This window comes from Ruegeria sp. AD9 (genome assembly GCF_056542305.1).
In genome coordinates, this window is the sequence record NZ_JBQFZP010000015.1 from 1 (window position 1) to 55,598 (window position 55,598).

Annotated in this window: 60 protein-coding genes and 1 pseudogene (1 of these 61 running past the window's edge); 46 read left to right on the plus strand and 15 right to left on the minus strand. The window is 57.0% G+C overall.

Translation table 11 applies throughout. From position 1 onward, the window contains the following. Positions 1–416 (plus strand): annotated as a pseudogene (locus ACR0AM_RS17455) (hypothetical protein); the annotation flags it as partial. A 4-nt stretch (positions 417–420) separates the two neighbouring features. On the opposite strand, the gene ACR0AM_RS17460 reads toward ACR0AM_RS17455, so the two are convergent. Next, complete coding sequence (locus tag ACR0AM_RS17460; RefSeq protein ID WP_170417865.1) at positions 421–1,530, minus strand: transporter; 1,110 nt, start codon at positions 1,528–1,530, stop codon at positions 421–423. A gap of 236 nt (positions 1,531–1,766) precedes the next feature. On the opposite strand from ACR0AM_RS17460, the gene ACR0AM_RS17465 reads away from it, so the two are divergent. From ACR0AM_RS17465 to ACR0AM_RS17485, 5 genes are all read left to right on the plus strand, one after another. Then, positions 1,767–3,761, plus strand: coding sequence for a heme lyase CcmF/NrfE family subunit (locus tag ACR0AM_RS17465; protein ID WP_170417870.1), 1,995 nt, complete (start codon positions 1,767–1,769; stop codon positions 3,759–3,761). Between the two features lie 4 nt (positions 3,762–3,765). Then, positions 3,766–4,335: a DsbE family thiol:disulfide interchange protein gene (locus ACR0AM_RS17470; protein ID WP_170417873.1), complete on the plus strand. Its 570-nt coding sequence runs from the start codon at positions 3,766–3,768 to the stop codon at positions 4,333–4,335. Further along, positions 4,332–4,820, plus strand: coding sequence for a cytochrome c-type biogenesis protein (locus tag ACR0AM_RS17475; protein ID WP_170417876.1), 489 nt, complete (start codon positions 4,332–4,334; stop codon positions 4,818–4,820). The genes ACR0AM_RS17470 and ACR0AM_RS17475 overlap by 4 nt, the downstream gene beginning before the upstream one ends. Next, complete coding sequence (gene ccmI / locus ACR0AM_RS17480; RefSeq protein WP_170417878.1) at positions 4,817–5,965, plus strand: c-type cytochrome biogenesis protein CcmI; 1,149 nt, start codon at positions 4,817–4,819, stop codon at positions 5,963–5,965. Before ACR0AM_RS17475 ends, ccmI begins: the two co-directional genes overlap by 4 nt. A gap of 114 nt (positions 5,966–6,079) precedes the next feature. Beyond that, complete coding sequence (locus tag ACR0AM_RS17485; protein WP_170417881.1) at positions 6,080–6,538, plus strand: ATPase; 459 nt, start codon at positions 6,080–6,082, stop codon at positions 6,536–6,538. Positions 6,539–6,547: 9 nt separating this feature from the next. On the opposite strand, the gene ACR0AM_RS17490 is transcribed toward ACR0AM_RS17485, so the two are convergent. The 3 genes from ACR0AM_RS17490 to ACR0AM_RS17500 all read right to left on the minus strand — a co-directional run bounded on the left by ACR0AM_RS17490 (position 6,548) and on the right by ACR0AM_RS17500 (position 9,286). Continuing rightward, positions 6,548–8,644 carry a protein-disulfide reductase DsbD family protein gene (locus ACR0AM_RS17490; protein WP_170418009.1) on the minus strand — a complete coding sequence of 699 codons (2,097 nt, stop codon included), beginning with the start codon at positions 8,642–8,644 and terminating at the stop codon, positions 6,548–6,550. Between the two features lie 117 nt (positions 8,645–8,761). Next, positions 8,762–8,935: a hypothetical protein gene (locus tag ACR0AM_RS17495; protein WP_170417885.1), complete on the minus strand. Its 174-nt coding sequence runs from the start codon at positions 8,933–8,935 to the stop codon at positions 8,762–8,764. A 39-nt stretch (positions 8,936–8,974) separates the two neighbouring features. After that, complete coding sequence (locus ACR0AM_RS17500; RefSeq protein WP_255612174.1) at positions 8,975–9,286, minus strand: DUF2933 domain-containing protein; 312 nt, start codon at positions 9,284–9,286, stop codon at positions 8,975–8,977. 374 nt (positions 9,287–9,660) lie between these two features. Here ACR0AM_RS17500 and ACR0AM_RS17505 point away from each other — a divergent pair, with 374 nt between their 5' ends. The 9 genes from ACR0AM_RS17505 to ACR0AM_RS17545 all read left to right on the plus strand — a co-directional run bounded on the left by ACR0AM_RS17505 (position 9,661) and on the right by ACR0AM_RS17545 (position 16,544). Then, positions 9,661–10,314: a L,D-transpeptidase gene (locus ACR0AM_RS17505; protein WP_050605720.1), complete on the plus strand. Its 654-nt coding sequence runs from the start codon at positions 9,661–9,663 to the stop codon at positions 10,312–10,314. 634 nt (positions 10,315–10,948) lie between these two features. Further along, positions 10,949–11,539 carry a L,D-transpeptidase gene (locus ACR0AM_RS17510; protein ID WP_170417888.1) on the plus strand — a complete coding sequence of 197 codons (591 nt, stop codon included), beginning with the start codon at positions 10,949–10,951 and terminating at the stop codon, positions 11,537–11,539. A 67-nt stretch (positions 11,540–11,606) separates the two neighbouring features. Then, complete coding sequence (locus ACR0AM_RS17515) at positions 11,607–12,056, plus strand: c-type cytochrome (protein WP_170775025.1); 450 nt, start codon at positions 11,607–11,609, stop codon at positions 12,054–12,056. A gap of 153 nt (positions 12,057–12,209) precedes the next feature. Beyond that, positions 12,210–12,392, plus strand: a complete 183-nt coding sequence (locus tag ACR0AM_RS17520) for a hypothetical protein (protein WP_157054267.1) — start codon at positions 12,210–12,212, stop codon at positions 12,390–12,392. A gap of 60 nt (positions 12,393–12,452) precedes the next feature. Next, positions 12,453–13,022, plus strand: a complete 570-nt coding sequence (locus ACR0AM_RS17525; RefSeq protein WP_170417895.1) for a c-type cytochrome — start codon at positions 12,453–12,455, stop codon at positions 13,020–13,022. 9 nt (positions 13,023–13,031) lie between these two features. Further along, positions 13,032–13,931 carry a c-type cytochrome gene (locus tag ACR0AM_RS17530; protein WP_170417899.1) on the plus strand — a complete coding sequence of 300 codons (900 nt, stop codon included), beginning with the start codon at positions 13,032–13,034 and terminating at the stop codon, positions 13,929–13,931. A 39-nt stretch (positions 13,932–13,970) separates the two neighbouring features. After that, complete coding sequence (locus tag ACR0AM_RS17535; RefSeq protein WP_170417903.1) at positions 13,971–15,341, plus strand: multicopper oxidase family protein; 1,371 nt, start codon at positions 13,971–13,973, stop codon at positions 15,339–15,341. Beyond that, positions 15,341–15,814, plus strand: coding sequence for a c-type cytochrome (locus ACR0AM_RS17540; RefSeq protein WP_170418019.1), 474 nt, complete (start codon positions 15,341–15,343; stop codon positions 15,812–15,814). Before ACR0AM_RS17535 ends, ACR0AM_RS17540 begins: the two co-directional genes overlap by 1 nt. Before the next feature lies 1 nt (position 15,815). Further along, the gene (locus tag ACR0AM_RS17545; protein ID WP_414478956.1) at positions 15,816–16,544 is read left to right on the plus strand and encodes a DsbA family protein; all 729 of its coding nucleotides are present in this window, start codon (positions 15,816–15,818) and stop codon (positions 16,542–16,544) included. Positions 16,545–16,581: 37 nt separating this feature from the next. On the opposite strand, the gene ACR0AM_RS17550 is transcribed toward ACR0AM_RS17545, so the two are convergent. Next, positions 16,582–16,779 (minus strand): heavy-metal-associated domain-containing protein, encoded by a 198-nt coding sequence (locus ACR0AM_RS17550; RefSeq protein ID WP_170417905.1) that lies wholly within the window; start codon positions 16,777–16,779, stop codon positions 16,582–16,584. Positions 16,780–16,952: 173 nt separating this feature from the next. Between ACR0AM_RS17550 and ACR0AM_RS17555 the strand changes: the two genes are divergently transcribed. Both ACR0AM_RS17555 and cueR read left to right on the plus strand, forming a co-directional pair. Beyond that, complete coding sequence (locus ACR0AM_RS17555; protein ID WP_170417908.1) at positions 16,953–19,463, plus strand: heavy metal translocating P-type ATPase; 2,511 nt, start codon at positions 16,953–16,955, stop codon at positions 19,461–19,463. Positions 19,464–19,478: 15 nt separating this feature from the next. Beyond that, positions 19,479–19,865, plus strand: a complete 387-nt coding sequence (cueR, locus tag ACR0AM_RS17560) for a Cu(I)-responsive transcriptional regulator (protein WP_152460772.1) — start codon at positions 19,479–19,481, stop codon at positions 19,863–19,865. 302 nt (positions 19,866–20,167) lie between these two features. Here cueR and ACR0AM_RS17565 read toward each other — a convergent pair whose 3' ends face one another. Beyond that, entirely contained in the window at positions 20,168–20,359 is a 192-nt protein-coding gene (locus ACR0AM_RS17565) for a hypothetical protein (protein ID WP_170608328.1), read from the minus strand. Between the two features lie 123 nt (positions 20,360–20,482). Here ACR0AM_RS17565 and ACR0AM_RS17570 point away from each other — a divergent pair, with 123 nt between their 5' ends. From ACR0AM_RS17570 to ACR0AM_RS17585, 4 genes are all read left to right on the plus strand, one after another. Next, positions 20,483–22,678: an efflux RND transporter periplasmic adaptor subunit gene (locus ACR0AM_RS17570; RefSeq protein ID WP_170417912.1), complete on the plus strand. Its 2,196-nt coding sequence runs from the start codon at positions 20,483–20,485 to the stop codon at positions 22,676–22,678. After that, entirely contained in the window at positions 22,675–25,854 is a 3,180-nt protein-coding gene (locus tag ACR0AM_RS17575) for an efflux RND transporter permease subunit (RefSeq protein ID WP_170417917.1), read from the plus strand. Before ACR0AM_RS17570 ends, ACR0AM_RS17575 begins: the two co-directional genes overlap by 4 nt. 29 nt (positions 25,855–25,883) lie before the next feature. After that, entirely contained in the window at positions 25,884–26,225 is a 342-nt protein-coding gene (locus ACR0AM_RS17580) for a copper-binding protein (RefSeq protein WP_170417920.1), read from the plus strand. A gap of 565 nt (positions 26,226–26,790) precedes the next feature. Then, positions 26,791–27,411: a class I SAM-dependent methyltransferase gene (locus ACR0AM_RS17585; RefSeq protein WP_170417923.1), complete on the plus strand. Its 621-nt coding sequence runs from the start codon at positions 26,791–26,793 to the stop codon at positions 27,409–27,411. A 73-nt stretch (positions 27,412–27,484) separates the two neighbouring features. Here the strand turns inward: ACR0AM_RS17585 and ACR0AM_RS17590 are convergent, their stop codons facing one another. After that, on the minus strand, positions 27,485–28,915 hold the full coding sequence (locus ACR0AM_RS17590; protein ID WP_237217564.1) for an ATP-binding protein: 1,431 nt from the start codon (positions 28,913–28,915) through the stop codon (positions 27,485–27,487). After that, the gene (locus tag ACR0AM_RS17595; protein WP_170417925.1) at positions 28,879–29,604 is read right to left on the minus strand and encodes a response regulator; all 726 of its coding nucleotides are present in this window, start codon (positions 29,602–29,604) and stop codon (positions 28,879–28,881) included. The genes ACR0AM_RS17590 and ACR0AM_RS17595 overlap by 37 nt, the downstream gene beginning before the upstream one ends. 172 nt (positions 29,605–29,776) lie before the next feature. On the opposite strand from ACR0AM_RS17595, the gene ACR0AM_RS17600 reads away from it, so the two are divergent. The 9 genes from ACR0AM_RS17600 to petA all read left to right on the plus strand — a co-directional run bounded on the left by ACR0AM_RS17600 (position 29,777) and on the right by petA (position 38,155). Next, entirely contained in the window at positions 29,777–30,292 is a 516-nt protein-coding gene (locus ACR0AM_RS17600) for an EF-hand domain-containing protein (protein WP_170417928.1), read from the plus strand. Between the two features lie 251 nt (positions 30,293–30,543). After that, the gene (locus tag ACR0AM_RS17605) at positions 30,544–31,266 is read left to right on the plus strand and encodes a TVP38/TMEM64 family protein (RefSeq protein WP_331252139.1); all 723 of its coding nucleotides are present in this window, start codon (positions 30,544–30,546) and stop codon (positions 31,264–31,266) included. Then, entirely contained in the window at positions 31,263–31,631 is a 369-nt protein-coding gene (locus ACR0AM_RS17610) for a hypothetical protein (RefSeq protein ID WP_157054266.1), read from the plus strand. The genes ACR0AM_RS17605 and ACR0AM_RS17610 overlap by 4 nt, the downstream gene beginning before the upstream one ends. 84 nt (positions 31,632–31,715) lie before the next feature. Then, entirely contained in the window at positions 31,716–32,075 is a 360-nt protein-coding gene (locus ACR0AM_RS17615) for a hypothetical protein (RefSeq protein WP_152460765.1), read from the plus strand. Between the two features lie 132 nt (positions 32,076–32,207). Then, complete coding sequence (locus tag ACR0AM_RS17620) at positions 32,208–33,257, plus strand: YncE family protein (protein ID WP_170417931.1); 1,050 nt, start codon at positions 32,208–32,210, stop codon at positions 33,255–33,257. A 132-nt stretch (positions 33,258–33,389) separates the two neighbouring features. Beyond that, entirely contained in the window at positions 33,390–35,675 is a 2,286-nt protein-coding gene (locus ACR0AM_RS17625) for a copper-transporting P-type ATPase (protein ID WP_170418025.1), read from the plus strand. Then, entirely contained in the window at positions 35,672–37,006 is a 1,335-nt protein-coding gene (locus ACR0AM_RS17630) for an APC family permease (RefSeq protein ID WP_255612171.1), read from the plus strand. The genes ACR0AM_RS17625 and ACR0AM_RS17630 overlap by 4 nt, the downstream gene beginning before the upstream one ends. Beyond that, positions 37,003–37,281, plus strand: coding sequence for a DUF2933 domain-containing protein (locus tag ACR0AM_RS17635; protein ID WP_170417934.1), 279 nt, complete (start codon positions 37,003–37,005; stop codon positions 37,279–37,281). Before ACR0AM_RS17630 ends, ACR0AM_RS17635 begins: the two co-directional genes overlap by 4 nt. Before the next feature lie 325 nt (positions 37,282–37,606). Next, on the plus strand, positions 37,607–38,155 hold the full coding sequence (petA, locus tag ACR0AM_RS17640) for a ubiquinol-cytochrome c reductase iron-sulfur subunit (RefSeq protein ID WP_050605700.1): 549 nt from the start codon (positions 37,607–37,609) through the stop codon (positions 38,153–38,155). A gap of 292 nt (positions 38,156–38,447) precedes the next feature. On the opposite strand, the gene ACR0AM_RS17645 is transcribed toward petA, so the two are convergent. Both ACR0AM_RS17645 and ACR0AM_RS17650 read right to left on the minus strand, forming a co-directional pair. Then, positions 38,448–39,698, minus strand: coding sequence for an MFS transporter (locus ACR0AM_RS17645; protein WP_170417937.1), 1,251 nt, complete (start codon positions 39,696–39,698; stop codon positions 38,448–38,450). Continuing rightward, positions 39,685–40,713, minus strand: coding sequence for a lysylphosphatidylglycerol synthase domain-containing protein (locus ACR0AM_RS17650; protein WP_170417940.1), 1,029 nt, complete (start codon positions 40,711–40,713; stop codon positions 39,685–39,687). The genes ACR0AM_RS17645 and ACR0AM_RS17650 overlap by 14 nt, the downstream gene beginning before the upstream one ends. A gap of 89 nt (positions 40,714–40,802) precedes the next feature. Here ACR0AM_RS17650 and ACR0AM_RS17655 point away from each other — a divergent pair, with 89 nt between their 5' ends. Both ACR0AM_RS17655 and ACR0AM_RS17660 read left to right on the plus strand, forming a co-directional pair. Next, complete coding sequence (locus ACR0AM_RS17655) at positions 40,803–41,216, plus strand: heavy metal-responsive transcriptional regulator (RefSeq protein ID WP_170417943.1); 414 nt, start codon at positions 40,803–40,805, stop codon at positions 41,214–41,216. Between the two features lie 284 nt (positions 41,217–41,500). Then, positions 41,501–41,977 carry a DUF411 domain-containing protein gene (locus tag ACR0AM_RS17660; protein WP_170417950.1) on the plus strand — a complete coding sequence of 159 codons (477 nt, stop codon included), beginning with the start codon at positions 41,501–41,503 and terminating at the stop codon, positions 41,975–41,977. Between the two features lie 211 nt (positions 41,978–42,188). On the opposite strand, the gene ACR0AM_RS17665 is transcribed toward ACR0AM_RS17660, so the two are convergent. Beyond that, entirely contained in the window at positions 42,189–42,407 is a 219-nt protein-coding gene (locus tag ACR0AM_RS17665; RefSeq protein ID WP_237215937.1) for a GDCCVxC domain-containing (seleno)protein, read from the minus strand. A gap of 4 nt (positions 42,408–42,411) precedes the next feature. Beyond that, positions 42,412–42,735, minus strand: coding sequence for a hypothetical protein (locus tag ACR0AM_RS17670; RefSeq protein WP_170418031.1), 324 nt, complete (start codon positions 42,733–42,735; stop codon positions 42,412–42,414). Positions 42,736–42,880: 145 nt separating this feature from the next. Here ACR0AM_RS17670 and ACR0AM_RS17675 point away from each other — a divergent pair, with 145 nt between their 5' ends. After that, positions 42,881–43,300, plus strand: a complete 420-nt coding sequence (locus tag ACR0AM_RS17675) for a MerR family transcriptional regulator (RefSeq protein ID WP_170417953.1) — start codon at positions 42,881–42,883, stop codon at positions 43,298–43,300. 263 nt (positions 43,301–43,563) lie between these two features. Here the strand turns inward: ACR0AM_RS17675 and ACR0AM_RS17680 are convergent, their stop codons facing one another. The 3 genes from ACR0AM_RS17680 to ACR0AM_RS17690 form a co-directional block, all read right to left on the minus strand. Beyond that, a complete protein-coding gene (locus ACR0AM_RS17680) occupies positions 43,564–44,517 on the minus strand; it encodes a LuxR family transcriptional regulator (protein WP_170417956.1) in 954 nt (317 codons plus the stop codon). A 187-nt stretch (positions 44,518–44,704) separates the two neighbouring features. Further along, the gene (locus ACR0AM_RS17685; RefSeq protein ID WP_170417959.1) at positions 44,705–45,994 is read right to left on the minus strand and encodes a helix-turn-helix domain-containing protein; all 1,290 of its coding nucleotides are present in this window, start codon (positions 45,992–45,994) and stop codon (positions 44,705–44,707) included. Positions 45,995–46,361: 367 nt separating this feature from the next. After that, positions 46,362–47,084: a hypothetical protein gene (locus tag ACR0AM_RS17690; RefSeq protein WP_170602107.1), complete on the minus strand. Its 723-nt coding sequence runs from the start codon at positions 47,082–47,084 to the stop codon at positions 46,362–46,364. Between the two features lie 155 nt (positions 47,085–47,239). On the opposite strand from ACR0AM_RS17690, the gene ACR0AM_RS17695 reads away from it, so the two are divergent. The 13 genes from ACR0AM_RS17695 to ACR0AM_RS17755 all read left to right on the plus strand — a co-directional run. After that, on the plus strand, positions 47,240–47,596 hold the full coding sequence (locus ACR0AM_RS17695) for a hypothetical protein (RefSeq protein ID WP_142638830.1): 357 nt from the start codon (positions 47,240–47,242) through the stop codon (positions 47,594–47,596). A gap of 48 nt (positions 47,597–47,644) precedes the next feature. Then, entirely contained in the window at positions 47,645–48,058 is a 414-nt protein-coding gene (locus ACR0AM_RS17700) for a thermonuclease family protein (RefSeq protein WP_170417964.1), read from the plus strand. Positions 48,059–48,531: 473 nt separating this feature from the next. After that, on the plus strand, positions 48,532–49,155 hold the full coding sequence (locus ACR0AM_RS17705; protein ID WP_152460688.1) for a hypothetical protein: 624 nt from the start codon (positions 48,532–48,534) through the stop codon (positions 49,153–49,155). Next, the gene (locus tag ACR0AM_RS17710; protein WP_152460687.1) at positions 49,152–49,577 is read left to right on the plus strand and encodes a TSCPD domain-containing protein; all 426 of its coding nucleotides are present in this window, start codon (positions 49,152–49,154) and stop codon (positions 49,575–49,577) included. Before ACR0AM_RS17705 ends, ACR0AM_RS17710 begins: the two co-directional genes overlap by 4 nt. Continuing rightward, entirely contained in the window at positions 49,574–50,218 is a 645-nt protein-coding gene (locus tag ACR0AM_RS17715; protein WP_152460686.1) for a lytic transglycosylase domain-containing protein, read from the plus strand. Before ACR0AM_RS17710 ends, ACR0AM_RS17715 begins: the two co-directional genes overlap by 4 nt. Beyond that, complete coding sequence (locus tag ACR0AM_RS17720) at positions 50,215–50,496, plus strand: HAD family hydrolase (protein ID WP_152460685.1); 282 nt, start codon at positions 50,215–50,217, stop codon at positions 50,494–50,496. The genes ACR0AM_RS17715 and ACR0AM_RS17720 overlap by 4 nt, the downstream gene beginning before the upstream one ends. 3 nt (positions 50,497–50,499) lie before the next feature. Continuing rightward, positions 50,500–50,778 (plus strand): VirB3 family type IV secretion system protein, encoded by a 279-nt coding sequence (locus ACR0AM_RS17725; RefSeq protein ID WP_152460684.1) that lies wholly within the window; start codon positions 50,500–50,502, stop codon positions 50,776–50,778. Next, complete coding sequence (locus ACR0AM_RS17730; RefSeq protein ID WP_170634634.1) at positions 50,771–53,137, plus strand: VirB4 family type IV secretion/conjugal transfer ATPase; 2,367 nt, start codon at positions 50,771–50,773, stop codon at positions 53,135–53,137. Before ACR0AM_RS17725 ends, ACR0AM_RS17730 begins: the two co-directional genes overlap by 8 nt. Further along, positions 53,134–53,271 carry a hypothetical protein gene (locus tag ACR0AM_RS17735; protein WP_170425207.1) on the plus strand — a complete coding sequence of 46 codons (138 nt, stop codon included), beginning with the start codon at positions 53,134–53,136 and terminating at the stop codon, positions 53,269–53,271. The genes ACR0AM_RS17730 and ACR0AM_RS17735 overlap by 4 nt, the downstream gene beginning before the upstream one ends. Then, positions 53,271–54,017: a type IV secretion system protein gene (locus ACR0AM_RS17740; protein WP_152460682.1), complete on the plus strand. Its 747-nt coding sequence runs from the start codon at positions 53,271–53,273 to the stop codon at positions 54,015–54,017. The genes ACR0AM_RS17735 and ACR0AM_RS17740 overlap by 1 nt, the downstream gene beginning before the upstream one ends. Beyond that, the gene (locus ACR0AM_RS17745; protein WP_152460681.1) at positions 54,014–54,514 is read left to right on the plus strand and encodes a hypothetical protein; all 501 of its coding nucleotides are present in this window, start codon (positions 54,014–54,016) and stop codon (positions 54,512–54,514) included. The genes ACR0AM_RS17740 and ACR0AM_RS17745 overlap by 4 nt, the downstream gene beginning before the upstream one ends. Next, positions 54,511–55,566: a TrbL/VirB6 family protein gene (locus ACR0AM_RS17750; protein WP_152460680.1), complete on the plus strand. Its 1,056-nt coding sequence runs from the start codon at positions 54,511–54,513 to the stop codon at positions 55,564–55,566. The genes ACR0AM_RS17745 and ACR0AM_RS17750 overlap by 4 nt, the downstream gene beginning before the upstream one ends. Before the next feature lie 17 nt (positions 55,567–55,583). Further along, positions 55,584–55,598: the start of a VirB8 family type IV secretion system protein gene (locus ACR0AM_RS17755; protein ID WP_152460679.1), read on the plus strand. It continues 630 nt past the right edge of the window; the window shows 15 of its 645 coding nt (coding positions 1–15); the start codon lies at positions 55,584–55,586; the stop codon falls past the right edge of the window.

A 55,598-nucleotide genomic window follows, 5' to 3' on the forward strand; every position in this document is an offset into this window, starting at 1 on the left:
GGGGCAGGGGGGCCATCCCGGCCCGGTATCTGCTAATTGACCTGCTGCTACGGGCCGTCCTGTTCATCGCGCTGCACGCGCTGATCTACGCGCTTTCGGCAGACTGGTTCGGGTCTTTCGGCGGTGATCCCGTAGTGGCGTTGCGGGTAGTCGGTCCGACGCTGGTACGCTCCGCCTACTTCGAGAACATCTCAGGCGTTTACCTGTACGCCACGCTGGTCGGAGCGCTGCCGCTATACCTATCCGTCGTTCAGAGCCAGATCGCCCACGGTACTGGATTTGCAGCCCAACTGGCACGTCGCGTACCTGGGCGCGGCGGACCTGTGACATTGGCCCTGCTACTGATGGCGGTGTCAGTGGTCGTTCTGACCACCGCGGCGGCGCTGATTGTCCGTTTACAGTCGGTTTGGGGCTGAAGGGTCAGAACGCCCTGCGTATCGCGAAGGAGACTGCGTAATCGCGTTCAAGCTGGGGCCCATCCAGATCTTGATACACAGGGATCACGCCCTCGATACCCAGGCGCGTGCCCGCCAAAACGCCCGACCCCGGCACAAGGTAATTCACTCCGATTCCGATACTCAGAAACTGGCCGCCGCGCAGGGTCGGATCAGCGGTGGGCACCATGCCTGGGTTCAGGCGCGCATCCGACCCGTCAATGTTTTCCACGATGTCGCCGACCACCCGCAACGAGGAGCTGAACTGGTCATTCCAGCGCCGTGCACCCCAAACTGTTGCTGAATAGACGTCACCCAAGGTGTAACCGGCATCATTCTCACCCATCCGGATCACGGCGGCCAGCTGGGCGCCCCAAGACCAATCCGCGTTCTGGCCCGTATAGGTGACGCCCGGCAGCAGGTCGTAGGTGCCTGAACCCAGTTGCATGGGGTAGGGCAGCAGCTGGTCCGGCCCAGCTGGCGTGGTGTCGGTCTCGTCTATCGAGCCAGTCGGCAGACTGAGGCCAAGAGATAGTTCCAGCACCTGCCCGTCGGATTTGTAGATATCATATCCGCCGATGATCTTCAGATCGCCAAACCCCTGTGCCCTGGTCTTAAAGGTCTGGCCCATGCGGGTCTGGTGCTTCATCGTCTTGCGGGTATAGGGCAGCATCGCCATCACCGAGATCTCGTCGGTCACACCGTACATCAGGCCGACCATCGCCATGTTCATGCTCATGCTGAGCGGCGCGATCGGATACTGCGACAGAACGTTCGAGGTAGACAGCGACTGCGTTCCGGTACGATTTCCGTCCATCTCCATGTTCATGTAAGAGAACACAGGCATCAAAACACCCTCGGGTGGATGCATACCGCCAACGACACCCGTTGGCGGCACCGCGTCGGGGCGCATCATCCTGGACATGCTTCCCATACCTGACATGTTGCTGGAGGCTTGCGGGTTCATCGCCACGTTGTCAGCCGGACGGGTTTCCGGTTGGGCCATGGCAGTTGACCCAAGGCTCAGCCCCCCAGCCAGTATTACAGCCTGGAGGCGTTGCCAGACGCACGTAATCTTGCTGTTGCTCCGTGTCATGATGCCCTCGTGTTCGTTTGTTTCCTGAGTCCCTGCCCTGAAAACAAAGTGTTCGGTACGTCCATCGGTGAAGTCGAAATGGTGGGGGTCTCCAGCGCTGGAAGGTCAAGGCCGCCGGCCAGATTTGCGCTCGTCAAGCATGCATCAGCCGAAGGGGGTGCGGCAATAATGCGCTTGACCCTCCAGCGCTGGATTGTCGGACAAGGCCGCAAAACCGGAAATCCGGAGGGATTGGAATGATACCGGAAATCGGGCAGTTCGCCCTGGCGCTTGCCCTGGCCGTGTCCTTGGTGCAAAGCGTATTTCCCTTGATTGGAGCAGCACGGAACAATGTCATGTGGATGCGATCGGCATCTGCGACCTCGGTCCTACTGACAGCGCTGGTTGCTATCGCCTTCGCCGCTCTGATGTGGTCCTTCGTGGTCAGCGATTTCACTGTGCTAAATGTGGCCAGCAATTCTCATTCGCTGAAACCGATGCTTTTCAAGGTGGCTGCGACCTGGGGTAGCCACGAAGGGTCGCTGCTGTTGTGGATTCTGATATTGGTGATTTTCGGGCTGGGTGTGTCTCTGTTGGCTCGGAACATCCCACTGAAACTCAAGGCGCGCACTCTGGCAGTGCAGGCCTGGATCAGCGCGGGGTTCCTGTCATTCATGCTGTTCACCTCGAACCCGTTTGACCGGGTGTTTCCGGCACCGCTGGATGGTCAGGATTTAAATCCGCTGTTGCAGGATGTCGGCCTGGCTATGCACCCGCCGTTCCTATACCTGGGTTACGTCGGCTTCTCTATCGTATTTTCTTTCGCCGTGGCTGCCCTGATTGAGGGGCGGGTCGATCCGGCATGGGCGCGGTGGGTCCGACCCTGGACATTGGCGGCCTGGGTGTTTCTGACACTTGGTATCGTTCTGGGCAGCTGGTGGGCCTATTACGAACTGGGTTGGGGCGGCTGGTGGTTCTGGGATCCGGTCGAGAATGTCTCGTTTATGCCCTGGCTTGCTGGCACAGCGCTGTTCCATTCGGCCATTGTGACCGAAAAGCGCGGCAGCTTCAAAAGTTGGACGATCCTACTGGCCGTTTTGACCTTCTCGTTGTCCTTGTTGGGGACATTCATTGTCCGCTCAGGCTTGCTTACATCGGTCCATGCGTTTTCGGTCGATCCCGAACGCGGCATTTACATCTTGGCGCTGTTGGCTGTCGCGATCGGTGGTTCATTGACGCTGTTTGCCATACGCGCACCGGAGATGGAGGGCGGCGGTCTTTTTGCCCCGATCAGCCGCGAGGCCGGTTTGCTTATTAACAACCTGCTGCTGGCCACCGCAACGGCGACGGTTCTATTCGGTACGCTTTATCCGCTTTTGCTTGAGGCTGTGACAGGTGAAAAGATTTCGGTTGGACCACCTTATTACAACGCCAGTTTCGTGCCGATCATGCTGGTTCTAGTCGTTGTAATGGGGATTGGGCCGCTGTTGTCATGGAAGCGGGCGGATTTGCGCGGTGTTCTGTCCCGGCTCAAATGGGTGGCCGGGGTTAGCCTGCTCGTAGCGTTGCTTGTGTGGTATCTGGATACCGGCGGCCCAGCCTTGGCGGTAGTGTCGATCGGCCTTGCGGTTTGGTTGCTGGGCGCTGTGCTGACAGAGTGGGCCAGCCGAATTAAGCTGGGTGAGGCACCGTTGGCCGAGTCCCTGCGTCGGGCCCGCAGCCTACCGCGTTCTCATTACGGCATGGTCGTGGCCCATGCGGGGTTGGCTGTCTGTATGATCGGCTTTATCGGGTCCAGCGCTTGGAAATCCGAGGTCGTGACTTTTGCCGAGCCCGGAACACAGATTGAGATAGCAGGGTTCGACGTGCGTTTTGACGGTGTGGAACAGCTTCGCGGTCCGAACTATCTGTCTCGCGCGGCCACACTGACGGTATTTCGCGATGGCGCTTATGTCACCACGCTTCAACCCGAGCGCAGGGCCTATCTCGTGGCGGGTACCAGTACGACCGAGTCAGCAATTCGAACGACGTTGGCAGGGGACCTTTACGCCTCAATATCGGAACCGGCGGCGGAATCAGAACAGAGCAAATGGACCCTGCGTATCTTGTATGAGCCATTGGTGGTCTGGATCTGGATAGGTTCAGGATTGTTAGCATTTGGTGGTGTCTTGTCACTCTCCGATCGGCGTCTACGCGTCGGTGCACCACGAAAACGGACTGGGCAGAGCTCCGTTGCGGTGGCGGCGGAGTAGGGCAATGAAACGTCTATTTGCACTGTTCCCAATTACGATTGCCGGCATCCTGGGTGCCTTCCTGCTATGGGGACTGAATCCCGATCGCGATCCAAACGAAATCCCGTCTGTTTTGATCTCGCAGCCGGTGCCTGAGTTCGACTTGCCGCCGGTCGAAGGGCTGGATACCCACGGGCTGTCCAGTACCGATCTGGTGGAAAATGACGGGTCAGCTCCGATCGTGGTCAACGTGTTTGCGTCCTGGTGCGTGCCCTGCCGGGCCGAACATGCGGTGCTGACGCGTATGGTACGCGATGAGGGCATTCGCCTGATGGGCATTAACTACAAAGACAAGCCGCAGGACGCGCGGAAATGGCTCGACGATCTGGGCAACCCTTATGAGCGCATCGGTTCCGACCTGGACGGCCGAGCCGGGATCGAATGGGGGATTTCCGGCGTGCCGGAGACCTTTGTGATTGATGGCGCGGGCAAGGTCGTATTCCGTTTTGTCGGCCCGGTGCTGGGCGACGAGGCAATTTCAAAGATGCGCACCGCGCTGGATCAGGCGCGGGCGGCCGGAGGAGAGGCGTCATGATACGTCGCATTGTAATTACCGCGGTCACTCTGGCGATGCTGGTGTCGCAGCCGGCATTCGCGGTTGAGCCCGACGAGATACTTGCAGATCCGGTATTGGAAGAGCGGGCCCGGGCGATTTCGAAACAGGTGCGATGCGTGGTGTGCCAGAACCAAGACATCGACAGTTCTAACGCTGGCGTGGCGCGCGACCTTCGTCTGCTTGTGCGCGAACGGCTGGTGGCAGGCGACACGGACCAGCAGGTTATGGACTTTCTGGTTGCGCGTTATGGCGACTATGTTCTGTTCAACCCGCCATGGAAGCCATCAACTTACATTCTGTGGGTTGCGCCTATCGTCATCCTGGGGCTGGGTGGTATCGCGACTGCAGCGGTATTGACCCAAAATGCGCGCCGATATCGGAAGTCGCGAAAACAAGAGACGGAACGCGGCGCGAGCGAAGAACGGAATCCCGAAAACCATTCACTCACGGAGCCGCACGCATGATCTGGATTATCTTTTCATTCATGGCCGTGGCGGTGTTTCTGACGCTCGCCCTCTCCGGCCTGGGGCGCAAGACCTCGGACTTGTCGAGACGCGAAAGCGCCTCTGCCATCTTTTCCGACCAGATCGGCGAAGTGGAGAAGGACCTGGAACGAGGAATTATCTCAGCCGAAGAGGCCAAGGCCGCCAGAGCCGAGATAGAACGTCGCCTGAAGGCGATTGACCGGCAATCGGACGACAAAGCGATAATGGGCCATTCCGGGCGTGCGCTGATTTTACTTGCCGCGCTGGTAGTTCCAGCGCTCGGAGCCGGTCTTTATTGGCAACTGGGTAGTCCCTACATCCCCAGCCAGCCATTTGCCCAACGCGAGGGGGAGCAGGCCGAAGCCCGTGAAATCGCCGACCTTGCCGTGCGCCTGAAGTCGCGGCTTGAGGCGGATGAAACCGGCGGGCCAACCGAGGGATGGGTGTTGTTGGCTCAGACCTATATGCGTATGGGACGCTTTGGAGATGCCGCAGACGCGTTCGAGGGGTTGCTGGACCGACCCAATGCGAATTCAGCGCTGGTGTCGCAATATGGCGAGGCGTTGGTCTATGCCGATGACGGTGTCGTTACGCCCAAGGCCGATCGGGCGTTTGAACGAGCCTTGGAACTGGACCCATCGAACCCAGCAGCGACATTCTACAAAGCCATTGGTCTGGAGCAGGCTGGATCGCCTGATAAGGCCTATGACCTACTGAAGACGCGGATGGACGCCGAAGAGGAGTTCCGGCCATGGATGGAGAGTTTTGTGGCCCAGCTTAACCGCATCGCCCCGTCGATCGGACGGGCTCCGGTGAATCTGGCGGCTTTTGCCCCTTCCATGCCCGGCCCAACTGCCGATCAGGTGGCGGCGGCCGAGGAGATGTCAGACGAAGACCGGCAGGCCTTCATCCGCTCGATGGTCGAACGGCTTGCGAGCCGGATGCAGGAAAACCCAGGCGATCTGGACGGCTGGATGCGGCTGGGCAACGCCTATTCGGTGCTGGGCGAGACCGACGGCGCCCGGAACGCCTATGGCAGGGCAAGGGATCTGGCGGATGACCTGCCGCAGGGGGATCCGCGCAAGGTGGCAATCGACCGGGCATTGCTGGAACTGGGGGGTTGATTCCCGCAGCCCGGCGTGGATCGGGCCGGCGCCGACTTCGCGCTGATGCCCAGTGAGCCATCTGGAAAATTCCGGTTTAGGCTATCGCATGCCGATCTTTAGGAGGTTGAGACCATGAAAGTTGAAACGTTTTCTGATCTAATTGTCTGGACGCGGGAAATGCATCATTGGCTCGCCGAATGTTTGGCCCACTGTTCGACACAGTCAGAGCAGGAGCTGGCCAGGATGTTGCTTACCTACCTCGCCGATCATGAGGCTGCTCTGGAGAAAATCGTCGATGGTTTCGTGAAACGAGCCGATCCCAAAGCGCTCAACACCTGGGTATATGACTATTTGGGCAATGAGCCGATCGACCCACATCGCGCCTGCGACAGGCCGTTCGCACAGATGAGCGTCGATGAGATCTGCGAAGCGGTCTTCGATCTTCACAATCAGGTGATCGACTTATATCGGTATTTGCACGGGCGTGCCGAGATACCCGAGGCACGCGAACTCTTTCAGGCGATACTGGATATGGAAGAGCACGAGACCATGCGTTTAGCGCAGCAGAGCAACCGCGTCCGGGATATGTGAACTCCGGGGTCAGGATCCGCTTTCCACGGCTCCGCCCGCAATCGGCGCGGCCTGTTCCATCGCGTCGAGAATGGCGTTCGTGGTCAAGATCTCTGGCAGGGCGATGCCTTCGGGGGCCGACGGGCCGTAGACGATGTTGAAGGGGATCCCGAACCGTCCATTGTCCTCAAGGAAACGGGCGATCACATCGTCGGGGCGGGTCCAGTCGGCCTGCATCGGAATTGCTTTGTCCGATTGCAGTGTTGCCAGAACCTCGCCGCGTTCCAGCACCAGCGCTTTGTTGGCCTTGCAGGTCAGACACCAGTCGGCTGTGACATCGACGAAAACCACCTCGCCGCGCGACACAAGGCGGGCGATTTCGGGGCGGCTGAAGGTAATCCAAGGGATCTCTCCGGCTGGTTCAAGCAGCCTGGACCGGTCTTTGCCGGCAATCGCAACCGGTGCGGCAAACGCTGCGGTCAGCGTCAGCAACAGGGCTGTCCAGCGCAAAACGGGTGGCATCATCGTACTTTTCCAGATCAACAGGACCAGAACAGTTGCAGCCAGCACGGTAGCAGTTGCAGCAGTGTCTCCGGCCACCCCGACCATCACCCAGACCAACCAGCCGATCGTGGTCAGCAGTGCCGCCGACAGGGCCCATTTTAATCCCACCATCCAACGCCCCGGTTTAGGCAGAGCGGCGGTAAGTTTCGGGTGCACTGCAACCAGCAGGTAAGGAATGGCCAGCCCGACCCCCATTGCGGTGAAGATCGCCACGATATCCACCGGTCGGCCGGTCAGGGCAAAGGCCACCGCCGTGCCGAGGAAGGGGGCCGAGCAGGGCGTCGCCAGAACTGCTGAGAAGGCTCCGGTCAGGAAATCCCCGACCAGCGACACGCGGCCCTTTTCGACATGGGCAAGCCGGGTGTTCAGCGACTGCGGCAGCGTGATCTCGAACAAGCCCGCGAGGCTGGTTGCAAAAACCGCCAGCACCACGATCATCACCGCAAGGAAAAGCGGATTCTGGAACTGGATGCCCCAGCCGACGGAATAGCCCAGCGACCGCGCCGCAATGGTGATAGCCGCCAACAGCCACATGAATGTCAGGATTCCGGCTGCCGAAGCCAGGAACCCGGCGCGAATCTGAGCCGCAGAGCGGTCGCGAGCCTTTACCGCCGAGGAAAGCTTGATCGAAAGCACTGGCAGTACGCAGGGCATGACATTCAGAATCAACCCGCCGCCCACCGCCAGCAAAATGATCCAGACCAGCGCGCTGGCTGAAGTTTCGGCGGCCGCGATCTCATATGGTGGCGGGGTAGGGGGAGCGTCGGTACGGGGCGAAAACTCGGCCACGCGGTTGGTGTCGGTAACCGTGACGGACAAGGCGGGGGGGTCCTGTGCCAGAGCGAGGACCGGGAACTGCACCCATAGCTGACGCCTGTCGCCAGCGAGCCGGATGTCGGGTGCACCAAACGCGGTGTCACGTCCCATGTCGGGAAAGACATCAGGCGCATCAAAGGGCAGGTCGCTGGTGAAATTCAGCGTCAGCATCTCGGACTCGGTATCCAGGGTCGCGGCGTCGGACTTCATTCCGCTTGTGTTTCCCGTGGTTGGCACCCGCGACAGAAAGGCATTTATAAGCCGGGCCGAGTCCTGATCCCGACCCGTTCCCTGAGTCAGCGACAAGTCCAGCGAAAACTCGACCGGCACACAGATATCGGAACAGATCAGCGTTGTCACAGCGGCCTTCAAGTCAACTGGCGCTCCGGGGTTCTCGAGTGTGACGGTCAGCGGAAAGACCACTTCGTCCTTGTACCCGAAATTCTCGATCCCGAAGGCGCGAAAACGGATCGGCGCGGGCCAGTGAAACTGTACGTCGCTGACGTTTTGCGAGCCGTTCCAAGTGATCTTGGGCGGAATTCCCACCTCACCAGGCGACTTCCAGTAGGTTTTCCAATCTTCGCCCAGTTTCAGATGCAGTCCTGCAGTGATCGTCTTGACGTCAGGCGCGATCCCGTCCTGCGCGGTAATTATGTGTGCGACCAGGGGCTCTGATTCATACGCTTGGGATGTAGCTGCAAGGCTTGTCCCGGCGGAAGTCTGGCCAAAGATTAACCCCAAGATCATAATACATAAATTTAGGAGTGTTCTTGCCATTGCGCGTTGCCATCGGTTGTTTTGCACCCGTCTCTGCCAGATTCCAGCGCTGGAGGGTCAACGAGCCGGAATGTCACATCCCCACGATCAGCTCACGAAACCTTCGCGCCCGTCTTCGCAGATGAAATAGGCCCCGCCATCCGCGCCCTCCCATTGAACCCGGCAACCTTGGGGCAGGGCGTATTCAGGCTGCGGCGGTTGCAGCGGGCATAGTTTAGGGCGTGGTGCGCAAGCCGCCAGCGAAAGAGCGGCCAGCGACATGGCGGCCAACCTTGAGCACCAAAGCTTCATGATTGAAGATTATTGCCGGTGTACTGGGTTCGGTCCGACCGCGGCGTCTGTTGCCTTTGGTCTTTCCGATTCAGATTTGTTCGAATGACAGGATTTTTCCATCGCCTTGTGCATAAAGAAATGGGCTCCGAGGCACAGGATCAACGGTGCGAAAAGACCCAAGGAGTCAGAAAGCCCACCAACCGTCCCGCCGGCGATCAAGTAGAGAGCGATCGGCGTTATCATGGCAATGCAACATACCATCATGCCCCATTTCATTATCTTGCCGCCGCTAACCGGTACTGACGCCTGCGGCGCGTTTGCAGTCTGTTTTTCTTTCACATTCAACTCCAAAATTTGGATTGGAGACCTCTGCTAACGCCTTCCCACGATGGAAGGTCAAGCTGTTTTGGCGCGAAGCGAATTTGACGCTGTCAAACCAGTCCAGCATTTGCTTGGGCCTTACTTGGTGCATAGACACGGCCGGAACAGGGAAGTTTTTAGGGGTATGAACAGCAGGCATTGTCGTCCCGACGCCTGGTGAAGTTTCAGGTTAAACACGAAGCTGCCTAGGTCACTTTAAGCCTTGAAAACTCGCGGGTGGGTCGAAGCGATATCGAACGAATAATTGAATGGACAAATCTTCCCCCGTCGCGGATTGTCTAATCCCCTGGGTACTAACTCCAGACACCAACCAGCCAATAGGAGCGCTATCAATGCTGACCAGACGACATTTTGTTGCAGCCTCGCTCGCCATTTTCTCTCAGCCGGTTTTTGGAGTGACGTCGGCGGCGGCCTCGCAATGGTCGGAGTGGGATGCGCAAGTAACTCCAGCCAATTTTGATCCCGCAACATCCAATCCCTGGGGTTTACACCCACGTTTCCTGCCTCAGCGTGTGCAAACCAATCGACCACTTACTCCGGGTGACATTCATGTCGACGCGGTGGCACGATATCTGTATTTCATCGAAGACGGTGGCACAGCAATGCGTTACGGCGTAGCCATTGCCCGAGGCAATCTTTACGAGCCCGGAGTCTACACGATCAAGCGAAAGGCCAAATGGCCGCGTTGGACTCCTACAGCCGAAATGATTGAGCGCGACCCTGATGAATATGCGCAATTCGCAGATGGTGTGCCCGGTGGGCCGACAAACCCATTGGGATCAAGGGCGTTTTATCTGTTCGAAGGTGGTCGCGACACATACCTGCGAATTCACGGAACGCCTTATCCAAGATCTATCGGAGGTCGCGCAAGTTCTGGCTGCGTAAGGATGGCGATGCCACATATCATCGGGCTTTATGATCGTGTCAGGCCAGGGTCCACGGCTCATCTCTACCCTCCCGAGCGGCTTCTGACCGCGACCAGCTGACAGGCGCTTGTCAGGCGCGCGTACAGATTGGGCGCCCTTCAATAGTCCTAAGTGGTAGGTAGGTTGTTTCAACTGGCCCAACATAGCGATACCAATAGCAACCGTCCTCAGGCATGATTTTCACTGCGTTCAGGTCCTGGCCCGGAGCAGCAATCTGGGCTACGGCGTCAGGAACTTGGGAAAGCGTTCCGGGCTCGCTATCTGCAGATATTGACGTTGTTTCGGTACAAGCGCCGATGAACAAAAGTGCGGCCAGTGCTTGGAAAGCTTTCCTGAAGGACATGGTGTTTAGTCCACTGTGATTGTCATTTGTAGTGCCTGCTACCCTCGCATCGACGGGTGATCACATCAATTCACCAAGAACTAAGCAATTGTTAGCGTTGCTTTTTTGTGTTCGGTTGATTCAAGAAAGTCAGGTTTTGCTTAAAGCAGCCTGGAGTTACGTCCAAGAAAAATTGCTTTTCCACAATGACTTGATGATTTGGGTCCGCCTTCTAAGGAAATATCCCTGCGCCAACGGCAACGACAATTCAGACGAGACATCCCATATGAAATGTCATTTGCGTGTTGACCTTCCAGCGCAGGAACCGGGCATACGAGTTATTTGAGTCGGAAAAAAAGAATAAACTTTGGGATGGCAGGCATGAAACGGAGCAAAGAAGGAAAGGTTGTTACGCGACGTGGAGTGATTGCCGCGTTTGCTGCGACGACGCTTTTTCCAGCACCGGCCGTTTGGGCCCAATCAACGGCAACTGAGGGGACGCGCCGCAATGTTTCCTCATTCCGCGTTGCTAAATGGCAGGACCACTTTGATACGCTTAAGAATGGTGTGATCCTGTCCGATACACAGTCCAAGGTCCTGCAATATTGGTCGGAAGACGAAAGCGTCTACCGAATGTATCCAACCAGCGTACCGCTGACGGAAGACCTTACAAGGCTGGGCTACACCACAGTTACTCGCAAGGTCGAAGGGCCGTCTTGGCGACCGACACCAGCAATGAAAAAGCGCAACCCCGCTTGGCCCGATTATGTGGGCCCGGGTCCGGAGAATCCTCTGGGGACACATGCACTTTATTTGAGCTGGCAATACTACCGGATCCACGGCACCAACGACACGCGCAAGATCGGGAGAAGATCCTCCAACGGCTGCATTGGCTTGTACAACGAGCAGATTGCGGAATTGTTCGAACTGGCCACTGTGGGCACTCAGGTAAAACTGATCTGACCTTGGTCAGGCCGATTTTTTTTGCGCGCGTTGAACCTAAGAACTGACAATCATGTGAAGAACAGAGATGGATAAACTTACACTCTTGATCGGCGGAGTAGTGATCGCAGGCGCCGCCGCGTTCGTCTACAACTTAAATCAGCAACCAACAGGTCACTCGATGACGCCGCCCGATACGTCAGCACTGGAGCAAGGAGACCCAATCGAAAACGTCACTCTGCCGGACCAGCTAAGCGAATTTGCGGCCGTCGGCAAAGTGGCATTCGACGCCAAATGCTCGGCGTGCCATGGCGCGAATGCAACAGGTCTGGAAGGCCTTGCACCACCTTTGGTGCATAAAATCTATGAACCAAGCCACCATTCGGACGAGTCATTTTATGCGGCAGTCCAGAATGGAGTTCGGGCACACCATTGGAAGTTCGGCAATATGCCGCCGGTCGATGGCTTGACCCGTGCGGATGTGAAGGGCATCGTGGCGTATATCAGAGAGCTGCAGCAGGAAAACGGGATTTTCTGAAGGTGACGAGCCGAATGGGCAGTGCAATTCGTTACATCATACTGTCAATGGTGCTGACCATTGGCGGGCTGCTTGTGACGGCCGATTCTGCTCATGCACATGGCAGTGGTTCTCAGCACGTGATTGACCAAACGGACTCCGCGGACGTTGAGCATGTCAAGCAGGGTCATCCCGGACATTGTCATGGCGGAACGATTTGCAACGCTGTTGGTCTATTTTCGATGGGTCCACCACCGCCTGGCCCCCAAGATACTGAACAAAGATACTCGATCCCTCGAGCCCAATACCGGGTTCTCGGTATCGCGGCGTTTGACCCACCACCGCCGCGTGTCCTGATCTGACCAGTCGAATTGCGCTCAACCTGGGCGCGTCGAAGCAGACGACAAGGACAAAACAATGAACATTCTGAAAATGACCACAGGCGTTGCCCTGGTTTCTCTGTTTGCAGCCGCCGCCCTGGCGCATGGTGGCGCAACCGGCATCGTCAAAGAACGCATGGATGGTATGTCCGCGATGAAGGACAGCATGAAGATCCTTACGCCGATGATGCAGGGGAAAACGCCCTACAATGCGCAAACGGTACGAAGCGAGGCCAAGAAAATCGGGCGTCACGCTGGCGAGAGCATGACAAAGCTGTTTCCAGAGGGATCTGATGGCAAACCCTCGGAGGCCAAATCGGAGATCTGGCAGGATTGGGGTTCATTTGCAGAGTTAGCCAGGCAGTTGGAATCCTACTCTGAAGGCCTTGTGCTTGCGGCGGACAACGGGTTGATGATGTCCGGGTCGGGCCATGGTTCGGGCATGATGGGCGGCGCATCCATGATGGGTGGCGGTTCTATGATGGGTGCCGGAATGATGGGCGGCAGTCCAAACCAGGCACAACTTTCTGAAATGCCGGCAGATGGTGTGTTCATGATGCTGAGCCAGACATGCTCGGCGTGTCACACGCAATTTCGGTCGGAATAGGAATGCGTCATGAGACCGATATTCCGATTGGGCCTTGCTGCCGCCGTAGCGGCGTCAGCGGGACTTGTTGCTGTGATGGCTTGGCCGATTGGCCAGCCCTTACAAGCTCTCGACATTCAGGGTGACGTTAACCGCGGGGCGTATCTGGCAAGGGCAAGTGGTTGTATCGCTTGCCACACAGATTTTGCCAAAGGGGGCGCGGCCTTGGCCGGTGGGGTGGAGTTGGATACCCCGTTCGGCACGCTCTTTTCGCCGAACCTGACCACAGATCCCGATCACGGGATCGGTGATTGGACAATCGAGGAGTTCGCCCGCGCGGTGCGTCAAGGCGTATCACCCGGCGGACAACCCTATTACCCGGCCTTTCCTTATCCATTCTATGCCAATTTCACGGATCAGGACATCGCCGATCTCTGGGCCGCATGGCAAACAGTTCCACCGGTAGCGGAACCGTCAAAAGAACAGGAAATGGCGTTCCCCTTCAATCAGAGATGGGGCCTGAAGCTGTGGCGCGCGGCTTTTCTGGAACCACCCCGCACTGATCCCGTGCCGGGCAATGACGAAGTGTGGAACCGGGGCCGGCTACTGGTCGAAGGTGCCACACATTGTGCGGCCTGCCACACCGGGAGGAACCTGGCTGGCGCAAGAAATTCGGACACGGAACACTTCAAGGGAAGTGACTCTCTGCCGGGCGGTGACAAGGCACCGGCCATCGACTTTGAGACCCTGCAAAAGCGTGGTTGGACGGTAGATGATTTGGCCTACGCGTTGCGCACCGGCGTCATGCCTGATGGCGATGTCTTCGGCGGCGCCATGGGAGAGGTCGTAAACTATGGCACCAGCTTTCTGACAGACGAAGACCGGAAGGCAATGGCGACCTATCTGCTGGATGTGCACGACGGGGGGTAATCGAGTGAGAGATCAAATTTTCTTTGGAGGGAAGTCCTCATGAAGCTCAATCGCAGGCAATTCGTTGCAGGCACGTCGGCACTAATCGCAGTGCCGACTATCGGGAGGGCGGCTACCGCCCCCCGAATAATCGAGGCGCGTTCAGGATTGGCACGTGTTGCCCCCGACAGCTATCCTGAAACCGAGATATGGGGATATGATGGCGGTGTTCCGGGCCCCGAAATTCGTGCCCGGCAGGGCGAAACGGTTCGCCGGACACTCCTGAACTCACTGCCTCAGCCTACGGCAATCCATTGGCATGGACTGCGGGTTCCAAACAACATGGATGGGGTGCCGGGTCTTACACAGGAGGCTGTACCAACAAGCGGCGAGTTTCAGTATGACTTGCCTCTGAAGGATGCAGGAACCTTCTGGTACCACTCTCATAACCAGTCAACGGAACAAGTGGCCAGGGGCCTTTACGGCGCGTTCATCGTCGACGAAATGGACCCGCCGGACACGGATCATGACATTACGATCCTGCTGGATGACTGGAGGTTGGGTCAGGACGCCCAAATCGTCGATGATTTCGGCGCGATGCATGACTGGACGCATGCAGGCCGAATGGGAAACTACGTTCACGCACACATATCGCCCATGACAGAAGTTCTGACAAACCAGCGTTTGCGACTTCGAATGGTCAACGTGGCAACTGATCGGATCATGTATGTCTCAGTAGGTGGCGCAAACGGGAAACTGGTCGCTTATGATGGCATGCCTGTAAGGCAGCCAGAGGATTTTGAAACCCTTGTTTTTGGGCCTGCACAGCGAGCAGACTTAATTGTTGATGTCACAGCGGAATCGAACGAAGCCGTTCAAATAACTCTTCACGAACGCGATGAATCGTTTGTCATTGCTGAAATCCCGGTTTCGGGAAGCGGTGCATCCGCAAACCGCGGTGCAATAGAAGCCCTGCCACCCAACCCTGTTTCCTTTCTCGAAGATGTTTCTGACGCTTTGACAATCCCATTAGTGATGGAAGGCGGGGCGATGGGCGGACTGCGTCAAGGCACTTTTAACGGCCAGGTCATGAGCACCAATGAATTGGTTCAGGAAGGGCAGATCTGGACATTCAACGGTGTCGCCGGGTTACCTGAAAACCCCCTTGCTGCCGTTTCGCGTGGCGACATAGTCCGGATTCAGATGCAGAACGACACCGTCTTTCCGCACGCTATGCACTTGCACGGGACGCACTTTCAGGAAGTTCTGCCAAACGGCAACCTAGGGCCGCTGCGGGACACAATCCTGGTTGACCGGATAGAAAAGCGGGAGATTGCGTTCGTTGCGGATAACCCGGGGGATTGGCTGTTTCATTGCCATATGCTGTCGCATCAGGCCGCTGGTATGAAGACCTGGCTGAGCGTGGCATGATGAACAAGAGTTCGGCGAAATGGGTGTCACTGGCTGCTGTAGTGATCATTGTCGCGGTCGCTGGCTGGGGCCTGAGTGGGCGTGCGCAGAACAGTGCATCAGCGGATTCGGCACGTGGTGCAGTTTTGTACGCCGAAAACTGCGCGTCATGCCACGGGGCAAATTTGGAGGGTCAGCAGGATTGGCAAACACCTGATCCGGATGGCGTCTTGCGGGCGCCCCCGCATGACCGAACCGGGCATACCTGGCATCACGGCGACAAGCTGTTGTTCGACTATACAAAGTTTGGCGGGGACCAAACTTTGAAACAGATGGGTGTCGCTGACGTCAAAAGCGGCATGCCAGGCTTCGGGGACACTCTGTCGGATCAGGATATCTGGGACATCCTCGCCTTCATCAAGGAGAGTTGGCCGGATCGGGAACGCAAGCTGCAAGAGCAACGCACCGAAGCAGAACAAACGGAAGGAAACTGATGTGAAACGAATACTTGCAGGCTTAGTCGCTATCGCCATGTCGATTGGCATTCCTATGGCACGCGCCGACGAGCTGTCTGACTCCGATGTAAAACGGCTGGCTCTCGAAGCCATTTTGGAAAACCCTGAGATCATCATGCAGGCGATTCAATTGCTTCAACAGCGCGAGGATCAGGCAAAAGCCGAAGCAATTGGAAGCGTCTTGGAAAATCAGCGTGAATTGCTGGAACAGGATCCGAATGCGCCTGTAATCGGAAACCCGGAAGGCGATGTAACCGTGGTCGAGTTTTTCGACTATAACTGCCCATATTGCAAACGCGCTGCCCCGGTCGTGAAGAACGTAATCGCGGGCGATTCCGATGTGCGAATTGTTTATCGAGAATGGCCCATACTTGGAGAAGGTTCCGACTTCGCGGCACGCGCTGCGCTGGCCTCACGAAACCAGGGAAAATACGAAGAATTTCATTGGGCGCTTATGGCTCTGAACGGTCGTGCCACTGAGGCCAGTGTACTGAAAGTTGTTCGGGAACTTGGCCTGGACGAGGATCAATTGCGCGCAGATATGGAAGCGCCGGAAGTCGACGCGCATATTCAGATTTCCATGGAATTGGCCCGACAGCTTGGCTTCAGTGGCACTCCTTCGTTTGTGATTGGAGATGCGCTTGCCCCGGGTCTGATCACCGAAGATGAAATGACCCGGTTAATCGTGGCAGTCAGAGACGCAAGATAGAACCAAGGGGGCGACAGCATGTGCGCTCCTAAGTTTATCATGCGATCGTGGCTTCGTATCCCTCGGACTTCAGCGCTGCAAGGATATGATCAAGTGAATTGGTGCTTAAGACACGTACCCTGCGGTTTTCCATGTCAAAGTCCAACTGTGCGGAGGAATCCACCGTGGCAACGGCTTTTTCGATAGCTGACTTGCAGTGCCCGCAGCTCATATCCGGGATATTTAGGGTCGTCATGGATGTTTGCTCCTGTGTTCCGTCGTCCCGGCTAAAGTATTCCAGCACAGGAAGGTCAAGTCGTGATTATTGGATCGTCAAAATTAGTGGCAAAGAAAGTCAGCCCCATCCCTTGACCTTCCACTTGCTGGAACCCTTATGTTTCCCGTCAGCAGAACATTGGTGGTGACAATATGACTGAAATTTCACATGCAAGGTTTCAAGTTCAGGGTATGAGCTGTGCGTCCTGCGTAGGGCGGGTTGAGCGCGCGTTGAAAGATGTGCCAGGGGTAGATGCCGCTTCGGTTAATCTCGCCAGCGAAAGCGTTCAGGTCGATTTCCGCGATCCAGCCGATAAAGCGGCCATTGCTGATGCGTTAAACAGCGCCGGATATCTGGCACGGACGGAAGAGGTAACGCTGGATATTCAGAACATGTCCTGCGCATCGTGCGTGGGGCGCGTTGAACGGGCATTGCAAGCAGATGATGGCGTCTTGTCCGCGTCGGTCAATCTGGCCACCGAAAGTGCAACTGTACGTTATGCTGAGGGAGTCACAACACCCGAAGCCATCGCGGCGCTTGCGGCATCTGCTGGCTATCCGGCGAGCCTGCGATCCGCGACGCAGACCGAACCACAAGACCGCAAAGCCAAAGAGATTCGCCAATTGGCCCGGCGAACAAGCTTTGCCGCCTTGCTCGCTTTGCCGGTCTTTATCCTTGAAATGGGCTCGCATGTTATTCCGGGCATGCACCACCTGATAGCGAGCACGATCGGCATCCAGAACAGCTATTACCTGCAATTCCTTCTAACCACGATCGTTCTTTTTGGGCCAGGTTTGCAGTTCTATACTAAGGGATTCCCTTCCTTGTTCAAAGGCGCGCCGGACATGAATTCTCTGGTGGCTCTGGGCACTTCGGCGGCTTATGGGTTCTCGCTTGTTTCCACCTTTGCGCCGGGTGTTCTTCCCGCCGGAACCGCAAACGTCTACTACGAGGCCGCAGCGGTGATCGTGGTTCTCATATTGCTGGGGAGGTTCCTCGAGGCGCGCGCCAAGGGGCGAACTGGTGAAGCGATCCGAAAACTGGTCGGTCTGCAGGCAAAAACAGCGCGCGTTGAGCGCGACGGATCGGTTGTCGAGCTACCGATCGAGCAGATCGTTGTAGGGGATATTGTGCACGTTCGACCGGGCGAAAAAATCGCGGTGGATGGTGCCGTAGTGACCGGCGCGTCATATGTCGATGAAAGCATGATCACCGGCGAGCCGGTTCCTGCCGAAAAGACCGAGGGCGCAACTGTGGTCGGCGGAACAGTTAATGGCGCGGGCGCATTGACGTACCGGGCTGAAAAGATCGGCGCAGACACTATGTTGGCCCAGATCATTCAAATGGTCGAACAAGCACAGGGTGCCAAGCTTCCGATTCAAGGCTTGGTTGACCGCATCACGCTGTGGTTCGTGCCGGTAGTGATCGCTGTGGCCGTAATGACTGTGCTGGTTTGGATGTTGTTCGGACCCGATCCTGCGCTCAGCTTGGCGTTGGTAGCCGGGGTTGCGGTACTGATCATTGCTTGCCCCTGCGCCATGGGGTTGGCCACACCCACCTCAATCATGGTCGGCACCGGCCGCGCGGCCGAGATGGGTGTCCTGTTTCGAAAGGGCGACGCCTTGCAAATGCTGCAGGAAACCACCGTTGTTGCGGTGGACAAGACGGGGACCTTGACCGAAGGGCGTCCGGAGCTGACCGACCTGATTGTGGCCGAAGGATTGGCCGAGGATGAGGTTCTGCGCCTTGTTGCTGCCGTTGAGGTCACATCCGAACATCCGATCGCCACGGCCATCGTGCGCGCGGCTGAAACCCGTGGTCTGGAGCTTTCGAAGCCAGAAGACTTCACGTCGATCACCGGTTACGGGGTAAGCGCCTCAGTCGAAGGCCATACAATCCTGATCGGGGCCGACCGCCTGATGAGTCGCGAAGGGGTTGAAATGGGCGCGTTGTCTGATCGGGGCGCTGAACTCGCAATCAACGGAAAGACTCCACTTTATGCCTCCGTAGACGGAGTTATCGCAGCCGTCATCGCCGTGGCGGACCCAATCAAGACCACCACGCCAGACGCAATTGAAGCTTTGCACGGACTGGGGCTGAAAGTAGCGATGATTACCGGCGACAATACCGCTACAGCCAAATCCATCGCGGCGCAGCTTGGCATCGATCATGTCGTGGCCGAGGTTCTGCCAGAGGGTAAAGTATCCGCGTTGCAAGATCTGCGCTCAAATGGCGGAAAACTGGCCTTTGTGGGTGATGGCATCAATGATGCCCCCGCTCTGGCGGCGGCTGACGTAGGAATTGCGATCGGGACAGGCACTGACATCGCCATCGAGGCGGCTGACGTCGTTCTGATGTCAGGCGACCTGACAGGCGTGGTCAACGCCTTCGATATTAGTCAGCGCACCATGCGTAACATCCGCCAAAACCTGTTCTGGGCTTTCAGCTACAACACGCTGCTCATACCGGTTGCAGCGGGGGTGCTCTATCCGTTTGGCGGCCCGTTGCTGTCGCCGGTTTTGGCTGCAGGTGCCATGGCGCTGTCCAGTGTATTTGTCCTGACCAACGCGCTGCGGTTGCGCTGGGTTAAGCCGATCAAAGTTGGGCGAGAACAGATCTCGCAGAATGAAGAGCAGGCGCTGCGATCAGCGCCTGCTGAATAGAATAGGAGAACCGCTGTGAATATCGGAGATGTAGCAGAACGTTCGGGTCTGCCTGCCAAAACCATCCGTTATTACGAGGATATCGGATTCATCAAACCCAGGCGCAGTCTGAACGGGTATCGACATTTCGACGAAAAGGAACTGCACAAACTGGCCTTCATCGGGCGGGCCCGCTCATTGGGCTTTACCATTGAGGATTGCCGTTCACTACTGGCGTTGTACGAGGACAAAGAACGCGCAAGCGCGGACGTGAAGGATATCGCCAAACAGAACCTAAAAGAAATAGATGCCAAGATCGCGGACCTGAAGGCCATGCATGCTACACTGTCTCATTTAATCGATGAATGTGCCGGAGACCACCGTCCCGACTGCCCGATCCTGAAGAACCTCGGCCAAACTTAGATGCGCTCATCGTATGAACTGCCTCCTATTTTGGCAGTTTGTTACGTGTATTCGCGGGAATCCGCTTCATTTCGATACAGCGCACCAACTCACCTGTTTTTTCCTCCGACTGGCTTGAACACTCGTTACGTTCGTCCTAACTGCACGGGATGAAGTGGAAGTTTTTCTCAGTGTTGCGAATGACGTTTCTGACATGCGTCTGCTTGGCGATGACCTTCGTCGGCACTGTTGTGGTCGCGAGCAGTGACGTCAAAAACAGTAGCACCTCTGAGCCTCACGGCGTTTCAATGGCTGCAAAGTCATCAGACTTCAAACACGACCATAGCGGTTTGCATCCGACGACTGGCCAAATCCACACGGATAGCCACGTAAATCACAGCGGAGAATGTCATTCCGGTATCTGTTGTGTTGGCGAATATCCGACCCACGTAGGACTTGCGGTTTTGGCTGAAGCTTTTGGCCAGAAAAACCGTAACATGGATTCCGACATCCACAACTCTCAAGCGCCTCTGACGCCCGATCGTCCTCCACAAATCTCCTAACATCCACAGGCCCGTCAGCGCGGGTTTTCATGTTGTTTCGGTTCGAGCATGCACTGCGACCGTCAGGAGATTATTATGCGTGGAAGATATGCGGCACTATCAGTACTTGCCTTGGCGATTGGCCTGGGTGGAGGTGTCTTTCTTGAAAGACTGTACCTGAATCCAATTGATCAGGGCCAGTCGAACGAACCAGAGGTCCTTTATTGGGTAGCACCGATGGATCCGAATTTTCGGCAGCCTGGACCTGGAAAATCGCCGATGGGTATGGACTTGATCCCGGTTTATTCTGGGCAGGAACCTACCGGCGACCCTGAAGAAGTCACCCTGAGCGCTGCGGAAATCAACGCAATTGGTGTGCGAACTGCGGTTGCACGCATGACTGATATCGAACCTCGCATCGAAACGGTGGGTTTCGTCGGCTTTGACGAACACCTGACCAATCACGTTCATACGCGTGTTGAAGGTTGGATTGAGCAACTGAAAGTTCGAGCGGTCGGTGATCGCGTTGAGAAGGGGCAAGTTTTATTTGAACTCTTTTCACCACTGATCGCAGCTGCGACCGGCGATCTTGTACGCGCAGTCGAAGCTGGTGACCCGCGGATTTTGGACGCGGCGCGCAATAAGTTGATCAGCCACGGTATGTCCGCTCGTCAGGTTGCTGAGATTGAGGCGGGCGGTGAGTTGGTTCGAAATGTGGAAATTGAGGCACCTCAAAACGGTGTCGTCATAGCTCTGAATGCCGCCGATGGCATGTACCTGCAGCCAGGCACGCTTGCTTTTTCGGTAACCGATCTTTCTGAAGTATGGCTGATCGTTGATGTATTTGAACGAGATATTGCACGTTTGTCGGAAGATATGCGCGCGATAGCAAGGTTCGAGCACCTACCCGGTCGCACCTTCGAAGGCGACATCGACTATGTTTACCCTGAGCTTGATCCGCAAACCCGAACTCTTCCCGTAAGGCTTAGTTTCGATAACACCGACGGCGTGCTGCGGCCGGGCATGTTTGGCAGTGTTAGCCTTATACCGGATGAAAGCCGAAATGTTCTCACTGTTCCATCAGAGGCGTTAATTCGTACCGGTTCGGCGGAACGCGTCATCTTAAAAACAGGCGATGGTACTTTTCGCCCGAGACTGGTGACTACAGGTCTTCGAGACAGTTTCGGCGAGGGGGGTCGAACAGAAGTTCTGCAAGGGCTTGAACCTGGTGAGGAAGTTGTCGCATCCGCACAGTTTCTAATCGACAGTGAAAGTGCTTTGAGCGCCGGTTTCACCCGAATGGCACCAACGGATACCGAACCAGCACGCGGGGCAGGCACCCTGGTTTCACTCGATGCCCAAAATCGTATGGCAACTGTTCGTCACGATGTTCTCGAAAGCCTCGATTGGCCCGCAATGACTTCGCAGTTTCCGGTGAGGTCTGGTGTTTCGCTCGACAGCTTGAGTGCAGGCGACGCAGTCGCTTTCGTGATCGCACGGGGTGCGGATGGGCTTCTGAGCCTGATGGAGCTTGCACCAGACGATGGTATTGCCGGAACTGGTGCCGGAATCGCGCGCGCCGTCACTTCAGACGGCAAATTGACGCTTGAGCACGGACCGATCCCCGAGCTCGGTTGGGCCGCCATGACAATGGATTTGCCTGTTGTAGGAGTAGATCTCACTACCGTGCCAATCGACATGCCAATTGAGTTTGATCTGGCTGAGGGAGAAGGGGGGATGTTCTCGATTGTGGCAATTCGCGAAGAGGGCTCGCCGCCGACGGATTCCGTTGAACCCGAAGAAACCGACACGCCTTCTGCTCCACCGATTGTAGTCACCGGCACGATCAACCTCGTTAATGCTGAGGCGGGAACGGCAACCATCACTCACGGGCCGATGACTGAGATTGGCATGCCCGGAATGACCATGGATTTCCCATTAGAACCTACATTGGACACAAGCATGCTCGAAGTCGGTTCTGAAATGACTCTGACTTTCGCGCGTGCAGATGGCATGACAATGGTGTTGGCTGCGGCAACGCCTATTGCACCGCCACTTCAGGTTTCTGGCCGGATTAACAGTATCGACCCGAACGCGCGTACCGCGAACGTAACACACGGTCCGATGACTGAGATCGGCATGCCGGGCATGACCATGGATTTCCCGGTTGCGGAGGGGATTGAGGTTTCTAACTTGCCTGTAGGGATTGATGTTTCTTTGATCCTTCGCCGCAATCCCGACTTTTCGATGACGCTGTTAGAGGTCGCGCTTGATGGGAGTGTTACGCAGTGATCACGGCCATCATTCGTTCTTCGCTCGCCAACAGGTTCGTCATCTTGGCCCTCGCATTCATGATAGGAGTTGCGGGTATTTGGGCCATTCGTGAGACGCCGGTTGATGCAATCCCGGATCTGTCGGATGTCCAGGTAATTGTTCGCACGCCATATCCCGGGCAAGCGCCTCAAGTTGTCGAAAACCAAATCACATATCCACTTGCGACAGCCCTATTGGCCGTACCCGGTGCAAAAGACGTTCGCGGGTTCTCGTTCTTTGGAGACAGCTTTGTATATGTTGTCTTTGAGGACGGGACGGACCTCTACTGGGCTCGGTCGCGTGTGCTCGAATACTTGGGCCAGATTACCGGCAGCTTACCTGAGGGCGTGTCACCACAACTTGGCCCTGATGCGACTGGGGTCGGGTGGATTTATCAGTATGCGCTGGTTGACAGAACCGGAAATCATGATCTGGCTCAGCTCAGGACTCTGCAGGATTGGTTTCTGAAATACGAATTACAAGCCGTGGAAGGCGTCTCAGAAGTCGCCACCATCGGCGGAATGGTCAAACAGTACCAGGTCGTCGTCGACCCAAACAAACTACGTGCCTATGACATAACACTTGCACAATTGAGGACGGCTATTCAGGCGGCCAACCGCGAGACGGGCGGCAGCGTCATTGAGATGGGGGAAGCCGAATTCATGGTCAGGTCCTCGGGCTACATTGACGAATTGTCAGACCTTGCAAGCGCGCCGTTGATGGTCAACGACCGTGGCGCCGCTCTGACGCTTGGAGACGTCGCTGAAATCCGTCTGGGGCCGGAAATGCGGCGCGGTGTCGGAGAACTCGACGGGCAAGGAGACGCGGTTGGTGGAGTAGTCATTCTGCGATGGGGTGGGAATGCGTTGGCAACGATCAAAGCGGTGGAGGCGCGCATCGAAGAGTTGCGCTCAAACCTGCCGGAGGGGGTCGAAATCATAACGACCTACGACCGATCTGGTGTGATCGAGCGTGCTATCGATAACCTCCAGAAGAAACTGACGCAGGAATTCATTGTCGTTGTTCTTGTGTGCGCGGCTTTTCTACTTCATCTGCGGTCATCCCTCGTAATTCTTCTGTCGCTCCCTCTGGGAATCTTTGCCGCATTTATTCTGATGAAGGCGCAAGGAGTAAACGCAAACATCATGTCGCTCGGCGGCATAGCCATCGCTATTGGTGCGATGGTCGACGCATCGATTGTGATGATCGAGGCGATGCACAGGCGGTTGGAAAAAGAAAAGCTCACAGCAGAGAACCGATGGCGGATTGTGCAAGAGTGCGCTTCTGAGGTGGGACCAGCCCTTTTTTATTCTCTGGCGATTATCACGGTTAGTTTTTTGCCTGTTTTCGTTCTGGAAAATCAGGAAGGTAGGCTCTTCTCGCCACTCGCTTATACCAAAACCTACGCCATGGCTGCAGCCGCCATCCTTTCGATAACGCTGGTTCCGGTCTTGATGGGTTACTTTGTAAGGGGGCGTATTCTACCGGAGCGAAAAAATCCGCTAAATCGCTTGGTTGTGTTCGTGTACCGCCCATTTCTGGACGCGGCAATTGCCTGGCCATGGGCAACAACACTGTTGGCCGGCGTTCTGGTGACGTCCATGTGGTACCCGTACCAGAGAATTGGCTCTGAATTCATGCCCGAGTTGAACGAAGGTGATTTTCTCTACATGCCGAGCTTCTACCCCGGGATCTCGACGGGAAAAGCCCGTGAGGTACTGCAGCAGACCAACCGCCTGATCGCGACCGTGCCTGAAGTCGAAACTGTTCACGGTAAAGTTGGGCGTGCGGAGACTGCAACCGATCCAGCACCTCTAACGATGGTGGAGACCACAATCCAACTCAAGCCGGAAGAAGAATGGCGCCCCGGCATGACAATGGAGAAAATCCGGAATGAGCTCGATCGTATCGTTCAGGTTCCGGGCGTTACAAATGTTTGGATCCAACCTATCAAGAACCGCATCGATATGCTTGCGACAGGTATCCGTACTCCTGTCGGTGTCAAAATATCCGGCACCGACTTGGAGGTCATTACAGATATAGGGATCGAAGTAGAGCGTGCGGTCGCTGATATTGATGGAACGGCTTCCGCCTACGCAGAGCGACCTGTTGGCGGGCGTTTCATCGAAATCGACGTCAAACGAGATGCCGCCTCCCGATACATGATGAGTGTTCGAGAAGTTCAGGACGTAGTGCAGACCGCAATTGGCGGTATGCAAGTGTCGGAATCTGTGGAGGGGCTGGAGAGGTTTCCTATAAACCTTCGGTACCCTCAGGCATGGCGAGACAGCCCGGAACGGCTCGAAAATCTTCCTGTCGTCACGCCGTCGGGTGCTCATGTGCCACTGTCCGCTCTCGCCGATATTCGAATAGTTGACGGGCCGGGAATGATACGATCAGAGAACGCTCGACGAACTGGGTTCGTGTTCATCGACATCGCGGGGCGCGACCTGGGCGGCTATGTGGCCGAAGCACAAGAGGTGGTTACAGAAAAGGTCGACCTGCCTCCAGGTTACTCGCTGACTTGGTCAGGGCAGTATGAGTACATAGAGAGAATGCAGGACAGGTTGACGATCGTTGCTCCTGCAACCCTGCTAATTATCACGCTCATGCTTTTCTTGGCGTTCAATCGGGTGATTGAGGTCGGGATAATTCTTGCGGCGCTCCCGGTCGCATTGGCAGGTGGGGTTTGGTTCTTATGGTATCTTAACTTCGATATCTCAATTGCTGTGCTCGTGGGCTTCATCGCGCTGGCGGGAGTTGCCGTGGAAACAGCGATTGTCATGTTGTTGTACCTCAATCTTGCTTGGGAGAAACGTCGAGGGCTGGCGCAATCGGAACAGCGAAAGCTGACACGTGACGATATCGAAGACGCGGTGTTCGAAGGAGCCGTTCTTCGGGTTCGGCCGAAGGTAATGACTGTAGCCACGATCTTTGCAGCACTGATACCCATCATGTACGGCACCGGTACAGGCTCTGAAATCATGCAGCGGATCGCTGCGCCGATGATTGGGGGCATGGTGACAGCGACCCTTCTTACGCTTTTTGTCATTCCCGCAATATTCGTGATTTGGAAACGGCTCGCGCTCAATCGCGTGAACCGAGAGATCTCCCACACGATCCAGGAAGTGCCCCCTGCGCTTCCGGCAGAATAATACCCACAACCTTGAAACAGGAGCATCTGATGAAAACTTTGACTGCAATTTTGGCCCTATTGGCCGTGTCTACAACATCCGGCATCGCGCAAACGAACCACGGCATGGACCATTCCAACATGCCCATGTCTTCCGAACAGATGGAAGGTGCGGTCCACGCAAAGGCTTTGGTGAACTCAATTGGCGACGAAACCGCTAACGTCAGCCATGATCCGATCCCCGAGATCGGGTGGCCCGCGATGACGATGGATTTGCAGCTTCTTGAGAATGCCCAGATGATGGGTGAGATCAGCGCAGGTGACGAAGTCACACTGATGTTGGTCAAAAGCGATGATGGTATGTATGCGATCGGCGCGATCATGAAAAACTGAGTCTGTTGATGCGGCAGCTATTCACCAATGATGTGATTGTTCGCCGTTTCAACGACTGTAGGAAATTCTATGAACTAAGAGAAATGGAGTAGGAGCCACTCAAGAACCAAATCGTATTTCAACGATCTGTGGCTCTGCTCATAAGTTATCAGTCCATTGTCGGTTAAAGGCGCTTTAAGCAATTCGTTGACTGATTGAAGCTCCAAAGCTCAGAAAATCTTCCGGCTATACTGATTGAACAGAGCAATCCAGGCAAGCAGTACACAAACTGCCAACGCTTCGGTATCTCCGGCCCGCGCCACTGCAGTTAAACTGCGCAAAATTCTGGAGCTACTTGCGCAGCCCAGTGGAAATCTGACCGACAAGCAAATCCCACCTAAAACATTTCACAATTGGAATGTGTGTACTACATTGTCGCCGAGATGACTTCACGCGGCCATTCAACGGACCAGCGTCGAATTGTCTGGGGCGTTGCCTTGTTGGTTTTTGCTTCAGTCGAAAACGCAGCGCGGAGCGGTCAAAATGAGGATATCTCCAGGGCGACGACTTGGGAAAACGATACGACATGACAGCTAACACAAGAGAGCACTGGGACGATGTCTATGGCGAGAAGTTTGACACCCAATTGAGTTGGCACGAGGATGATCCAGAGATATCGCTTGAACTCATCGAGTTGATCAGAGTGTCTAAGCCTTCATCCGTCATCGACATTGGTGGAGGTACATCTCGTCTTGCTGGAGCGTTGCTTGCGAAGGGGCTCCATGACGTGACAGTTCTCGATCTATCGCAGGTCGCGTTGGACACGGCCCGGGAAAGGTTGGGGCGCGCCGCTGAAACAGTCACTTGGATTTCTGCAGATATAACTTCTTGGGTCCCCGATCGCAGATATGACGTCTGGCATGATAGGGCGGTTTTTCACTTTCTCGTGGATACATCGCAACGCGCGGCCTATCTGGAAAGCGTGAAGAAAGGGGTAAAAATTGGCGGCCATGTGATCATTGCTACGTTTGCACTTGATGGGCCGGAGACTTGCAGTGGTCTCCCTGTCGCCCGCTATAGTCCGAGCGATATCGCCGTGCTTTTTGAGGAACACTTTGAACTCGTCGCGCATCGCCATCACCTGCACCAAACCTCTTGGGGGGAAAGTCAGTCTTTCCAGTTCAGTGTTCTCCGCCGCTGCGTTTGAGCCCACACCTGAAACTGGCCCAAAGCGGTACGCTTCCAATAAGCTTTCGGGGCATGCCGATTGTGTTCACAAGTTACGTTTGGCCCTCAAAAACTGGCAGAACCACCTTAGCGCACAAGCCGCCAGTTTCCCCGTTTAGCAATTCTATCGTGCCACCGTGCGACTGGATGATCGTACGTGCGATCGACAGCCCCAAGCCGGTTCCGCCAGTCTCTCGCGAGCGGGATGTTTCAAGCCGCACGAATGGGTCGAATACCGCATCGAGCATATGCTCGGGGATGCCGGGCCCCTGATCCTGGATCAATATTTTTGCCTCATTCCCCTCTTGCATGACTGAGACGTTGGCCCGGGCACCATACCGGCAGGCGTTTTCAATGATATTGCGCAGAGCTCGCTTCATCAGCATCGGCCGAAGCGTGACGGCCGGATTGTCTGCGACCGATACTTCAACCGTGTCACCGGCTTGCACAATGTCTTCGGTCGTTTTGGTTACGAATTCACCAATTGGGACGGTACTGGAAGGTTCGCGCGTGGCCACGCCCTTGGCAAATGACAGGGTGGAGTCCACCATCTCCTGCATTTCCTCGATGGTCTCGATCAGATGGTCACGGGTCTCCTCTTCCTCCACCAGTTCGGCGCGAACCCGCAATCCCGTCAGTGGCGACCGCAAATCGTGACCCAGCGCCCCCAATAGTCTGGTCCGATCGGCAACATAGCGAGTCAGCCTATCACGCATATGGTTGAACGCCTGCGTCAAATCTCGCACCTCGGTCGGACCAGAAACCGTCAGTTCCTGGACGTCTTCACCGCGACCAAACTGGTCTGCAGCCAGTGACAGGCGGCGCAACGGGCCGGTCAGCCGTGTCAGTAGAAACCAAATGGCTGCTCCAAGAATTAAAGTTGCAGTGAAACCGAAGCTGACGAAGGACTGCAAAGGCCATTGCAGAGGAGGGTTATGGAACCGGGTATCCACGTTGAGCCATTGATCGGTCGTCAGAGCGATCGACAGCTGCATTTCAATTGCGGAAACGTGATCACGCATCATTGCCATGTGCATTTCAGCCATTGTAGACGGAACACCTTCAACCGGCAGCATATCGGGAGAGAACTCATGCAACTCTACCCGGATGGGACGGTTTTCATAGCCTGGCAGAATTCTGCGGATTGTGTTTTCGACCGTCCCACCAGCGCTATGTCCGGTGTGATCGACTGCGGGCGTATCTGTAAGGCTGAAACGCACCAGTGGAGAACTTGCCGCCCGCAGGATCGCGTCGTGCATCTCGGGTGGAGCTTCTTCAATCAGCCGCGCGATGTTTGCGGCGCGTCCGGCGGTTTCCAGGCCAAGGGCCATGTGCACTGCCATTGAGCGTTCGTCGACGAACAGCCACAGGCTGACCAGTTGCGCGGCAGCCAGCGCGGCGATGATCAAAAGGATAAGCTGACCGCGCAGACTTTGGGCAAAGGCTTTCATCCCGTAAGCTCGCTCACGTCGGTCGACAGGCAATAACCGCCACCTCTTATCGTGGTGATGAGCTTCGGCCGCGTTGGGTCAGCTTCGATCTTGCGACGCAAGCGGCTGACCTGGTTGTCGATCGTACGGTCGAACAAGTGCGGGCTGCGGCCGGCGGTCAAATCCAGCAGTTCGTCTCGCGACAGGAGTTTGCGGGGCCGCTGCAGGAATACGGCCAGCAGCCGGACATCGGCGGTGGTCAGACTTTCTTCGGCCCCTTCGGCGGATATCAAGGTGCGACTGTCGGCATCCAGAACCCAGCTTCCAAAGGCGATCCGTTTGCCGCTCAGATCGCCAGCCGGGGGGACGGTGGTTTCGGAACGCCGCAGGATCGCCTTGATCCGGGCCAGCAATTCACGTGGGTTGAATGGTTTGGGCAGGTAGTCATCGGCGCCGATCTCTAAACCCACGATACGGTCGGTGTCATCGCTGAGGGCTGTCAGCATCAGGATCGGCGGGCCACCGGCCGCGGACAGGCGGCGACAGACCGACAATCCGTTTTCGCCCGGCATCATGATGTCGAGTACGATAAGATCAATCCGACCGGCCGCCAGTCGTGCGTCCATCTCGGTTGCGTCGCGCGCGGTACTGGCGCGCAACCCATTCTTTTCCAGATAGCGGCTGACAGCATCACGGATTTCGCGGTGGTCGTCGACAATCAAGATATGTGGTGCTTCAGTCATGGCGCAATCATAAGCCCCGGCGCGGTACAAATCCCGGCTTTTTTGTATCCCTTTGTATCAGTTGGGCGGGCTGCGACACAACGATACAAACCGGGTTGAGCAGGGGGGTGGTGGCGCGACCGAGGGCGGCCATATGCTTTGTGTAGAAACAAAAACCCGAGAGGTGAAAGTCATGAAACGTACCTTCACGCTGGCCGCTGGAGCCATTGCCGCGACTTTGATGGCGCTGCCCGCGCTTGCCGCCGGTCAGCATGGCAGCAGCGCGCAGATGCAGGGCCATGAGGGCGGCATGATGCAGGGTGCGCCCGGCGGCATGATGGGCGATCACGCAGGCATGATGCAAATGATGGTGAAAATGCATGGCCAGATGATGGGCGGCAACTGGCTGGCGGTTCTGGACATGGACGAGGACGGTCGCCCGAGCGAATCTGAGATCGCCGAAGGTCTGAAGGCCCGGATGCAGGCGCATGACGTCAATGGAGATGGCAACCTGTCGATTGATGAGTTCGAAGCGCTGCATTCCGGGATGATCCGCGAAACCATGGTGGACCGATTTCAGCATCTTGATGCCAATGGCGATGGCGTTGTGACCACAGGGGAAATCGAGAAAGGCGCAAAGACGATGTCGCCGAAACACGGCATGAAGGCCTCGAAACCTGTGACAAAGGCTTCTGAAACCAACAACTGAAACGCAACCGTGTAGCCGGGTCATCGCACTCGGCACAAACCACTGAGGAACAAAGCGATGATGGGCTATGGCGCTGGAATGGGGTTTGGAATGATCTGGATGTTGCTGATCGCAGTGTTGATCGTTCTGGCGATCGTAGCGCTGATCAAATACATCGCTAAGTGACCTCGGAATCCGTCACTCCCGTTTAGGGGTGGAGGGCTATGTCATAGGAGGAACGAAAGCTGGAGGGCCTGCACAGCAATAGCCGTTTGGTTTTCATCGCGGTTTTGATCGCGTTGCTGATCGCCACCATCTGGTTGTGGCTGTCTGGCGCGTTGGACGCAGGACTATCGCGCGAAGTCATTACTGCGTGGGTGGATTGGGCCGGCCCGTTCGGACCCGTTGTCATCATCGGCTTCATGACAGCCGCAGTGGTTGCCAGCCCAATCCCCAGCGCTCCGATCGCTGTCGCTGCCGGGGTGGCATATGGGCATGGGCTGGGAACCGCATTGGTTGCTATCGGAGCGGAGTTGGGGGCGCTGCTGGCGTTCCTGATAGCCCGTTGGTTGGGGCGCGACGCGCTGCGCCAGTGGTTCGGCGACAAGCTGGACTTGGGGTTGCTTGGATCGCAGAATGCCCTGATGTTGACCGTGTTCACCAGCCGCCTGATGCCTTTCGTTTCTTTCGACATGGTCAGCTATGCCGCCGGTCTGACCCGACTTCAATTTTGGCGGTTCGCACTGGCCACCTTGGCTGGACTCCTGCCGGCCAGTTTCGTTCTGGCCCATCTGGGCAGCCAGATTACCGAAACCGCGACAGGCGGCACCAGCCTTGCGGTTATCGGGCTTGGGCTGTTGACGGGGGCGCCACTTATCTGGTTGGCTTGGAAACGCAAGATGCCTGTTGGCTCTTCAGACCACGAATTGAGCCAGATCAATGCGACCGGTCCAAGCGGCCCTAAACTGTTGGAGAATGGAGGAAACCCTAAGTGATCCGCGCACAATGGATATCAACTGCGACACGGACGGCCCGAGCCATGGGCCGGCTGCAGGTCCTGTTGATCTGTGCGTTGGTGGTTTCGATGCTGATCTCTGTTGTGCCGTCCCATGCCGGGCATGACATCGCGAAGGCCGCCACCCAGGCCGAGCTTGTGATCGATGACAGCGGTGGGTATCCCGCGTCTCATCCATCAGAAGAATTAGACTGCTCAGTGCACCCGGGCTGCTATGCGATGGCAGTTATGGCGGCACCTGAATTGCTCTCGATGCGTATTGCTACGCCCGTGGCGCCAGAACGGTTCCGGCCACGCGCAAGCCTGCCGGTCGCACCACTACCACATCCGCCAAACCTGTCCTGAACGTGACCGGCAATGGCTCCGGAATCGCTCCGGGGTCTTGCCCAAGCCGTTGATTGCGGCCCAACTCAGTTCAGGACACTTACCATGCTTACCATTCTGTACTTTTTCGTCACGGGCGTGGTGCTATTCGCACTGTTGCGCCTGACCTGTGGCCCCTGTGTGATGGGGACACAAGAACATCATCCCGGTGTTCCGGTGACAACCCTTGGCTGGGCGCTCAGCCTGTTTCTGGCCGCAACCTACCTGCTGTGCGTGGCCTTTGACCTGATCTTTCCAAGTTTTGCCATGTACCGGGCTTGGATCGGCCTGATGCCCGGAATGACTTGGCTCAGCCTGCCCTCATTCCTGTTGGGACTGTTATGGGCGTTTCTCTACGGCTGGTACGCCGCGTTGCTGTTCGGCGGACTGTTCAATGTCTTTGCGGCTCGCACAAAACTCAACTGATTGAAAGGACAAAGCCATGAAGGCCATCGCTCTGACCCTGCTTTTGACGCCCTTCCTGATGGCCGTCATCTACCGGATTTTTCTGCACGTGCCCGCCAATGCGCGCGTTTCAGTTGACGAAAGGAAACCTAAATGACCCTGTTCAATCTGGCCGCAGGCCTGTCCGTCGCAGCTTTGACTGCGCCTTCGCTCACGCTGGCGGCAACCGTGTTCATTCCCGAAGGCAGCGCGGACTCGGTTCTGGTGATCGACTCCGAAACCGGCAAGACCGTCGAGCGGCTGCCGAGGCTCGTGGCGGTCCATGGGCTGGCCGGCGCGCCCGGCTTTAAGTACCTGGTCGCGGGCAGCTACGCAGAAACCGAGGCCACAACGCCACCAAAACCCGAAGGTATGTCCAAGGATGAACACGCTGCGCACCACGCCAAGCGCGATGTCACTGCGTTGCCCAAAGACAAGGGGCGGAGCCTGCTGACGATCCTTGATGCGGAAACACGCGAGGTCGTCCGCCAGATCGAGGTTCCAGGTGCGGTGCATCACACTGCGGTGTCGCCCGACGGGCGGTTCGCGGTGGCGACCCATCCGGGCGGTGACGGTATTTCGATCGTCGATCTCGATAAGCTCAGCTTCCTTGGTTTCGTAGCAACCGGGCCAATGCCCAACTATGCGGTATTCGCGCCTGACGGCGACAGGGTCTATGTCACCAATACCGGCAATGGTACACTTAGCGAAGTGGATGTCGTCAAAGGCTTCGTCGTACGCAACATGCCCGTCGGCGAAGGCCCTGAGCATCTTGTACTTAACGCCACCGGCAGCGCCGCCTTCGTAGCCGACAGTGATGGTGGCAAGGCCTTCCGCGTAGATCTTGCCAGCGGTTCTGTCACCGAAACCTATGACATTGGAGGCGAGTTGCACGGGATCGGCCTGTCCGACCGCGAGGGCGTACTGTTCGTGGCCGCCAAAGGCACCGACCGGTTGTTGTCGATTGATCTTGCTACGGGCAAACAGCGCTCGACCAACCTGTCACCGGCACCTTATCACCTGACGACCATACCGAACTCAGGCAAAGTGATGGTATCAAGCCGAACCGAACCGAAGGTCTGGATCGTCGATCAAGTCAGCCTGACGGCTATTACCGAAATGCCGATACTGGGTGAGGGCCACCAGATGGTTGTTCTGCCCTGAAGGACTGTGCCCGGCATTGCGTAATTAAACGGCTCTACGACCAAAGCTTAAACCAGGGAGCAGAACATGACAGAAGACCACGACATCAGAATCCACGCGAACGGCCCGACCGAGGTCGCTTACGTCTGCCCCATGCATTCTGACGTGCGTCAATCTGGGCCCGGCGACTGTCCCAAATGCGGGATGCACCTTGTGCCCGAGGGCGAGGTGGATGCGCATGCGCATCACCACCATTCCGCGCATCATGGCGCGACGGACGAGAACGGTGAATATGACATCGTTCCGACAGGCTATGACGGACCCGTATATACCTGCCCGATGCATCCGCAGGTGCGGCAAACCCATCCCGGGTCCTGTCCACTCTGCGGCATGGGGTTGGAGCTGGAAAGCGCGGCGATGGTGGACGAGGGGCCGAACCCGGAACTGGTGGATTTCACCCGGCGCCTATGGGTAGGTGCGATTCTGACGCTTCCACTTTTGGTTTTCACGATGGGCCCCTACGTTGGGCTGTCTGGTGTGCGAGAGATTTTTGGTGAGCGAACAACCCTATGGATTGAACTGATACTTGGCACTCCGGTTGTTCTTTGGTGCGGTTGGCCATTTCTGGAACGAGGGTGGAATTCGTTTCGCACCATGAACCTGAACATGTTCTCGTTGATTGCCATGGGGGTTTCGGCCGCGTGGCTGTTCAGCGTTGTCGCCGTATTGATGCCCCACATATTTCCGGACGGTTTTCGAGATTCAGAAGGCCATGTTGGGGTCTATTTCGAAGCGGCCGCAGTTATCGTTACACTTGTTCTGCTCGGGCAGGTGATGGAACTGCGGGCACGCGAAGGCACAGGAAAGGCAATCCGCGCTTTGCTGGACATGGCCGCAAAGACCGCCCGCATTATCCGCCCTGACAGCAGTGAAGAGGAAATTCCGCTTGAAGAAGTACAGGTAGGTGACCGCCTTCGCGTACGCCCCGGCGACAAGGTGCCAGTAGACGGCATTGTACTCGAAGGGCGCTCATCTGTTGACGAAAGCATGATCTCTGGCGAACCGGTTCCGGTCGAAAAGGTACAAGGCGAGCCGGTCACAGGGGCCACAATCAACGGCACCGGTAGCCTTGTGATCGAAGCAACCCGAGTGGGCTCTGACACAATGCTGTCCCAGATTGTCGAAATGGTGGCCAACGCGCAACGCTCGCGCGCACCAATTCAGAAATACGCTGACAAAGTGGCGGGCTGGTTTGTACCGGCGGTCATAAGTATAGCTGCGCTGGCCTTTATTGCATGGGCAATTTGGGGACCGGCTCCGGCGCTCTCCTACGCCTTGATCGCAGCGGTGTCGGTACTGATCATAGCTTGCCCGTGCGCGCTTGGCCTGGCCACTCCGATGTCGATCATGACGGCCACGGGGCGCGGGGCGCAGGCCGGAGTGCTGATCAAAAATGCCGAAGCGCTGGAGCGGTTCGAGAAGATCGATACTTTGATCGTCGACAAAACTGGCACGCTGACCATGGGCAAGCCAAAGCTTGTGGCTGTATTACCCGAACCTGGCCATGACGAGGTCGAGGTGCTGCGGCTGGCCGCAACGCTGGAGAAGGGCTCGGAGCACCCGTTAGCTGAGGCAATCGTCACAGGAGCCGAGGAACGTGGCGTAGCCCTGTCCGACGCCAGTGACTTCGAGGCGGTGACTGGTAAAGGCGTGAAAGGCACGGTGGATGGCCGCCCCGTCGCGCTCGGCAATCTGAAACTGGTCACCGATCTCGGACTCGAGGCGGCCGAACTGACGGCCAAGGCCAATGCGCGTCGGGATGACGGCGAAACGGTGATGTTCGTGATGCTTGATGGTTCAGTGGCGGGGTTGGTCTGCGTCGCCGACCCGGTCAAGGAAACAACACCAGCCGCACTCAAGGCGCTGCACGAACTGGGTTTCCGGATCATCATGGCGACTGGCGACAACGAACGCACTGCAAAGGCGGTGGCCGAACGTCTGGGTATCGATGAGATTCGAGCCGACGTACTGCCCGAGGACAAGGCCCGCATAATTCGCGAACTGCAGGAGAAAGGCGCAAAGGTCGCCATGGCGGGTGACGGAGTGAACGACGCACCCGCGTTAGCGCAGTCCGATGTGGGCATCGCCATGGGGACCGGTGCCGACGTGGCGATCGAAAGTGCAGGCTTCACGCTGGTCAACGGAAGCCTTGATGGCATCGTGCGCGCCCGTAGGCTGGCCCGCGCTACCATGCGCAATATCCGGCAAAACCTATTCTTTGCCCTGATCTACAACGCCTCGGGCGTTCCGGTGGCGGCGGGTCTTCTGTTCCCGCTTTTCGGCATCCTGATCAGCCCGATGTTTGCGGCCTTCGCTATGAGTGCTTCATCGATTTCAGTGGTGTTGAATGCGCTGCGATTGCGGGGGGCGAAGATTTGAGCACGCACGAGCATAGTACCCACGGCGCCAGTGGCGCGCTGAAGCCCGGATCAATCTCGCTGACCGGAGCCGTCGCCATGGGGACCGGCGTGATGATTGGCGCTGGGATCTTTGCACTTACCGGACAGATCGCCGGGCTGGCGGGGCCATGGTTTCCGCTGTCCTTCGTGGTCGGGGCCGTGGTGACGGTTTTCAGCGCCTATACCTATATCGCCATGTCCAACGCCTGGCCCTCATCAGGCGGCATCGCCATGATCCTGACCAAGGCATATGGGCCCGGGGCGGTTGCGGCGGCGGCCTCGCTGCTGATGGCACTGTCGATGGTGATCAACGAAAGCCTCGTCGCGCGTACTTTCGCGACCTATGCGCTCCGCCCGTTCAACATCGAGAGCGGACCGCTGGTGTCTTTGGTCGCTGTTGCGCTGATCGTCTTTGCCTATGCGGTGAACCGGTCGGGCAACCGGTCGGTGGGGTTGTGGTCGATCATCATGTCGGCGCTCAAGATAGGCGGGATCGCAATATTCGGCATCGCCGCACTTTGGGCTGCGGGCGGAACCTGGCAGGTTCAGGGCTCGGAACCGGCCGCGCCGCTGGGGTTCGTCGCCTCGGTAGCCCTGTCGATCCTCGCCTTCAAGGGCTTTACCACCATCACCAACAGCGGGGCCGAGATCGTCGACCCGCACCGCAATGTCGGGCGCACCATCATGATCTCGATCGCGATCTGCGCGGTGGTCTACCTGCTGGTCGCCCTTGCCGTCGGTGTCAGCCTGCCGCCCGAGCAAATCCGCGCGGCGCAGGACTATGCCCTGGCCGAGGCTGCCAGGCCGGTGCTGGGGCAGGGCGGGTTCTACCTGACCGTGGCGCTGGCGATGGTGGCGACGGCCTCGGGGCTGATCGCCAGCGTTTTCGCTGTGTCCCGGATGCTGGCGATGCTGACCGACATGAAGATGATCCCGCACAGCCATTTCGGCATGACGGGCAGCATCCAGTCTCACACGCTGATCTACACGGTCGTGATTGCGGGCCTGCTTGCGGTGTTGTTCGACCTGTCTCGCATCGCCTCGTTGGGGGCGTTCTTTTACCTGGTGATGGACATGGCGGTGCATTGGGGTGTCTGGCGACGCTTGCGCGGTCAGATCAAAGCCCGTGGATGGGTCTTGCTGACCGCCCTGGCGCTGGACTGCGTAGTCCTGACCGCGTTCACAATACTCAAGCTGCGCTCCGACCCGATGATCGTAGTATATGCCGTTGCTGGCATCGGCTTGGTCTTCGTCTATGAGCGCATCTTTCTCAAACAATGGATCATCGAAAAGGAGACAAATCAGCTATGACCCAATCAAATTTCGACGAAACCCGCGCCACACAGGAGACGACCGAAAGGGTCAGCTCTGACGTAACGGCCGAAGCGCCCAAAACCGAAGATCAGACGGCCAACGGTGCCAAGCGTAATTGGCTCCCGGTTGTCATTGCGATCGCGTTGGGCGCCGCTGTTCTGGGCTGGGAATACCGCGAGACACTCTATCCTTTGCTCAGTTCTCCGTTGCTGTTCTTGCTGGTCTGCGTGGGCATGCATTTCTTAATGCATCGCGGCCACGGCAAACACTGAGAACGGCGCCCTGTATGGCTGGCGGCTTTGCGGCAAGAACACTGCGCAACAAGGAGCAGCAACGGCCAACTGATCAGAACAAATTTGTAACCCAATAAGGAAGGGAAATTGCCATGTTAGCAAATCCAATTCGGAGAGCAGCAACTGAACTGCACCTGACGGCCGGTGCACTAACTGTAAAGGCATTGCACGGTGACACCGACGAAGATCACTCTGATGAATAGGGAATGGGGCATCGCGGTGAAGAAGAGGACCAAGGCGACTGATCCACCTCGTCCGAGTCCTATCATTCGATGAACCCGTCCTGACGCACAGGAGGAACAATATGTCTGAATTTTCTGAAAGACAGGCACCTTCAGAGCCTGAAACTCGGCGCGATTTCTTATACTTCGTCACCGGCGGTGCCGCCATCGTGGCCACGGGCGCGGCGGTCTGGCCACTTGTTAACAGCATGAACCCCAGTGCAGACATCTCCGCCCAAGCCGTTGTCGACATAGATCTTGAAGGTGTCGGACCAGGAACGAGGATCACTGTTAAATGGAAAGGCAAGCCGATCTTTATCGACCACCGGACTAAAGAGCGGATCGCGCTGGCGATAGCAGAAGACGATGCACCAATGATCGACCCGCAACCTGACGCCGAGCGCGTACAGCGACCGGAATGGCTGGTAGTTATTGGCGTTTGCACCCATCTGGGATGCATACCACTCGGGCAGGGCGGCAGCGAACCCACCGGAGACTGGGACGGTTGGTTCTGTCCGTGTCACGGTTCACATTACGACACGTCTGGCAGAATTCGGAAAGGCCCCGCGCCCCGCAACCTCGATCTGCCCCCTTACGAGTTCGTCACCGACACACGGGTCAAAATTGGGTGACGGCGCGGTGAACTTTGTTCAGAGGCGCGTGCCTCACCAAGTTCGTTTGTCAGTCCTCGAATATCCCTCGATCAGCGCCGCGATGCTATGTGGCGGAATTCGACATGTACCCCGCTTTCTGGAGTTTTCGAGAAGAGACCTCGCCGTCATGTTCTGAACGGAACAATTCTAATCGCTGCGCTCAACGTTTTCTGCTTCGCCCATGTTTAGACATGCCATCTTGCCTTTTGACAGGATCGCATCTGAATTGCGGGTTGAGAGGAAACGCTTTGGTCCTGAACAAGGTGCTATTTCAACCCCGTGTCAGCCGCGCGGCGATCGCGACCTGTCCCAGCGCGGCCAGGATCGCAGCGATGAACACGGCTTCGATGGCGATCATGCTGACCACCACACCGCCCACAAGCGGCGCCAGCGCCGCCGGGGCCGCAAAGCTGTTGAACCACGCGGAATAGGCCGGGCGGCGGTCGTCGGGCGAGATCTCCAGCAAATAGCCGAGATAGCCGATGGTCACCCCGTTCATCATCGCGCCGATCAGGAAGAACAGCACCGCGAAACCGGTCAGCCCCGAACCCGTGACCACAAGCAGCAAAACCAGCACCGGAGGTCCGAGACGCACCAGTGCCACTATCCCCAGCAGGCGCAATTTGCCCGCCTGGTCTCCGATGTGGCCCCAGAGCGGATTCGAGGCCAGCGCGCCGACAGTCTGCGCCGCCAACAGCGTTCCGACATCCGCCGCCCCGAGGCCGCTGCGGCTGGCGGCAACGACATAGAACGGCAACGCCATCAGCGTCGCTGCACCAAGCCATTGGAAGATCAGGAACAGCCGGAACCGGTGGTCCTGCCGCAGCGTCGAGAAACCTTCGCGCAGAAATCCAGACAGATTGGCAGGACGGTCCCGTGGCGCCCTTGCAGCGGTAGCGGGCTCACCCGCGGAGACAAAAAGCGTCGCAGAGACGATCATCAGCACCGCGCCGAGCCAGAAGATCAGCGCATAGGCCCTGAGCGGCGGCATCACGTCGAGCGCGTGTCGCAGAAAGCCCGCCACCAGAACCGCCAGAACACCGCCGCCGAAAAAGCGCCAGGCCAACATCCGGCTGCGGCGCTCGGACGGGATCGCCCGGCCGACGATGTCGTTGTAGGGCACCGCGACCACGCCGCTGACAAAGGCATAGACCGTCCACAATCCCAGCATCCCGAGCGCCAGCGGAACCGGAGGCCAATCGACCTGAGGCCAGTCGGCCCCCCACCACAGAAGAATACCGATCATCGCGACCGTGATCGCCCGCCCATAGGCACCAAGGGCGTAGAACGGCATCCGCCGATCGGTGCGCTCGGCGAGGTAGCCCACCGCGAACTGGGGCAGCAGCCAACCAAGACGCAGGACCGTGCTGGCATAGCCCACGGCCAGCGCGCTACCGGTCAGCATATGCACCAGACTGGCCACCACCGTCGCGCTGTCCACCGCCGCCGACCCGCCCTGAAACACCGCACCAGCACCGGCGATGCGCCAAAATCTCGTGTCTTCGGGATTACGCCTTGCCATTCGCCGCCTCTGCCTCCGCCCGGGCGCGGCGGATGTCGATGCCGCTCTGCCACAACACCGTCAGGCCGATCCCGACCACCAGAAGGATCGTCAGCACATAGTTGAACAGGATCATCAGAAGGGCGGTTTCGTCCGGAACGCCAAGCACCTTGAGCGCGAACCCCGCCCCAAAGACAAAGCTCGCCGGGATGCGCACGAAACGACCCAGAACCATGGCGAACCCGGCAAACACCATCAGGAACAGGTAATCCCACGCGCTCAGCACCACGCCAACCGCCAGCCCGGCCCACAGGAAATGGGTTGTCGCCACCAGCTTACCCGCAATGGCTGCGGCAATGGCGGCGACGCGGCGGGCCCGTGCCTGTGGCCAGACGATCCCTTCACCGAGCGCGGTGCGCAGATACGCGCCATCGGCCCCGATGCGGGCGGCAGCCCAGTCGAAGAGTCGGCAGACCAGAGGGTCCTCGCTCAGAAGTGACGCGCGGAACCGGAACAGAACCCAAAGCAGGCTGCCGAAAAGCATCAGGTTCAACAGGCCCGCAACGCTCAATCCCAGCCGCAGGTCACCCTCGATCTGTGGAATCTGGCCGGCGGCGGCCACCGCTCCGGCAAAAAGGGCGAAAACGACGCCGTCGAGGAACCGGGCGATGATCGCGGTTGCAAGCACGGTCGCCATCTTCAAGCGGTCGAGCCGGGCAACCAGCCAGGCCCGGACCAGCGGGCTGATGCCGAGCGGGACAAGGACATTTGCGCCATAACCTGCCAGTAGCGCCCCCGTCAGCCGCAGGGTGCCGACGGGTTTCACGTCGAACAGGATCTGCCGCCACTTCCAGCCGCTCATCAGCTGCTCCAGCAGGATGGTGGCGGCAAGAATCGCGATCCAGAACATGTTGGCTCCGCGCAGGCCCTGCAGAAACAGCGCAAAATCGAGGCTGCCGTAGAGCGCAAACACCAGATAGAGCGCCAGGGCGGAGCCGAATATCGGCAGCAGCCACCGTTTCAGGAAGGTCCGCATTTGACATCCTCGCAACTACCAAGACCTCAATGTTTTAACCTCCGTATCATGATACGGTGTCAAGATGACGGTGACGGAGGGAGACCGCGATGCAACCACTCAAGATCGGCCAGGCCGCGCGCGAGACCGGGATAGGCGTCGAGACGATCAGATTTTATGAAAAGAAGGGCCTTGTCACTCAGCCGCCGCGCCCAATTGACGGCGGCGCGCGGGACTATGGTGGTGACACGCTTTGGCGGCTGAAATTCATATCCGGCGCTAAGAAGCTCGGATTTTCGCTGGCAGAAATCGCGGAAATTTTGGAGTTGCGCACGGCACCAAATACCGAGTGCGTCGCGATGCAGGCCAGAGCGCGCAAAAAGCGGGACGAAATTCAGGAACGGATCGAAGGGCTTGCACGGTTGAGGAACAATCTGGACGAGCTGATCGCGGCGTGTCCGGGGCGTGGTGGAATTCAGAACTGTTCGATCGTGGGCGCCATAGAACGCAGCAGTGAGAAATAGGCGCAATTCCGGCCTTGAACGGAGGGTAGCGGCGTTGCTTGCGAACCGGGTTATTGCCAAGCAGGACCCAGAACGGCAGGTGCAGCGAAAAAAGGAGAGCGAGGGTTCCGCTTCCGAGCAGAGTTTGCGCCAGATCATTGTGAGAAATCCCTGCGTCGCCCAGAAAGCCATATCTGATGAGTGTCGGAGGGTGACGGACAAGTCGGCCCTGTAAATGCGGTCCAGCTTTTATCCTACCGGTGCGATTTTATATCGGTTTAAGACAAGTTTACCCAAGAGGGAACATGACAATGAATAACCTGAGCCGCCGCCGCTTGATGCAAGGAGCCGCGGCAATTGCGTGCAGCGCGGCGCTTCCCGCCTTCGCGAAAACCGGTCCCTCAATCCATGTCCTGAAGGATCCGAATTGTGGGTGCTGCGGATCGTGGATCAAAATCATGCGGGCGGAAGGTTTTGAAGTAGGCGTGGAAAACAGTGCTTGGGAGGCCTTGAACGCTTACAAAACCGCCAATGGGATTCCGGAGGGCATGATGTCATGCCACACGGGTCGCGTGGAGGGCTACATGATCGAAGGACACGTCCCATCCGCTGACATTCGGCGCCTGCTGGGCGAACGCCCGAATGCTGTCGGACTGTCGGTTCCGGGAATGCCTTTCGGCTCACCGGGCATGGGGCCGGAAAGTGAACGCGAAGCCTTCGACGTCTTTCTGATCCGCAAGGATGGAACCACAGAGGTGTTCGCCAGCTACCCGGCCGCATAATTTCCCGATGGCGCTGGCAAGATCCTGACAAACACGGCGCTCGCTTCTGCTGCCTGGTTTACGTGACATTCTTCACGGCAAACCAGTTGATCCGTGACTTCACGCCTGCCTTGTCCTACCGGGCAAGTTCCAGCCTACGGTGAAAAAATACCTGCGTCCGCAAAGCCTGATGACCGGCTTTGCGGACAAAACCGACATCCCGGTCGCCGTATCAACCGCAGCATTTGTCGCCCGCCTGAATTGGCGGGCATGGGGCCGATCCGTAGGAACAGTAGACGCAGCAATCGCCGGGAAGTGGCTTCAGGACTTTTCCGCAAGATGTGCATTCGTAGAACCACTGGCACGCGTCTGTTGGCATCGTTTCAGGCCTTGAATGTCCACATTCCGGGCAGATGATCGTGCTGACAAGGTTCGGGTGCTTTTCACTCATGGCGTCACATCAAGGTTATCAGGAAATCATTTATTCGGATTTCGTTGAGCACGATAACCCAAGCGATGGCCGTCAACGCAAAACTGCCTGTCAGCCACCATTTGAAGCGGTCGAGCGAACCACGGCGATACGCGACGATGCCAGAGAGAAACAGCAGGGCCGTCGAACCGCCGAGCACGTAATAACTCGCGGCGGCGATCTTGCCGAATACGGCCAGCCAGCTCCCTCCCAAGCCAAGCAAAATCAAGGCCATCGGCAAGATGCAGCAGGTCGCAACGCCAAGTGCGGTAAACGATCCAAGAAAGCTTGCGCCAACAAACTTGCTCATGGTCAGCTTTCTCCGGCTTTGACGAACTCGAGCGGAAGCCGGTTCGACTTCCTCGATTTTTGCTTCGCGCGGTATGTGAAATTCGACATCATGACCGACAACATGCACCCTGTAGTAGCTACAGGTTCAAGGGAAAGGTCATCACATGATTGCGATTGGCGAAGCGGCGAGATTGACCGGTCTGTCGGTCGAGACGATCCGCTACTACGAACGGGAAGGCATAGTCGAGAAAGCCGGTCGAACCGCCTCGGGACGCCGCGCATACACGGAACGGGAAATCTCCGAGCTCAGATTCATCAAACGCTGCCGCGATCTTGGCTTTACCATTCAGGGTGCATGCGCACTTCGCGAATTGTCCAAAGCGCCCGAGCAAGCTTGTCGTGACGTCGAAGACGTCGCAACAAGACATCTCGACAACGTCAGGTCAAAAATCGCCGCCCTCCAACGGTTGGAGCAAGCACTGGCAGAACTTGTGCAGACCTGCACCGAGGGTACGGCCTCATGCCCCCTGCTAACGGCGTTGCTCAACGAGCCTATCGCCAAAGAAAAAATAAACGACACCTAATTGCAACGCCCGGAAAGGATCGAATCTGGCCAACTCAGTTTGCGGAAAGACTACAATGCGGCTCAAATCCGGCTCGCTCATCATTACCCACCCCATGCCCGAACTCTCTGCCTGTCCTCATCGCAGGCGAGAGTGACATTCCTGAATTGCTCATGGGTGACATTTGAGCTTTGCGGCTACAGATTGCGGAAGCATAAGTGAAATTATGTGAAACTTGCCCCTGCTCACAATTTTGCAAATCAAGCGGTGCACGTGGGCCGAACTCAGAGATGCCTGATCCACACGCATTGATCCCGGTTGGGTCCAAGTTCTTCGAGGATCCTTTCAGCATCCAGATTGAAGTCTTTGGCAATTTCCTGGACCTGAACCGCCTGAAAGCTATCCAAGTTCCGCACCGTTCGACCATCTTCAAAGGTGATCAACTCGTGTGATCTTCCAGACCAACGCACGATCCCGCCGCAAAGGGTCTGTCCTTCAACATCCGCAAGTTCGGCGACCGGGTCGGCAAAGAAATCGGTCCATTTAAGAATACCTGTGCTGACAGCTCTCGCCACTGCTTGTTCCGTTGTCCGGCACTTGAGTTTTGTGACGATCGAAGACGTCAAAGCATGCACCATCCTGGAGGAGAGCCCCGTCTGGCCAGCAACTACGGATGGGATCAATCCTGATGCGAGCATCTTCAGAACATCCATCTCCTGATCGGACAACGCATCCGTAGGAAAGTTGAAAACTGTATCAATCACATCGAGCGCGAGTAGATGCAGGACCTGCGCTTCGTGGCGAAGGGCAGGGAGCATACTCCCGACCAAGGCGTCCCAGTCGGATCGGCGCAGGTTGGAGGTAACCGTAAAGACACCACGCTCCCCAAACGGATTGATAACCGGAATGGATAGTCCGTGCTGACCCACACCAAATTTTCTCGCTGCATCGAATAGCGGTGCGTGTTCACGCTGATCATCAAACACAGCCCAATCAATTGGTGCGATCATTGCGGCGCCAAACCGGATGAGGGGATCGACCAGGACCATGTCGTTGTCGACGTAGTGCCTGACCCATTCGGCCGGGAACGTGGTGCAGCCGTGGACAACGTTGTGATGCTTGTCGATATGGGCGTAGGACGCATTCTCCAGTCCGAACCTCGAACAAATTTCCTGAAGGCGCGCCTCCCCGGTCTGCCTGAAATCCAGTTCAGAATTGCCAATGTCCGCGATTTTCATAGATCGTCTTTCTGTTCCGCGTTGCCGTCGAGGCCGCTTAGCAACCTAAAGCTGAACAAACCACTCGGGAATTCCCGTAGCCAATCATGCATTTGAATACAGTTCTGTTCTGGAGGCGGAAACGGAGCGAAAACCTGCCGATGAGACACATGAATTGGAGAAGCTGGCGGCTCATAACCCGGCACGGCTAAAACCCGCTGCAGTGATCTTGCGGAAGCCCGTCTTCCTCCTCTCGGGCTCTACGCGCCAAAAGCCCCATGAAACTGGAAATCAGGTTCAGTTCACCGCGCTCATCTGCGTGCACCATACCGCGCAGATATCCGCCCGGATTAACCACTGGCGGCAACCGTGGATCGCTCAGCCTCGCGTCTGTGATCAACCCGGCCAGGATTGCACCCATCACGGTCAATCGGTCAATCGCCGTACGCCAAGCCGAGGCATTGGCGCCGATCTCCGACAATCGCGACCAAACGCCGGTCTCAATCGCGTAGAGCGACGGGCTGGAATTCTGATCTCCGCCACCCGCGATATCGATATGCATGCGCAGCTCGGGTGAGGCCAGTTCATATAGGATGCGGTTATTCACCCGCGGTAGTTTTTGGGCCTTGCGCGATGCCGTATCTGTCGGATGATTGCTTTCTAAGCAATGCGGAGGGCCGTCAGGCCCGGAGCCGGAACAATCTGGTTCCGAGGCTTTTGCCGAGGACATTGAACTCTCGCCATCGGCGTTACAGGACAGAATTGTTTCTTCAATTTGGTCTTGTATATGGCACCCGAAACAAGCTTCGGGTTCACCCGAAATTTCACCGGGTTTTGCGACATGCTCTTCGATCCGGCTCCAAAGGTCGTAAGCCGCCTGAACATGTAGCTTGAGCGCCTCCAGCGTCATGTATTTCAACTTGTCGGCGCGCGGCCAGGATCGAAGTTCCTCCTTCATGCCTTCCAGACTTTCAGGAGGGCAGGGGAGTAAGAGAAGCACGGCCAGACTATGTTTCACATATCGGTAAAGCCGTGATCGATCCCCGCGCAGCTCGTCCTGTTCTTTCTTCTCGGCCTTGCTGCGCACGTCCGCGTCGCGCATCTCGGGAATGAGGTTCAGGGCAGGGGTCAGGAAGAGTCCAAGCTTCTTGCGCTTACAGCGCGCGCCATTTGCGCCAAGCCTGCGTTCGATCAGACCAATCCTTTCCAGCTCACGTTCGTGATTGTGGATTGTCCGATCTGTCACGCCTCGCCCGGCAATGAGGGTTTCCTGGCGCGCGTAGCAAAAGGGTTCCTGAGACGGGTCTCGAAAAGCACATGGCGTAATCATATCGATGATGATCTCTAAGGTGCGAATACACTGGGCTGATGCGCCTCTGATCTGCGCATATCCCACGCAGAGCTGACGTAACCTGTCACGGTTCCAGCCCTCAGGAAGGCCGTTGTGAAAGCGAATATTATCGTGGTGATGGGCGGATGCGATCTGCCGAAAGCTCATGGATTTGGCCTCATTTGGCAAAGGTCAGTGTTGATATCGCGGCTTCGCGGGGCAGGGTGTTCGGAATGGTTCAACGGTCTCATGGTCTGCTTCTCATTGGGGAAGCAAGGCGGCTCGAACCTCAGCAAAAAGACACAGAAAAACCGTTCGCACAGATGCGTTTGTCCTTGTCAGTAATTTTGGAGTTTCCTATAAATCAGGTGATCAAACGTGACTTAAGAAGATCCCCGCTGAGGCCCCGCCTTGCGGGGGTTTTTGTTTCTGGGATTAAGTTTTTCCTCCGGGCCAATCGGCCTGGTTTAAAAATGCAGCTGGCGATTTTTGGTGGCATAGCCAGGAGCAACGCGTTGTACCGCAGGTCAGCACCTCAATATCGGATGAGTTCGTAGTCGCTGAACCCGAATGTGTCGGTCCACTCGACGCCAACGCCGCGGAAGTAGCTGGGAGGTTCACAGCGATTGCCCAGTGGCAGCCAGTAAGGGATTGGGGCAGGAGCGCGCTCGGACCAGCGAAAATTCGTATTATCGTCGTAGGTGCCAACCACAAGATCAAGCGAACGCTCGCAATCTCCCTCCCTTGAACGACGGCGATAGCTGTAGTGGCGCACATCCCAAACCCTGATGGATCTCACAACGTCGAAATCGGAAGAAGAAAGATCGACGCTGATCGGGGTGGCTTGGAAACCGTCACCGTATTGGCCGTGATGTGCATCGATCCTTCCTATCGAGATCGCTGCGTCTACCAGTATTGGCTTAGCGGTGTCATCCGATGGAAGCTCTGGAACTGGGCTAGCACTGGTGCGCTTGATGGCTTCCAACCGTTCCATAGGACCCAAGTCCGAGGGGCTGTGTGACGTATTCATCGGACAGCGCCAGAGTTGAAGCGGCGGTTCGACCGGGTAGGGTGTGATGCGCCGAATGAACTCCGCCTTGGCTGCGACGCAATCAGCCGAACTTGGCCAACCCCCGGCGAGGCAAAGGAATATGGCACAGTCAATTGGATAGGCACGAGCCTGCGTGGCTGGCAGTGCAGCGAGTGCAACTGCAAGGGCCTTCGCGCGAGTTCGATTTCCGGATTTTGAGTGTTTCAAGATGGTCTCTCCTGCTTGCGAATCGCCTAAGCAATATCCGGCCAATATATTTCTGACAATCCAATATCGTATATTGGCGGGTTTTCTTATATTGACGTAGATTGTGTTTTAGTCCACAACTTTTGGATGTAGAAGACGGCCCATAGGGGGTCGTCATGGCGGACAACAAGAGACAATACACTGTGGTAACCATCGAGATGGTCCGGGGCCTGAAAGAGGATCAGGTTCCCTTTACATGCCGCTACGAATTTATCGGACTCGCTTCCCTTGGACGACCTAAGTACCACTGCATTTACAGCTCGCCGAACTATGTCGGGGCCTTGTGCAAGTCGAAGATCTCTCGAGCGGGCGCTGAGCCCAGAGAGTTCGATCTTTGGCCGGGCCTCTTCAAGCATCATCAGGAATTTGGTGATGGGCGCATTCTCTGCGTCAAATCAGACTATACGATCGAGTCGATTACCCCAGAGGGTCTCGAAGCAGCTCAGGCCCTGGACGCGAAATCCAAAACCTGATCGGTCACGTTCGAGAACCCGGCTCATCAAAATGCTGGGGCAGGGCGCATGAAACGGCTCTTGTTTCTCAGCGCTGCACTCGCGTCCTTGTTCATTGCTGCAGTTTGGATTGAACCAGCTAGGAAAACAAAGACTCTCGGCGCATCCGAGGTGATTGCCGTTGACGGTGACACGATCGACCATGGTGACGACCGATACCGGCTTATTGGGTTTGATACGCCTGAGACATTCCGGGCTCAGTGCGATGCTGAGAGAGCTTTGGGTCTACGAGCCAAGGACCGGCTGACGGAGCTCATCAACTTCGCGGGCGTAATTGAACTTGAGATTGAGCTGCACTTTGACGTCCACGATCGCTTCTTGGCGCTTGGGCGCGTGTCTGGACAGAACGTCGGGGCCATCCTGATTTCTGAAGGTCTGGCGCGCCCGTACTCGGGTGGCAAGCGCCAGTCCTGGTGCGGCTGAAAGAAAGGATAAAACAACGATTTATGACAGCAGAGAGAAACGACTAAGCAATAAGCAGTCCTGCCGATTGCGCCAACAATCGACAGGACAAGAAACGCCCTTAATCCATCCGGGCATTCCTCCAACATCAAGAGAGAACTGTACTATGGTAAAAACAGTAGTCCGAGATGCCGGTCCTAGATTGGGCAGCACCGCGACAGAGTCAATGGGTGCAAACCTAGACAACGCGTCTGCACCTCCGATCCCTTAGCGCTGTCTGACGATTGAGGCGCGCGGGACATCCGAACGTTCCAGCCAAAACATCTGACTAAGAGATCCGAACCAGACATTGGTCTTTTGCGGCGCCACTGAAGGTTCAGTGCTGTGTCCCAGCACCCGATTCCCCACCGCTCAGATGACCTGAAGTCGACCCCATAATAGTAATTATGTAAAAACTACTGACCTATTTTTTGAAAGGCGGAAAGGTGATCACAGTGGCCTTCGACACTATCGAAAGCAAGATTGATCGGCGCTGGGTGCCTGCCGCCCAGAGCTTCGAGCAAGCCCGTAAGGACATTCTCACCGTAATCCGCCACCTTGCCGGAGAACGGTCAACCATCAAGCGCGGAATGCGCGAATACTGGCTGGAAAGCGATGCCCGCGCCACGGCTTTCGGAATCGCGCTCGAAATGTTCCATGTCCTCAATGATCTTGAGTATGTCCGTGCAAATCGGCTCTACAAAGCCTTGAAGTTGCACGCAGACGTTAACAAGGCGTTGGGTCCGAAAGAGCTGTTCCGCTTTGCTTCACCGGAAAAGGCCGCTGCGCTCATCCAAAGCAGCAGCCGAGCAAACTATGCCAACTCATACGCAACCCTGAAATTCGGTTGCGACCTGTCAGGCACAATCGACGCCGACACCGCGCGCGACGTTCTGAACCGGCATGAAGCCCTTTGGTTCGTTTACCCAAACGCCACCTATCACGTTCACCTGATCCGTGAGGGTGTCTGGCTGGACATCGTTATGCCGCTTGAAGTGGTCGTTGAGCTGCGCCTTGAAGTGGATTTCGCAATGCAAATCCGACAAGCGGAACTTGATGCGCAGGGAGCTTTGTCATGAACAAGCCTGCGCGCAAAGTTCTTCCTGATCGTCGGCTGGCTGAAACACGCCGCGTTGAAACTCCGCAAGGGCACACTGCCTTTGTCACCATCGGGTATGATCCGGCGTCGCCAATCAAACCCCGTGAAGTGTTCTATAGCGGCGGTTTTCGCTCTGGCAGCGACCTCGAATACCATCTGCATGATCTGTGCGTTCTGATTTCGCTGTTGCTGCAGCACGGCGTAGCAGCTTCGTTTCTGTCGCGCTCTATCGCTCGCAAGACTTCGGCCCTTGGTGGCGAAGAATACGCAAGTCTCGCAGGCTGGTTGGTGGATGCTGTCAGCATTCCGCCGTCCTGGACTGATGAGTACGTGGCCGCGACCGGCGACGAACAGAACCCCTCCAATTCCTCGCCAACTCAAGCAAAGGAGAAATCCGAATGATCGCAGCAATGCGGCCCCTTCTGCTCGTCTCCACGGCATTTGTGGCGACCGGCGCAAGCGCCCAGGTCATCGAATACGAGCCGGATGGCAGCGTGTTTCTGAACGGTGCGCGGGCAGAAATCGTCAATGGCGTCGTTCGGCCAATCCGGATGCGTGAGTACACGCTTGACGAAAAACCGGAAGCGCCGAAGGCCAAGCCACAGGAAAAGATCGAGATTGCGGGCAAGGCACCGCGGCCTCGCAGATCCTCGGGCGGCTGGTCGCAGGAGCGGATCGTCAAAGAAATCCACGCAGCGGCGGAACGCCATGACATTCCGGCCGAGTTGTTCATGGCGCTGGTCTGGCAGGAAAGCCGGTATCGGGCTGACGCTCTGTCACCCAAGGGTGCCTATGGCTTCGCACAGCTCATGCCCGGAACGGCGAAAGACCTGGGCGTGAACCCAAAGAACCCTGCAGAAAATCTCGACGGTGGTGCCCGCTATTTGGCGGCGCAGTACCGCGAGTTCGGAACCTGGAAGCTGGCGCTTGCCGCCTACAACGCCGGGCCTCACCGCGTCGTCGAATACGGCGGCGTCCCCCCCTTCACCGAAACCCGCAATTACGTGCGGATCATCCTAAGCAAAGTGAGCACTTCCTCATGAAAAGAACCCACTTCTACCAGCAGATGGCGTTTTTCGCGATCACTGCGTTCATCATCACAGCAGCGCCCGCCTCCGCTGGCTGGCTGCAAGATGCCATTGGCGATTTCATCAACGAAACGCTGGCCGACTCGAAGGTCGTTGGCGTCAGCCTTGCCGCTGTCGGCTTCATCTGGGGCTGTCTCGCCTACGTGTTCGGCTGGGGTTCGCTGAAAGGCCCGGTAATCGCTATCGTCGTCGGCGCTGTTATCGGCCTCGCTGATACATTCATCGGAGGCTGATTGATGCCGCGCCGCAATACGGTCTTTCGCGGCCTGAGCCGCCCCGCAGAATGGGGCGGCTTACCCGTGATCTATCTGCTGGTGATCCTCGGGATGACCATGCTTTCGTTCTTCATGTTCGGGATAGCGCCAGCAATCATTGCGGGTTTTGTTTTCTACACCGGGCTTCGCCTCTTTTACGAATGGGAACCGGCTTTCTTCCGCGTCCTGTCCGTAACCCTTTCCAAAACTCCGCGCACCAAAAACCGCCAGCATCATGGGGGAGATTACTATAGTGCCTAAGCCTGCTGCACAGGATTTGTGGACCCTTGCCCGCTCGTTGATCGAGCCGAGCTGGCGCAAGGATGAAATGAGCCTCTTTCAGATGTTGCCGTATGGCTATGTCGTGGACGATGAGGTCATTTCTACACGCAACGGTGGCCTCATCGCCGCTGCAGAAATCACCGGAATCAACGCAAACACGCTGGACGAAAACGAGTTCGAGTTCCTGGCCGAACGGTTTGAGCGTGTATTGCGCACGACACCCAATGAGGTGGCCTTTTATGTTCATCGACTGACCGTCCCAGCTGAGACTGGTCATGTCATCACAGATCCAACCGGCTTTGCCGGTGCAGTGGCGCAGGCCATGCGCTCAGCGTCCGTCGATGCAGAGCTGAAAGAACGCAAGATCATCATCAGCGCCATTCTGCAAAAGCGGCAGGATGAGCGGGCAAAACAGATGTTCGGCATGTCGTCTGGAACGATAGACGAGGAACGCCGCGAAATGATGGAACAGCTCGACGGTGTGTTCACAACACTGGCGGGCACGCTGGGCGAGGCCCGTATGCGCCGGCTGAAGCTCAGCGAGGGGCGTTGGCTCGGCTATTATGGAATGCTGTTGAACGGTCGGTATCAGCCGATCATTCACACGAACATTGCAGAACCCATCGCCTTCAACATGCCGCAAGAGGATGTGCTGTTTCAGGGCAAGCGCGGCAAACTGGTCACGGGCGACGATCAGGAACGCTCCATCCGTGTCTATTCCCTGAAGAATTACCCGATGGCTTCGTTCCCCGGCATTTTCGACGGGCTAGACCTGCCGGTTGATGTCGTGATTTCGCAATCCTTCCTGCCGATCAGCCGCGCCCAGGCGCAGGAAATGGAACGCCGCAAGTCGGGACAAATGCGCTCGGCAGGCGACAAGGCAAAGTCGCTTGAAGAGGATTTGTCCATTCTGGCGGACGGCATTGCCTCCGGCACCATGTCACTCGGCAAGCACCACCTGTCGATCTGCGTGTTTGGGAACGAGGAAGATCTGAAAACCGCCGAAAAACACATCATCGGTGAAATCCAGATTTCGGGTGGCACGGTGAAGCGCGAAGCGATGTCGGCCCGTGCCGTGTACTTCGCACAGCACCCCGGCAATTTCGCGTTCCGCGCCCGTGAAGAACTGATCACGGACCAGAACTTTGCGGATATGGTTGCGTTCCACATGCGCCCCAAAGGGTTGGATGCGGAAAAGCTACCTTGGCCGGGGCCATTGGCGACTTTCCCGACGACACACGGGGACAGCTACGATGTTTCGCTGCACCTTCCCAAGACCAGCAAAGACGCTGAAAACCTGCCCTCCGGCCACACAATCATTCTGGGGCCGAACGGATCGGGTAAAACTGTGATCGCGATGCTGCTGGCGACAATGGCGGTGGCACAGGGCGCGCGGATCATCGCTTTTGACAAAGACCGGGCAATGGAGGCTCCAATGCGGGCGCTCGGCGCACAGTACACCCGCGTCCGAGTTGGTGAACCAACAGGCATGAACCCATTTCAAACCGAGACGGATGAGGCTGGGCAAAGCTGGCTCGCCAATTGGGTCATTGCCCTATTGAGCTATGACGAACCACTGACCACCGATCAGAAGGATGAAATCACAAGGGCTTGCCAAGCCAATGCCACTTTGCCGCCTGCGCTTCAGAACTTCGATTCACTGGTGGAACGGTTCAGAGCCTTTGACGATGACAAGAACCTGTACAAGCGTGCAAGTGAATGGGCGGGCGAAGGCCGCTTGTCCTGGATGTTTGGCGAGGGTGGCTCAGATCCGTTTGCTGCTGGCGACCGTCATCTTGTGTTCGATATTTCTGAGGTTCTGGATGACGAATTGGTGCGGCTGGCATGGATCAGCTACGTCATGCGCCAGATTGAACGCCGCTGCGCCACCAAGATACCCACTGTCTTTGTGATTGATGAAGCATGGGTAATTGCTGGCAACCCTTATGGCGCTGGCATCCTCATAAATGCCTACACCACGTATCGGAAGCTGAACGTCATGATGATGATGATGACGCAGATCCCCGATCACCTCCTGTCGTCAGCGGCAAGTAAGTCGATCCTGGAAAACACCAGCACGCAACTCTTGTTCCCCTCTCGATCCGGCAATGAAGCAGACTACCGGGCAATCGGCTTGAACGATTCAGAGCTGGGCGCGCTGAGGGCGCATTTTGGCGACCGCGTAATGCTCATGAAGAAAGGTGATGAGAGTGTTTGGCTCGATGTCGATGTCGGCGCGCTCGGCCCGCTTCTTCGTGTTCTGAGCGGATCAGACGGAAAATCGTTCCCTGATCCTGACTGGCGAAAAAACCCCAACTTCTGGAAGGAAATCACATGAAAGCCCGCCTTGTCATCACCCTTGTAGTTCTGGCCGCTGTCTCGGCCTGCACCAGCACCTATTCGGGCTATCGCAGCAAATGCGCCTGTGACTTTGAGCGCATGACCTCCCCTGAAAACTTGGAGTTTGTCTGATGGATATTTCAAAGAAATTCCGCACAACCATTGCTGTTTCGGTTCTGGCCGCCCTGCCAGTTATGACGGCAGCCCAAGGTGTTCCGACCATCGACGCCACGGCCATTGCACAGGACGCAGCCAATTCGGCCCGCGAAGTCGCGGAAATGGTCCGCCAATACGAACAGCTGATGCAACAATATGAGAAGCTCGAGCAGCAGAGGGCACTGCTCGAAAACTCCCTCAAAACCATCAGTGGTCTGACGGATCTGGACCAGTTCAACAGCCGCAGCTTTCTGAAACTGGCAACGGCAGCTGACACGCTTGGATACGCCTTGAACGCGACCGAAGATACGATTGGCGATCTTCCAGGCGTCGCCGGACTCGCGATGGAACGCCGATCAATCAGCCTGGGGCTGAACAATGGAATCCTTAAAGAATTCAGTACGTCAGACGTGCCAGCCCGGCGCATTCTCTCGGAGCGAGGTGGCGCTGGCTTGATGGCATCGGCCTTGGGTGAGAATGGCTATGACATGGCCGGTCAGCTCTCCGAAGATGCAGAAAAGCTGCGCGGTGAAATCGGTCAGCAAGAAGATCTGAAGGATGCAATCGACTACAACACGGCGGTTCTCCTTAAACTCCTTCAGGTTGAAATTGAAATCTTACGCGCAACCTCGGCTAATGCTCTGGCGTCGGGCACGGATCTGGCTGCAACCGCTGCCGATCTTTCGACACTCAGCAACTATGTACGAGGAACCTCACAATGAAACTCCGCTCAACTCTCATCCTGACCATTGCAGCCGCCGCCGTTATGTCGGGGGCTGCATCGGCACAGGTGAAGCTGCGCCCATCACCCAAGGTCGATATGCCGTTCGGTGAATATCGTAAGTGCCTTGGGTACTCGGGTGCGCGTGAGTACGGTCGTCAATTCGTCAAAAACGATCAAGCGCGCATGGCCGAAGCGGGCCAATCCGCAGACAAGCAGCCTCTTGTGACCAACTGGTCGGTGGTGATCCTGAATGAACAGGTCATCGCTGCGCACGAGGCCACCATCGAGCAATGCATTCTGCGCAAATCTGGCGAGACCTTCAGCACCGAATGTCCGCTGGGCGGTTTAAGCCGTGAGGACGCCGCCCAAAAGGTCGGAGCTGACCAAGACGAGTTTTGGACCCAACCGTCCGACAATCTTGCCGCGCTGAAAAAAGAGCAACGGACCCGTCTGGAAGCTCTGCGCCCTGCAATTGAGGAGGCTTGTGGGCCGTGATCCAAGATTTCGTCAGCTCGATTGAGGCTGCGCTAAATAACTTCTCGCAGCAAGCATACAACAGCCTGGCGGCGGATCTAGCATCCGCCCTCTGGGCAATAGCCGCGCTGATCTTCGTGGCAATGCTGATCAACGGTGTGCTTCAAATCCGAGAAATCGGGTTTGGTGGCTATGTCGGCTGGATCATTCGGGCGACGATCATCATTGGTATGGCTTCTAGCTGGAGCTTCTTTCAACCCATTTATCAGGGCATTTCGAGCCTCCCAGACACGATTGCCGGAGAACTGACCGGCACAACAAATGTCTGGGAAGCACTCGATGACATTGCGCTTCAGTGTTTCTTGATGGGCCAGCAGGCTATTGAAAACGCAACCTGGGGTCTGAGCATCACCGGGGCTATTCTCTGGGTTGTTGGGGCTGTCATCGTTGCTTTTGGCACCGGCATGGCGCTGATCGCAAAAGGCGGTCTAGCGGTCCTGCTGGGTCTAGCGCCTGTTTTCATCGCAACGCTGCTCAGCTCGGCAACAGCCAATATCTTCGCAGCCTGGGCGAAAACGACTGTTGGCCTGATCATGGTCATCGTCGTTCTGACAGGCATCGTTTCTCTTATTCAGGCCCTTTTCAGCTCCGAACTGACCGCTGTTGAGGATGTGAACAATATGGAGGCCAGTGGCCGGTTTTTGGCGATCTGCATTGTTTCAATCGTGATGCTCACGCAGATCCCGTCGCTCGCGGGCGGGATGTCGGGTGCAATCGTTTCGGCATCCTCGGGTCTTGCCGTGGCAACTGGTGCTGCAGCAGCCGCAAGAAGTGCATTGGGCACTGCAAGCGACGGCGCAAGGGGTGCAGTAGCCGGTGGGAAAACTGCCGCTGCTATGGCTTCCGCAGCACGTGACGGGACTGGCGTTCGTGACAGCGCGTCTCGCGCAATGCAAGCGCGTCGGGACATAGCGCACAGAGCCCGAAATCAGGATGGGGCAGCTCGTCAGAGCTACGCCGCTGACCGTTACCGGCAGAGCATTCGACAAGCTCGCGCCAATAAATCTTCATAAATCGAGGTACAGAGCAAATGTCACACGTGACA

What these genes read in the sequence shown, in the direction of transcription:
- ACR0AM_RS17460 (WP_170417865.1), bottom strand. Translation starts at nt 1,530, where the DNA reads ATGACACGGAGCAACAGCAAGATTACGTGCGTCTGGCAACGCCTCCAG.
- ACR0AM_RS17465 (WP_170417870.1), top strand. Translation starts at nt 1,767, where the DNA reads ATGATACCGGAAATCGGGCAGTTCGCCCTGGCGCTTGCCCTGGCCGTG.
- ACR0AM_RS17470 (WP_170417873.1), top strand. Translation starts at nt 3,766, where the DNA reads ATGAAACGTCTATTTGCACTGTTCCCAATTACGATTGCCGGCATCCTG.
- ACR0AM_RS17475 (WP_170417876.1), top strand. Translation starts at nt 4,332, where the DNA reads ATGATACGTCGCATTGTAATTACCGCGGTCACTCTGGCGATGCTGGTG.
- ccmI (WP_170417878.1), top strand. Translation starts at nt 4,817, where the DNA reads ATGATCTGGATTATCTTTTCATTCATGGCCGTGGCGGTGTTTCTGACG.
- ACR0AM_RS17485 (WP_170417881.1), top strand. Translation starts at nt 6,080, where the DNA reads ATGAAAGTTGAAACGTTTTCTGATCTAATTGTCTGGACGCGGGAAATG.
- ACR0AM_RS17490 (WP_170418009.1), bottom strand. Translation starts at nt 8,644, where the DNA reads ATGATCTTGGGGTTAATCTTTGGCCAGACTTCCGCCGGGACAAGCCTT.
- ACR0AM_RS17495 (WP_170417885.1), bottom strand. Translation starts at nt 8,935, where the DNA reads ATGTCGCTGGCCGCTCTTTCGCTGGCGGCTTGCGCACCACGCCCTAAA.
- ACR0AM_RS17505 (WP_050605720.1), top strand. Translation starts at nt 9,661, where the DNA reads ATGCTGACCAGACGACATTTTGTTGCAGCCTCGCTCGCCATTTTCTCT.
- ACR0AM_RS17510 (WP_170417888.1), top strand. Translation starts at nt 10,949, where the DNA reads ATGGCAGGCATGAAACGGAGCAAAGAAGGAAAGGTTGTTACGCGACGT.
- ACR0AM_RS17515 (WP_170775025.1), top strand. Translation starts at nt 11,607, where the DNA reads ATGGATAAACTTACACTCTTGATCGGCGGAGTAGTGATCGCAGGCGCC.
- ACR0AM_RS17520 (WP_157054267.1), top strand. Translation starts at nt 12,210, where the DNA reads ATGTCAAGCAGGGTCATCCCGGACATTGTCATGGCGGAACGATTTGCA.
- ACR0AM_RS17525 (WP_170417895.1), top strand. Translation starts at nt 12,453, where the DNA reads ATGAACATTCTGAAAATGACCACAGGCGTTGCCCTGGTTTCTCTGTTT.
- ACR0AM_RS17530 (WP_170417899.1), top strand. Translation starts at nt 13,032, where the DNA reads ATGAGACCGATATTCCGATTGGGCCTTGCTGCCGCCGTAGCGGCGTCA.
- ACR0AM_RS17535 (WP_170417903.1), top strand. Translation starts at nt 13,971, where the DNA reads ATGAAGCTCAATCGCAGGCAATTCGTTGCAGGCACGTCGGCACTAATC.
- ACR0AM_RS17540 (WP_170418019.1), top strand. Translation starts at nt 15,341, where the DNA reads ATGAACAAGAGTTCGGCGAAATGGGTGTCACTGGCTGCTGTAGTGATC.
- ACR0AM_RS17550 (WP_170417905.1), bottom strand. Translation starts at nt 16,779, where the DNA reads ATGACGACCCTAAATATCCCGGATATGAGCTGCGGGCACTGCAAGTCA.
- ACR0AM_RS17555 (WP_170417908.1), top strand. Translation starts at nt 16,953, where the DNA reads ATGACTGAAATTTCACATGCAAGGTTTCAAGTTCAGGGTATGAGCTGT.
- ACR0AM_RS17570 (WP_170417912.1), top strand. Translation starts at nt 20,483, where the DNA reads ATGCGTGGAAGATATGCGGCACTATCAGTACTTGCCTTGGCGATTGGC.
- ACR0AM_RS17580 (WP_170417920.1), top strand. Translation starts at nt 25,884, where the DNA reads ATGAAAACTTTGACTGCAATTTTGGCCCTATTGGCCGTGTCTACAACA.
- ACR0AM_RS17585 (WP_170417923.1), top strand. Translation starts at nt 26,791, where the DNA reads ATGACAGCTAACACAAGAGAGCACTGGGACGATGTCTATGGCGAGAAG.
- ACR0AM_RS17595 (WP_170417925.1), bottom strand. Translation starts at nt 29,604, where the DNA reads ATGACTGAAGCACCACATATCTTGATTGTCGACGACCACCGCGAAATC.
- ACR0AM_RS17600 (WP_170417928.1), top strand. Translation starts at nt 29,777, where the DNA reads ATGAAACGTACCTTCACGCTGGCCGCTGGAGCCATTGCCGCGACTTTG.
- ACR0AM_RS17615 (WP_152460765.1), top strand. Translation starts at nt 31,716, where the DNA reads ATGCTTACCATTCTGTACTTTTTCGTCACGGGCGTGGTGCTATTCGCA.
- ACR0AM_RS17620 (WP_170417931.1), top strand. Translation starts at nt 32,208, where the DNA reads ATGACCCTGTTCAATCTGGCCGCAGGCCTGTCCGTCGCAGCTTTGACT.
- ACR0AM_RS17625 (WP_170418025.1), top strand. Translation starts at nt 33,390, where the DNA reads ATGCATTCTGACGTGCGTCAATCTGGGCCCGGCGACTGTCCCAAATGC.
- ACR0AM_RS17635 (WP_170417934.1), top strand. Translation starts at nt 37,003, where the DNA reads ATGACCCAATCAAATTTCGACGAAACCCGCGCCACACAGGAGACGACC.
- petA (WP_050605700.1), top strand. Translation starts at nt 37,607, where the DNA reads ATGTCTGAATTTTCTGAAAGACAGGCACCTTCAGAGCCTGAAACTCGG.
- ACR0AM_RS17645 (WP_170417937.1), bottom strand. Translation starts at nt 39,698, where the DNA reads ATGGCAAGGCGTAATCCCGAAGACACGAGATTTTGGCGCATCGCCGGT.
- ACR0AM_RS17650 (WP_170417940.1), bottom strand. Translation starts at nt 40,713, where the DNA reads ATGCGGACCTTCCTGAAACGGTGGCTGCTGCCGATATTCGGCTCCGCC.
- ACR0AM_RS17655 (WP_170417943.1), top strand. Translation starts at nt 40,803, where the DNA reads ATGCAACCACTCAAGATCGGCCAGGCCGCGCGCGAGACCGGGATAGGC.
- ACR0AM_RS17660 (WP_170417950.1), top strand. Translation starts at nt 41,501, where the DNA reads ATGACAATGAATAACCTGAGCCGCCGCCGCTTGATGCAAGGAGCCGCG.
- ACR0AM_RS17665 (WP_237215937.1), bottom strand. Translation starts at nt 42,407, where the DNA reads ATGAGTGAAAAGCACCCGAACCTTGTCAGCACGATCATCTGCCCGGAA.
- ACR0AM_RS17670 (WP_170418031.1), bottom strand. Translation starts at nt 42,735, where the DNA reads ATGAGCAAGTTTGTTGGCGCAAGCTTTCTTGGATCGTTTACCGCACTT.
- ACR0AM_RS17675 (WP_170417953.1), top strand. Translation starts at nt 42,881, where the DNA reads ATGATTGCGATTGGCGAAGCGGCGAGATTGACCGGTCTGTCGGTCGAG.
- ACR0AM_RS17680 (WP_170417956.1), bottom strand. Translation starts at nt 44,517, where the DNA reads ATGAAAATCGCGGACATTGGCAATTCTGAACTGGATTTCAGGCAGACC.
- ACR0AM_RS17685 (WP_170417959.1), bottom strand. Translation starts at nt 45,994, where the DNA reads ATGAGCTTTCGGCAGATCGCATCCGCCCATCACCACGATAATATTCGC.
- ACR0AM_RS17695 (WP_142638830.1), top strand. Translation starts at nt 47,240, where the DNA reads ATGGCGGACAACAAGAGACAATACACTGTGGTAACCATCGAGATGGTC.
- ACR0AM_RS17700 (WP_170417964.1), top strand. Translation starts at nt 47,645, where the DNA reads ATGAAACGGCTCTTGTTTCTCAGCGCTGCACTCGCGTCCTTGTTCATT.
- ACR0AM_RS17710 (WP_152460687.1), top strand. Translation starts at nt 49,152, where the DNA reads ATGAACAAGCCTGCGCGCAAAGTTCTTCCTGATCGTCGGCTGGCTGAA.
- ACR0AM_RS17715 (WP_152460686.1), top strand. Translation starts at nt 49,574, where the DNA reads ATGATCGCAGCAATGCGGCCCCTTCTGCTCGTCTCCACGGCATTTGTG.
- ACR0AM_RS17720 (WP_152460685.1), top strand. Translation starts at nt 50,215, where the DNA reads ATGAAAAGAACCCACTTCTACCAGCAGATGGCGTTTTTCGCGATCACT.
- ACR0AM_RS17725 (WP_152460684.1), top strand. Translation starts at nt 50,500, where the DNA reads ATGCCGCGCCGCAATACGGTCTTTCGCGGCCTGAGCCGCCCCGCAGAA.
- ACR0AM_RS17735 (WP_170425207.1), top strand. Translation starts at nt 53,134, where the DNA reads ATGAAAGCCCGCCTTGTCATCACCCTTGTAGTTCTGGCCGCTGTCTCG.
- ACR0AM_RS17740 (WP_152460682.1), top strand. Translation starts at nt 53,271, where the DNA reads ATGGATATTTCAAAGAAATTCCGCACAACCATTGCTGTTTCGGTTCTG.
- ACR0AM_RS17745 (WP_152460681.1), top strand. Translation starts at nt 54,014, where the DNA reads ATGAAACTCCGCTCAACTCTCATCCTGACCATTGCAGCCGCCGCCGTT.